Origin of the sequence: Parabacteroides sp. B2-S-102 (genome assembly GCF_023656665.1) — a bacterium.
GTDB classification, from domain to species: Bacteria; Bacteroidota; Bacteroidia; order Bacteroidales; family Tannerellaceae; genus Parabacteroides; species Parabacteroides distasonis.
In genome coordinates this window covers 1-57671 of sequence record NZ_JAMOKM010000020.1, presented here as the reverse complement: position 1 = coordinate 57671, position 57671 = coordinate 1, and the positions used below count along the sequence as shown (strand labels likewise).

Annotated in this window: 49 protein-coding genes and 1 pseudogene (1 of these 50 running past the window's edge); 12 read left to right on the top strand and 38 right to left on the bottom strand. The window is 41.8% G+C overall.

What is annotated here, in order from left to right:
* The 16 genes from NBH07_RS18875 to NBH07_RS18800 form a co-directional block, all read right to left on the bottom strand.
* Positions 1–420, bottom strand: the 5' end (the start) of a protein-coding gene (locus NBH07_RS18875; protein WP_005865548.1) for a glycosyltransferase. It extends 690 nt beyond the left edge of the window; the window shows 420 of its 1110 coding nt (coding positions 1–420); the start codon lies at positions 418–420; its stop codon lies beyond the left edge, outside the window.
* Complete coding sequence (locus tag NBH07_RS18870) at positions 417–1730, bottom strand: UDP-glucose dehydrogenase family protein (RefSeq protein WP_005865546.1); 1314 nt, start codon at positions 1728–1730, stop codon at positions 417–419. Before NBH07_RS18870 ends, NBH07_RS18875 begins: the two co-directional genes overlap by 4 nt.
* A gap of 9 nt (positions 1731–1739) precedes the next feature.
* Complete coding sequence (locus tag NBH07_RS18865; RefSeq protein ID WP_227154289.1) at positions 1740–2600, bottom strand: hypothetical protein; 861 nt, start codon at positions 2598–2600, stop codon at positions 1740–1742.
* A complete protein-coding gene (locus NBH07_RS18860; RefSeq protein WP_005865542.1) occupies positions 2588–3421 on the bottom strand; it encodes a glycosyltransferase family 2 protein in 834 nt (277 codons plus the stop codon). Before NBH07_RS18860 ends, NBH07_RS18865 begins: the two co-directional genes overlap by 13 nt.
* A gap of 1 nt (position 3422) precedes the next feature.
* Positions 3423–4529, bottom strand: coding sequence for a glycosyltransferase family 4 protein (locus tag NBH07_RS18855; RefSeq protein WP_009018608.1), 1107 nt, complete (start codon positions 4527–4529; stop codon positions 3423–3425).
* Between the two features lie 76 nt (positions 4530–4605).
* Positions 4606–5367, bottom strand: a complete 762-nt coding sequence (locus tag NBH07_RS18850; RefSeq protein ID WP_227154287.1) for an acyltransferase — start codon at positions 5365–5367, stop codon at positions 4606–4608.
* Positions 5368–5394: 27 nt separating this feature from the next.
* Entirely contained in the window at positions 5395–6333 is a 939-nt protein-coding gene (locus NBH07_RS18845) for a GT-D fold domain-containing protein (RefSeq protein WP_227154285.1), read from the bottom strand.
* A gap of 58 nt (positions 6334–6391) precedes the next feature.
* Positions 6392–7387 (bottom strand): glycosyltransferase family 2 protein, encoded by a 996-nt coding sequence (locus NBH07_RS18840; RefSeq protein WP_005865534.1) that lies wholly within the window; start codon positions 7385–7387, stop codon positions 6392–6394.
* Positions 7384–8448 (bottom strand): acyltransferase family protein, encoded by a 1065-nt coding sequence (locus NBH07_RS18835; RefSeq protein WP_005865532.1) that lies wholly within the window; start codon positions 8446–8448, stop codon positions 7384–7386. Before NBH07_RS18835 ends, NBH07_RS18840 begins: the two co-directional genes overlap by 4 nt.
* Before the next feature lie 15 nt (positions 8449–8463).
* Positions 8464–9669: an EpsG family protein gene (locus NBH07_RS18830; protein ID WP_005865530.1), complete on the bottom strand. Its 1206-nt coding sequence runs from the start codon at positions 9667–9669 to the stop codon at positions 8464–8466.
* Positions 9666–11207 (bottom strand): MATE family efflux transporter, encoded by a 1542-nt coding sequence (locus NBH07_RS18825; protein ID WP_005865528.1) that lies wholly within the window; start codon positions 11205–11207, stop codon positions 9666–9668. Before NBH07_RS18825 ends, NBH07_RS18830 begins: the two co-directional genes overlap by 4 nt.
* Before the next feature lie 101 nt (positions 11208–11308).
* Positions 11309–13735 (bottom strand): GumC family protein, encoded by a 2427-nt coding sequence (locus tag NBH07_RS18820; RefSeq protein ID WP_009018606.1) that lies wholly within the window; start codon positions 13733–13735, stop codon positions 11309–11311.
* A gap of 10 nt (positions 13736–13745) precedes the next feature.
* A complete protein-coding gene (locus NBH07_RS18815; protein ID WP_005865524.1) occupies positions 13746–14549 on the bottom strand; it encodes a polysaccharide biosynthesis/export family protein in 804 nt (267 codons plus the stop codon).
* A gap of 23 nt (positions 14550–14572) precedes the next feature.
* Positions 14573–15370 (bottom strand): WecB/TagA/CpsF family glycosyltransferase, encoded by a 798-nt coding sequence (locus NBH07_RS18810; RefSeq protein ID WP_005865522.1) that lies wholly within the window; start codon positions 15368–15370, stop codon positions 14573–14575.
* A gap of 61 nt (positions 15371–15431) precedes the next feature.
* A complete protein-coding gene (locus NBH07_RS18805; RefSeq protein WP_005865520.1) occupies positions 15432–16667 on the bottom strand; it encodes a glycosyltransferase family 4 protein in 1236 nt (411 codons plus the stop codon).
* A 157-nt stretch (positions 16668–16824) separates the two neighbouring features.
* The gene (locus NBH07_RS18800; protein WP_005865518.1) at positions 16825–17634 is read right to left on the bottom strand and encodes a hypothetical protein; all 810 of its coding nucleotides are present in this window, start codon (positions 17632–17634) and stop codon (positions 16825–16827) included.
* A gap of 122 nt (positions 17635–17756) precedes the next feature.
* On the opposite strand from NBH07_RS18800, the gene NBH07_RS18795 reads away from it, so the two are divergent.
* From NBH07_RS18795 to NBH07_RS18780, 4 genes are all read left to right on the top strand, one after another.
* A complete protein-coding gene (locus tag NBH07_RS18795) occupies positions 17757–18017 on the top strand; it encodes a DUF4248 domain-containing protein (RefSeq protein WP_009018605.1) in 261 nt (86 codons plus the stop codon).
* Between the two features lie 235 nt (positions 18018–18252).
* On the top strand, positions 18253–18726 hold the full coding sequence (locus NBH07_RS18790) for an HU family DNA-binding protein (RefSeq protein ID WP_005865514.1): 474 nt from the start codon (positions 18253–18255) through the stop codon (positions 18724–18726).
* A 43-nt stretch (positions 18727–18769) separates the two neighbouring features.
* Positions 18770–18880, top strand: coding sequence for a smalltalk protein (locus tag NBH07_RS18785; RefSeq protein ID WP_005865512.1), 111 nt, complete (start codon positions 18770–18772; stop codon positions 18878–18880).
* 12 nt (positions 18881–18892) lie between these two features.
* On the top strand, positions 18893–19408 hold the full coding sequence (locus NBH07_RS18780) for an N-acetylmuramoyl-L-alanine amidase (protein WP_005865510.1): 516 nt from the start codon (positions 18893–18895) through the stop codon (positions 19406–19408).
* On the opposite strand, the gene NBH07_RS18775 is transcribed toward NBH07_RS18780, so the two are convergent.
* The 5 genes from NBH07_RS18775 to NBH07_RS18755 all read right to left on the bottom strand — a co-directional run bounded on the left by NBH07_RS18775 (position 19409) and on the right by NBH07_RS18755 (position 27764).
* Positions 19409–20134, bottom strand: coding sequence for a tyrosine-protein phosphatase (locus NBH07_RS18775; RefSeq protein ID WP_005865508.1), 726 nt, complete (start codon positions 20132–20134; stop codon positions 19409–19411).
* Positions 20135–20233: 99 nt separating this feature from the next.
* The gene (locus NBH07_RS18770; protein WP_005865505.1) at positions 20234–21370 is read right to left on the bottom strand and encodes an MraY family glycosyltransferase; all 1137 of its coding nucleotides are present in this window, start codon (positions 21368–21370) and stop codon (positions 20234–20236) included.
* Positions 21367–21906, bottom strand: a complete 540-nt coding sequence (locus NBH07_RS18765; protein ID WP_005865503.1) for a UpxY family transcription antiterminator — start codon at positions 21904–21906, stop codon at positions 21367–21369. The genes NBH07_RS18770 and NBH07_RS18765 overlap by 4 nt, the downstream gene beginning before the upstream one ends.
* Before the next feature lie 495 nt (positions 21907–22401).
* On the bottom strand, positions 22402–23625 hold the full coding sequence (locus NBH07_RS18760) for a tyrosine-type recombinase/integrase (protein ID WP_005865498.1): 1224 nt from the start codon (positions 23623–23625) through the stop codon (positions 22402–22404).
* Between the two features lie 203 nt (positions 23626–23828).
* On the bottom strand, positions 23829–27764 hold the full coding sequence (locus NBH07_RS18755; RefSeq protein WP_009018604.1) for a hybrid sensor histidine kinase/response regulator transcription factor: 3936 nt from the start codon (positions 27762–27764) through the stop codon (positions 23829–23831).
* A 184-nt stretch (positions 27765–27948) separates the two neighbouring features.
* Between NBH07_RS18755 and NBH07_RS18750 the strand changes: the two are divergent.
* Positions 27949–28350: pseudogene (locus tag NBH07_RS18750) on the top strand (glycoside hydrolase family 20 zincin-like fold domain-containing protein); the annotation flags it as partial.
* 426 nt (positions 28351–28776) lie between these two features.
* Here the strand turns inward: NBH07_RS18750 and NBH07_RS18745 are convergent.
* The 4 genes from NBH07_RS18745 to folB form a co-directional block, all read right to left on the bottom strand.
* The gene (locus tag NBH07_RS18745; RefSeq protein ID WP_005855096.1) at positions 28777–29421 is read right to left on the bottom strand and encodes a MarC family protein; all 645 of its coding nucleotides are present in this window, start codon (positions 29419–29421) and stop codon (positions 28777–28779) included.
* A 94-nt stretch (positions 29422–29515) separates the two neighbouring features.
* Positions 29516–30763: a PNGase F N-terminal domain-containing protein gene (locus NBH07_RS18740; protein WP_156682347.1), complete on the bottom strand. Its 1248-nt coding sequence runs from the start codon at positions 30761–30763 to the stop codon at positions 29516–29518.
* 5 nt (positions 30764–30768) lie between these two features.
* The gene (locus NBH07_RS18735) at positions 30769–32205 is read right to left on the bottom strand and encodes a monomeric [FeFe] hydrogenase (protein WP_005855092.1); all 1437 of its coding nucleotides are present in this window, start codon (positions 32203–32205) and stop codon (positions 30769–30771) included.
* 77 nt (positions 32206–32282) lie between these two features.
* Entirely contained in the window at positions 32283–32651 is a 369-nt protein-coding gene (gene folB / locus NBH07_RS18730; RefSeq protein WP_005855090.1) for a dihydroneopterin aldolase, read from the bottom strand.
* A gap of 91 nt (positions 32652–32742) precedes the next feature.
* Here folB and NBH07_RS18725 point away from each other — a divergent pair, with 91 nt between their 5' ends.
* Positions 32743–33114: a bactofilin family protein gene (locus NBH07_RS18725; protein WP_005855088.1), complete on the top strand. Its 372-nt coding sequence runs from the start codon at positions 32743–32745 to the stop codon at positions 33112–33114.
* 39 nt (positions 33115–33153) lie between these two features.
* Here NBH07_RS18725 and NBH07_RS18720 read toward each other — a convergent pair whose 3' ends face one another.
* The 13 genes from NBH07_RS18720 to NBH07_RS18660 form a co-directional block, all read right to left on the bottom strand.
* Positions 33154–35841 (bottom strand): 4-alpha-glucanotransferase, encoded by a 2688-nt coding sequence (locus NBH07_RS18720; protein WP_044545962.1) that lies wholly within the window; start codon positions 35839–35841, stop codon positions 33154–33156.
* 23 nt (positions 35842–35864) lie between these two features.
* Positions 35865–38405: an adenosylcobalamin-dependent ribonucleoside-diphosphate reductase gene (locus NBH07_RS18715; RefSeq protein WP_005855085.1), complete on the bottom strand. Its 2541-nt coding sequence runs from the start codon at positions 38403–38405 to the stop codon at positions 35865–35867.
* Positions 38406–38662: 257 nt separating this feature from the next.
* The gene (gene dnaA, locus NBH07_RS18710) at positions 38663–40060 is read right to left on the bottom strand and encodes a chromosomal replication initiator protein DnaA (RefSeq protein WP_008774487.1); all 1398 of its coding nucleotides are present in this window, start codon (positions 40058–40060) and stop codon (positions 38663–38665) included.
* A gap of 366 nt (positions 40061–40426) precedes the next feature.
* Positions 40427–41311: an MlaD family protein gene (locus NBH07_RS18705; RefSeq protein ID WP_005855082.1), complete on the bottom strand. Its 885-nt coding sequence runs from the start codon at positions 41309–41311 to the stop codon at positions 40427–40429.
* 37 nt (positions 41312–41348) lie between these two features.
* Positions 41349–42512, bottom strand: coding sequence for an N-acetylmuramoyl-L-alanine amidase family protein (locus NBH07_RS18700; RefSeq protein ID WP_009018600.1), 1164 nt, complete (start codon positions 42510–42512; stop codon positions 41349–41351).
* 135 nt (positions 42513–42647) lie between these two features.
* Positions 42648–43094 (bottom strand): 50S ribosomal protein L9, encoded by a 447-nt coding sequence (gene rplI, locus NBH07_RS18695; RefSeq protein WP_005855078.1) that lies wholly within the window; start codon positions 43092–43094, stop codon positions 42648–42650.
* Positions 43095–43115: 21 nt separating this feature from the next.
* A complete protein-coding gene (gene rpsR, locus NBH07_RS18690) occupies positions 43116–43385 on the bottom strand; it encodes a 30S ribosomal protein S18 (RefSeq protein WP_005637107.1) in 270 nt (89 codons plus the stop codon).
* A 2-nt stretch (positions 43386–43387) separates the two neighbouring features.
* Positions 43388–43744 (bottom strand): 30S ribosomal protein S6, encoded by a 357-nt coding sequence (gene rpsF / locus NBH07_RS18685; protein WP_005865478.1) that lies wholly within the window; start codon positions 43742–43744, stop codon positions 43388–43390.
* A 286-nt stretch (positions 43745–44030) separates the two neighbouring features.
* Positions 44031–45755: an FAD-dependent oxidoreductase gene (locus NBH07_RS18680; RefSeq protein ID WP_039849067.1), complete on the bottom strand. Its 1725-nt coding sequence runs from the start codon at positions 45753–45755 to the stop codon at positions 44031–44033.
* A 3-nt stretch (positions 45756–45758) separates the two neighbouring features.
* Positions 45759–47531: a RagB/SusD family nutrient uptake outer membrane protein gene (locus tag NBH07_RS18675; RefSeq protein WP_009018597.1), complete on the bottom strand. Its 1773-nt coding sequence runs from the start codon at positions 47529–47531 to the stop codon at positions 45759–45761.
* A gap of 10 nt (positions 47532–47541) precedes the next feature.
* Complete coding sequence (locus NBH07_RS18670) at positions 47542–50832, bottom strand: TonB-dependent receptor (RefSeq protein WP_009018596.1); 3291 nt, start codon at positions 50830–50832, stop codon at positions 47542–47544.
* A gap of 296 nt (positions 50833–51128) precedes the next feature.
* Positions 51129–52109 carry a FecR family protein gene (locus NBH07_RS18665; protein ID WP_009018595.1) on the bottom strand — a complete coding sequence of 327 codons (981 nt, stop codon included), beginning with the start codon at positions 52107–52109 and terminating at the stop codon, positions 51129–51131.
* 61 nt (positions 52110–52170) lie between these two features.
* Complete coding sequence (locus tag NBH07_RS18660; protein WP_009018594.1) at positions 52171–52722, bottom strand: RNA polymerase sigma-70 factor; 552 nt, start codon at positions 52720–52722, stop codon at positions 52171–52173.
* A 380-nt stretch (positions 52723–53102) separates the two neighbouring features.
* Between NBH07_RS18660 and cbiB the strand changes: the two genes are divergently transcribed.
* From cbiB to cobC, 6 genes are read left to right on the top strand one after another with little or no spacing between them, the layout of a single operon-like run.
* The gene (cbiB, locus tag NBH07_RS18655) at positions 53103–54062 is read left to right on the top strand and encodes an adenosylcobinamide-phosphate synthase CbiB (RefSeq protein WP_039849081.1); all 960 of its coding nucleotides are present in this window, start codon (positions 53103–53105) and stop codon (positions 54060–54062) included.
* 10 nt (positions 54063–54072) lie between these two features.
* The gene (locus tag NBH07_RS18650) at positions 54073–54642 is read left to right on the top strand and encodes a S4 domain-containing protein (RefSeq protein ID WP_009018592.1); all 570 of its coding nucleotides are present in this window, start codon (positions 54073–54075) and stop codon (positions 54640–54642) included.
* Positions 54635–55150, top strand: a complete 516-nt coding sequence (locus NBH07_RS18645) for a bifunctional adenosylcobinamide kinase/adenosylcobinamide-phosphate guanylyltransferase (RefSeq protein WP_009018591.1) — start codon at positions 54635–54637, stop codon at positions 55148–55150. Before NBH07_RS18650 ends, NBH07_RS18645 begins: the two co-directional genes overlap by 8 nt.
* A gap of 30 nt (positions 55151–55180) precedes the next feature.
* The gene (gene cobT / locus NBH07_RS18640; protein WP_250833575.1) at positions 55181–56221 is read left to right on the top strand and encodes a nicotinate-nucleotide--dimethylbenzimidazole phosphoribosyltransferase; all 1041 of its coding nucleotides are present in this window, start codon (positions 55181–55183) and stop codon (positions 56219–56221) included.
* A gap of 1 nt (position 56222) precedes the next feature.
* Positions 56223–56972 (top strand): adenosylcobinamide-GDP ribazoletransferase, encoded by a 750-nt coding sequence (locus NBH07_RS18635; protein ID WP_008774499.1) that lies wholly within the window; start codon positions 56223–56225, stop codon positions 56970–56972.
* A 2-nt stretch (positions 56973–56974) separates the two neighbouring features.
* A complete protein-coding gene (gene cobC, locus NBH07_RS18630) occupies positions 56975–57508 on the top strand; it encodes an alpha-ribazole phosphatase (RefSeq protein WP_005855050.1) in 534 nt (177 codons plus the stop codon).
* Positions 57509–57671: the final 163 nt, after the last annotated feature.

Below are 57671 nucleotides of genomic sequence, written 5' to 3'. Positions count from 1 at the left end.
GGTCAATACATAGCTCCTGGATTTAGCCTTCAATCCGGAAGATATTTCGGCCATTTTCAAGTTGTCAGATGTTGTCAGATAATAGTTGTAGTGAAATAGCCCCATTTGCTTATACAAGGCTACCAAAATACTTGTATAGGAATACTCATGGGAGAAAATGACATCGGGATCTATTTTTTTGATTAAATTGAAAATTCCCAGACGTACAGGCCTATTTCCAATCCTGAATCCTTTAGTCAAGAAAAGGACCTTAATATTCTCCAGTTTTTCCAGCAATTCTTTCCTGTTATAGGTGAATCCCTCACTGTCAGCATCCGTAAATGCGATGGTCATGTCATAATATTTACCCATCTCATTAAACACATCAATCCTCCATGGAGGTAGGTACTGGTAAAAGACTAATGCTTTCAACTTATTCATCTTCCTATACAGTAATAATCAAAGCCCAAATGTTGAAGTTCTTCTGCGTCATAAATGTTCCGCCCATCAATGATGACCGGATTGTTCATCAATTTCAGTAATAGGCTCCAATTGGGTAGCCGGAACTGTTTCCACTCAGTCTGTATCAATAAAGCATCCACTTCCAAGACAGTATCATACATGTCTGCGGCATATTCCACACCCCCGCCCATACGACGACGGCATTCCTCCATTGCCACAGGATCATACACCCGTACTTTGCATCCTTCCCTCAGCAACCGATCAATAGTGACCAATGAAGTCGCCTCACGCATATCGTCTGTTTCCGGTTTGAAGGCAAGTCCCCAAACAGCAATCTTTTTCCCTTGCAAAGCCCCTTTATAATGCTTGAACAATTTATTGAAAAGTACACTCTTTTGCTTTTCATTCACAGACTCCACCGCATTTAGCACCTTCATTTCATATCCATGCTTCTCTGCGGTCTTTATCAAAGCTTTAACATCCTTCGGGAAACACGAACCGCCATAACCGCAACCCGGGTAAAGGAACTTGCTTCCGATACGGCTGTCCGAACCTATTCCCTTTCGCACCATATTCACATCAGCTCCCACCAATTCGCATAAATTGGCAATATCGTTCATGAAGCTGATACGGGTAGCCAGCATAGAGTTTGCTGCGTATTTTATCATTTCCGCACTGGGTATATCGGTAAATATTACCCGGAAATTGTTCAGCAGGAAAGGACGGTAAAGTTTACCCATCAACTCCTTGGCTCTTTTCGATTCCACTCCTACCACAACCCTGTCTGGCGACATGAAATCTTTGATGGCTGCTCCTTCTTTTAGAAATTCAGGATTGGAAGCTACATCAAAGGGAACATTCACACATCGTTTATCAAGCTCTGCCTGAATAACAGCCTTCACTTTTTGGGCAGTCCCTATAGGAACTGTTGATTTGGTGACAAGCAGGGTATATTTCTGAATATTCTCACCAAATTGTTTTGCCACTGCCAATACATATCGTAAATCGGCACTTCCGTCTTCATCGGGAGGTGTCCCCACGGCACAGAACACAATGTCCACATCATTCAAGACAGACGTTAGATGGGTCGTAAAGCTCAACCTTCCTTCACGAAAATTGCGCATCACCATTTCATCCAATCCGGGTTCGTAAATAGGAATCCGACCGTTCTGTAAGTTTTCTATTTTTTCTCGATTCACGTCCACGCAAGTGACATGAACACCCATTTCCGCAAAGCAGGTGCCAGAAACCAATCCGACATAACCTGTACCAACAATTGCTATATTCATAACTATCTTTTAACGTCTTTTCCTGCATGTCGCATATACCTGTGAAAAGAATCCTATGATTGTTTTTCTCAATCCCACAAGTCTCATCGTGAATATAAGCGGATGCTGAATTTTGTTCTCAAACTTCTTTAATTGTATATCTTCCATATTTAATATGACAGGAAGAGCCACTTTCAAGAAAGGGATACCATGATGTGTTGATCTAAATGGCAGTAAATGGATTCCCTTTGTGTCTCCCAAATATGACCGCTGCTCGATGTCCCATCTGGATTGATTGGAAAAGAAATAATAAATATTCATCATAGGCATAATAAATGGGACAATATCAAAATACTTCCTATAAGGACCATCCTTTAATCTAAAGATTAGCGGATTTGTCTTTTCATTACTCTTTGTTAATAGGGATGTCAATTCTACTTGAGGATTGAAAGCAAATACCCTTTCGACTTTGAGGATGGAACCATACAAAATGGCCGCATAACCACCTGCTGAACTGCCAGACATGATAGTACGGTATCCATCGGTTTCATTTTTCAGAAATTCGATTAGTCTTTCCGGAGAATCAATGCTTTGGTTGATACCGGACAAATACCACTGCTTGAATACATCACGAACAAAAATATGTTTATACGCTTTTTCTATCCTTAAATTATACCATTCAAAGAAGTTTTTCTCTACAATCCTTTTCCTGAAAATATCTTCAACGTTTGGATAATATAGATCATTGCTGCAAAAATAGACAGCACAATACGTTTTATCCTTACATTGTTCATTATACTCAATCAGATAGTTGTGTTGGGTATCATACACATTACGTACAATATCCGAATCTGTTTGAAAAACAAACATGGATTTATTTATTGTTTCCATAATTGCGGAAATAAAACTCTTATATGAATTGTAATAAAATGCTTGACGGCTGTCACAAATCCGATGTGCCTTTTTTCAAAAAGGAAAAAAGGTATCGGTTCTGCATACCCTAAGGGGGAATAAAGATTTTTTATCCGCCTAATGAACGGGATCTCTTTTCTTGCCCATGCAGGCAACTTTGGATTGCTCTCGCAAATGCCTAGATATCCAGTAGCAACATAATTCTTAAAGCCGGCTTTCCGTACCCTATATCCATAATCAATATCTCCAATGGCATGACGATAAGTCCAATCAAGATTGCCAACCTTTTTAAAAACACATTGTGGTATCAAAACGCAATTTCCATTAAACTTTTCACATTCCTGCAACTTTCCATTAGGAGTTATTTTTTGCGAACCATCATATCCGCTATACGTAGTAACGCCTTTTTCCCTTAACCTCATTGGTGCTACTATTACGGCCTGATGATTGCATTTTGCAGAATTATCTAACAAAGTAAACAACGCACCGTCAAATAAATAGCTATCATCATTCAACCATAGATAAAAATTATAATCTTGTTTGGCAGCTTCTTCCCATGCCCTATACATTCCTCTGTTCCAAAATAAGTTACCATCACCTTTGATAATATGAACTTTCGGGAATTGCCTTTTAATCGCTTCCGGTGTTCCGTCCGTACAACCGTCATCGGTTAGATAAATATCGAGGCGCAAATAATTTGGCAATACTTGTTTATAAAGATTTTCCAAACATCTCAATGTTTTATTCTTCCTGTCATGAACTGTCAGTAATACGGCTATGTTTGCCTCTATCTGTTCCATTTTAAGATCCTTGATATAACTTGAATATTTGCCTTACGTTTGTTGGCAGAAAAAACTTTCTCATAACCATTTCATATCCGTTCTTGATTATCATTTCCTTTTCACCGCTGTTTGTCCTTAGCTTTTTGATTGCTTTTACGATCTCAGTCGATTGCTCTGGTATCAATAAAGAGCACAACTGTTCTTTATTGAAATCCCGCAATCCGGGAACATCATATAATATTGCCGGAATTTTGCAAGCCAAGGCTTCTATAGTAGTTAAGGAGATGCCTTCATAGTGTGAAGTCATAAGATATACATCAGAAACAATAAGGAATTTTCTCACCTCTTTTTGATTTCCCATAAAACGAATTTTGTTCTCAACTCCAAGTTTTCTTGCCAAAGTTTTTTCTTCTTCGGTAGTATCTCCTTGTCCAAGGTGAAGATACATTAGATTATTTTTTTCTTTTAGCAAATCGGGAAGTGCTTTGATAATGTCATGATGCCGTTTATTAACACTACAACCTCCTACGGAAATTATAACAAAACTATCTTTTGAGATGCCAAGTTCTTTTCTAACAGCTTGCTTCTCTGCCTTATCAGCCGGAAAGAATCGTTTATTCCCAAACCAATTATAGATTTTTATCGTGTCATTATGATAATATAAACGTTCATTATCGTACACACTATCTGATATCGTTTGGAATTTACAACTCAACAAATTCTTTGCACTCCATCTTAACCATATATGGTAAATGTATGAAATAGGTCTGGACTTAAAGCAACTATGAAAAGTGTAGACAGAACGTATTCCCGCCAGACATGCAACCAAAGCCATATCCCATTTCATATTCGATGCATGGGTATGAATGACATCTATTCCTTCTTTTTTCACCAACCGGACTATTTGTTGGCAATAACTCCATCTGGTAATCAATCCACTCGGACAAGGTAGATGATATACTTTGTAACCTGCATCTTTAAACATGTCGGCATATTTACCCAACCTTTCTGCCGAATTTATAACATACAATTCACACCCAAGGCTTCTAAATTCATCGGCTGCATCAACATACATGATCTCAGCCCCAGAAAATTTCAATTCGTATAAAACATGCAATATTTTCATCGCTTATAGAATTACAACTTTTTAGTTACTTTGTGGATCAACAATTATTCAATAAATATACTACAGCTTCATTTCATCATTCATAAAAGAAAAAATCTGATTCAGCTAACCACATTTCAGTCATCTTACTTTTTTTGAAGAAAGCTCTGATTTCCATCTCTTTCTGTGCGGAAAAAACACGCTGATCCCCTAATCGAACCACTTTACCAGGACTACCTGCTATAAGTATTCCATCATCATGGTAACCTAAAAAACTCTTATTCACAAAACTCCTACTTGCCACAATGGTATTGTCGGGAAGTTGAGTACCCCGCATAAGGGTAGTAGAATTTCCAATCCAGTTCCTATTCCCCACTTCGATAATTCCCACACAATCCTTTACCAAGCCGTCTTTCTGAAGTATATAATGAAAGTTCGTATCACAACAAACACAATCGAAAGCGAACTGGCTATACGCTCGAATAAATATCCGATTGTTACATAAGATTTTACATCCACCTGAAAAACAGACATTTTCTCCCAGTTGCAATATTCCATCATTGATGCGCAAAGTACAGCCTGAAGAGAATTGAACGTCACCTTCTAGTACCATCGTACCATTTATCATAAACAATAATGAGGGAGCTGGGGTTGGATAAAAATATTCATGATTCTTGGCAAACTTGACTATTCCAAAACGAGGAGAACAGAGAAGCTTTACCGAAGAATTACTTATGATTAATTGCGTTTTCCCATAAATGACAATCGGCAAATGAATAGCTTGCTTGAAAGGAAGCAACTTAAAGTTTACAACCAATGTCTTCCATACATGAAAATGATATTTTCTGTATGTCTTCATGATTAATCGAAGTAAAGCATACATAAATCACCAATAACAATTGTTTTCTACTTTATCGCTATGTACCGTACGATATGCGTCTGGACTAACCCATGCAGGATTAGAAAAATATTTCAAATAGCAATCTTCTGGAAGCCCCACATCAAGTGCAATTTGTGGATTTTTCCAACGAATACCCTTGATACCAAACATCAATTGCAAGCCACCGCCAAAATGAACGGCTTGTTTGCCTATTTTTTTCACATGTGCAGCCAAAGGAAATCCATAAGCTCCGCATCCTATCAGACAGATATCAAAATCCGCTTTTCCTATTTCCCGCTTCATCCATTCCAGTGCGTCAAACCAATCTTTGAAACCTTGGTTGTCGCCACCCAGACTTTGTACAGCCTTTACTGTCCTTAGCTCAAAGTCCGGCAAAACATCTTTATTGTCAAACAAATCAGAACGACGGGCGTATTGCGCTTCGATCAGTTCGGCAAACGGATGAATCACAACAACCTTCTTCCCTTTCAATACTCTTGACCAAGGTCGAGATGTTACGAATGGATCAAAGAAAGATAAGGGTATAAATAATGGATTGCACATATAAGGTCGGAGAATATGTAATCCTCTCTGTACGGTCTCAAAAGACCCACATATATCCAGCAAAGAAGCGTCTTGAAGCATCATTTCGCAAAACCGGGAAAGATGCTCAATGTCAGGAGGGAAGAATCCACTCCAATTTTGCATTTGGTTCATGACGTTCTTGTTCCACCACCAATCAGAGACATCACCTCTCAGATATTTTTTTAGAAGAGGTTTTCCTTGGCGAATGCTTAAGTAATTGAGAATGCAAGCCATTTCCGTAGCTCCGAAGCGTGCAATCATGCAAGGCCTCTTGGAATCAAGTAAAGTATAGATTGCATCCGAAGCTTTCAGAGGATCGGTTTCTTCAACTATGACGGCTGATTTCTGAAATCCAGTCATCTTGCCATAAATTTTACGCAAGCTCCTCCATAGCACTGTTTCTATGTACGTCATTTGTTTACCAATTTAAATATTGTGGATTAATTTTATTCAAATCACATTTATCACCCCATGTAGGATACCTTCTTAACCTCCAGCGAACTTTCGTCAGGTTTATGTAAAGAATAGCGACTCTTGGATAATGCGCTATCAAGCTGAGCTCAAAAGGATAAAACAACTTTTTGACATCAAAGGAAAGACGTTGTATAAAACGGAGCAACGCTTCGTTATCTTTAAGAGAAAGTCTCCTTTTAAAGTCATGAAACAAAAAATACCTAAGATAAATATTCAAAGATTCATTCCCTTTTTCACTTACCCGCAAGCTATCTTCCATACCGATATTGTAATACATCAATTTGGATTCTTCAGCTTGAGGCGTATTGGGGTTTTGAGTCGTTTGACCTGGCACATCCCCCCTATACTTATTTAAAGGAATACCACAATAAAAAACTGGCGCTATCAAAGCAACAGCTTGTATAAGAAGATAATCTTCGTGATAAATCATGTGTGGAATATACCTATGCGTCCGATTAAATACGCTTTTCTTTAAGACAGTTCCGCTTGTCTGCCCAAACAGAGAAACATTATGAAACAGATTAATTTCTCCTTGATAATTCTCAAATCCTTTTGGTATACAATAAATAGAGCGAGAAGCACCTTGAGCGATAAATGCACATAGAAACAATCCGCATCGGGGGTTGTTTTGAATATGTTTGGTCATGATTTTCAGATAATCGGGATGCCATTCGTCATCGCCATCAAGCAAGGCTACATATTCACAGCGAGCTTCTTCTACCCCCCTATTCCGAGCGACACTTACGCCTTGATTTTCTTGATGAAATATCCGTATCCGGTTGTCGTGAAAATGTTGCTGGATTATCCCCACTCCATTGTCAGTCGATCCGTCATCGACTATAATGACTTCAAAATCCTGATACTCCTGTTTGAAAACCGCATTCAAAGTATGCACAATCGTATGCGCTTTGTTGTACAAAGGAATGACAATAGAAATCATATTACTTTTATAATTTTGTTATTAATATACTTCGATCCGCGATTTAGCATGAATGCCGTTACTATGGATAGTGTATAACATACTATTATCAATGTACCTCCATAAGAATAATAGTTTTTCGATAAATAAATAAAAATACCATGTACAAGATATAATTCATAGGAAATTCCTCCTAAAAATTTAAGACTAGTCAAGTTTACAATTCCTAATACCTGAATCACCCATACCATCACTATGGGCAATGTGACGTTTAATGCGATGAGAGAAGCGATTTTCATTCCATCAGAGACAAATCTGAGATAAATGAATATAAAAACCAACAAAAACAATATTGATCCAACAAAAAATGAGATCAGTTTTTTCCGCACAAACGATTGAACACCCTGGCTCATACAGGCATATTCTATACCAATATTAAAGGACAAGACGGACGTATACCACCAATAACCCCAGCCCAACAATAAAATGCAAGCGATATAGGCAAAAGAGCCAATCCACATCCAATTCAACGCTTTTCTACCTTGCACTCCGCATATGGAAAAAACGGCATGAAAAAAGATGTATAAAATGAAAAGTGCATACATATACCATGAATTGGGCAAAGGAGGGTTGCCTAAAGTCATTTCGTAGCAAATATTCCATGCAGACAGATGTTCAAAACACATCCTTATACAGATAAAAATACAGGTCGCAATGAGTAAAGGCGGTAACAGTTTCAAAAACCTTTTTTTATAGAATGAGTCCAAGTAAATTTTCCCTTTCTTATGTAAAGAAGCCATCAAACCATATCCGCTTATGAAAAAGAACATGGATACGGCCCCTCCTCCGAAAAAGGTAAACTGACTGACAAGCATACGAAAAGACGGCGATAAGCCCGGAAAAGAAGTGACACCGGACAAATGATGCAAAACGATTAACAAAACCAATATGCCCCGCAGGGAAAGGGTTCGGTCTACATTGAACGGACTGAACAATATCTGTGTTCCATTCCACCGATGTCTGAAAACAGTTAATCCCGCAAGAATCACCAATGCAATATAACAAATGCAATATAAGTACATGAGTTTATTTATCTGTCACAGGTAATCGAAAATACTTCTATACACGATGTCGTTAGAAGAAGCCAACCAAATAGATGGTGTGCTGAAAAAGCGGAAAGCAAAGCACAGCGGAACAGTTATCAAATAATAGTCACATAAACTCCCCTTTGCCGTAAAGAAATAGGGAACCACTAACGGCATGAAAAAGAAACGGATGATGAAATAACGGGTCTGCATGAGCGGCATCGAGGTCATGAGCAGGCACATGGAAATCAAAATCAAGAACAAGTTGTTAATATAAAGTTCGCACTTTCGCCGTTCGCTATCAAAGAAAAACGCTTTGACATAAAGAATAACCGTAACCGCCAAGAACGGATATACCGCCGAAGGCTGTATAATATCTTTCAATGCATATGCATTTGAAGCGGTAGCTAACCGCTGGAATGCATAAAAGCTACTGGAGGAAAATATGGACAGGTTGGTAAACAGGATGTAAAGTAATCCAAATCCCAAGACGATGTAGATGTAAAAGCGAAAAGAAGCTTTCTTTCCTAAACGAATAAACAAGAATGGAATAAAAAAACCTGTCATAGTATGCGTGAAAAAAGAGATAACCAGCAAAGGATAAAGAATACGTCCGTTGGTGCATCTTTCAATAATGGCATACAGCATCATTGACATGGCGAACTGCTGGCGCAGCAAATTATTGCAGATGCCATTCACTTCTGTCACAAAAGCAAATAGGCACAAAGAAGCAACAAGGAAACGGGGGTCAGCTTGAATATAGTTCCAAAATTTATAAATGGCAGCAAATGTGAACATATAGGTCAAAGCAACAATGAAATTCGCATAAGAAAGGAAATCTCCGTCAAACAGATAATAGCCTATCAGATTAAATGCCTGCCAGGCATATTCCTTTGTCGTGAAAAAAAGATAAGTGAGTGTGTCGGTTATTGCCGCATTATGAAAATTATAATAATAGTTCCCCGCCCAGTCACTCGGCTCTCCTAAATGGAATGACCGTGTAGACTGCAAACACCACATGAACAAGGTAAGAATAATGACCAAGTAGAATGCCATTGATTTTTCTTTTGAAACAAAAACAAAAAACAATGTTGACAGTACCCCCAAAAAAGGGTTAAGCAAAAAAATCAGAGCCAATGCTGCCTGAATTTTCCAAACTGCTTTATTGTCGGTTATTTTTATCTGACAGTCCATCAATGATACCTCCCAATAGTTCATGATTCCTTTTTATTTGTCTTTATCAAAATAAATAGGCTATACAAGATTCTCCTTTCTTCCTTTTGGCAGCAGATGCAATAGAATGAGACTGCAAATATTAACATGGTCAATGTCACCGAGAAGACCAAGGAAGATATGGAATTTACAGCAATCGCCATCATACACGGATATGCAATGACCAATGTGAGCAGGACGGATGCGGATACAGGTAGTATCGCTTTAAGGATAAAATAGCGAGCCGGTATGTTACAATCAGTTCTTGCGCAATACAAAGCTATGGAATAAGTCATTATCGCACCAAAAAGCAATGCGATTATATACATGAAATAAGGTTGAAAACCCATATGGAAAACTATATATATAAGAGGTAGCTGAATGATATTGGTAAAACTGCTTAATATCTTAAAACGCCTGATACGACCAGTGGCTTCTATTGCCCTTGGAACGGTTACACACAAAATGTCGACAAAGGTCTTCAACAACTGAAAACGGATAAACACCACAGTCCACTCTGGAACTTCTTTTAGCCATATTTTTAAGATGTAGGGTGCCTCCAGAAATACAGGAATCGCAATTATCGAAAATAGTGCAGATGAGAATTTGGATCCATAAATTACAGATTTCAAAAACAGATTCCCATCATGGGCACCTGCACTCTTTCCAATTACCGGATTCAAAGCTTTAGTCATACCCGATGATAAAGCTTGTAGCTGCCCGTTCAGTTGAGTCGTGATACCCTGTGCCGCATTCAGAAGCGTTCCAAAAAAGTGGTTCAAAAGAACGCTTTGTCCCTGTATACTAATGATTACAATCATTGTATTCAACAGATTCCATCCGAAAAAACTTGCCATTTCTTTCATCGTATCCCGATCGAAATAATGTTGTATGGACAAGGTACATTCAGCATAATGTTTATGGCAATATAATAGCATGATAGAAAGAGTGATAAACGGAATACATGCCATCAATACCCCATAAACTATCAGCCTGTCATGCGATGCATATACACAGGCAAATGCCACAAACAGTTTTAAGACAGATTCCAGAATACCTACAAAAGCATAATAGCGCATATTCTCACGGGAATTAAGTACCGCATCGTATGGAACAGTCATGACCGTAAACATCGTACTAGCCACTAATCCCCCATAAACTATTTGGGCGGCATGAGCTCTTTCCATGGGTATGTTCAGAATCCCGTTAAAAAAAATATATCCATTGATTATCAATGCTATTCCCGCAACAATTGCCACAATGAAATGTAACAGGATACTAACATTGAATATTACCGTTTTCTTCTCATAGTTTCCGGAACCTTCGGTGTAGGACATAAAGCGTTGTGTGGCACTTGCCATGGATATATTTAGGAATCCCAACATCGCAATGGTGCCCCCAACGATATTAAATACGCCAAAATCCGAAGCCCCCAACGCCTGAAGAATGATACGGGTGGTGTACAAAGAGATGAACATAGTGATGCCCATCCTAACATACAGATAACCGGTATTCCTAATTACACGTGCGACCGTTGTCGACATAGTATCTATTACTTTCCTGTTATATATTCAAAACCTTTATCTGATTGTATTGCCAGTCATTGCAACGAACCTCATCTACAAAGCGCTATGGTATGCAATAATCAATTCTCATCTGTATAGTAATTATAAGAATGATATCCATATTTATAACCATAGTGTCCACCCCCCATGTCAGTCCCGTTAAGAACAAGCGACATGTTTTTATATGTATTTTTACGATAGATTTTTTCCAGTTCCGGCAACATGGCGCGATCCAGAAAACCTGCCCGAACTATAAAAATAGTGTAGTCGGCATATTGTCCAATGATCTGAGAATCCGCCATGATGTTGACAGGGGGACAATCAATGAAAATATAATCGTACCGAGTACGCACCTCCGCCAGCAGTTGTCCAAAACGGGCGTTGAGAAGTAATTCGGTCGGGTTCGGCGGAATGGTACCTACCGGAAGGACATGTAGATTATCGGACAAAAACCGTTTCCCATTCTCATCAGTGTATTCTGAGTCAGCATCCAGTTCTATTTTCGAAATGAAAAGTTTCTCGATGTCATTGAATTCACCAGCCAGATAATCACTCAACCCTTTTTTGTGAAAGTGAATAAACTTGGATATGGCATTCCTACGCAAATCGCCATCAATAATCAAGACTTTACTTCCTTTGACAGCCAGACTAATTGCGGTATTTATTGTAAGAAATGTTTTTCCAGAACCTTGAACGAAAGAAGTCAGTATAATTATTCTTGATTTTTGTTCCTTATTCACAATAAATTCCAGATTAGTCCGCAATACACGGAAAGCCTCATTCATGATGTCGCGTTTTCCATTCTCAACAAGTATGGCTGGAGAGTCCCAATCTGTTTTCTTTCCGTGAAAGTAATTTTTTCTTCTCTTTTTGGAATTCCACTGCGGAATTTCTCCGAGGAACGGTAAGGAAAGTTCCACCACATCCTTTTTATCACGTACTTTCGTATCTAAACTCTTCTTGATGAGAAGAATGGTTGCTGGTATCAATAAAGAGAGGACAAATGCGAACAGAACAATTTTTCTCTTTTGTGGCTCTACAGGAATATCATTTCCATAAGGAGGTGTTATGACACGTGTATTGTTGGTGATGAATGCCTGTGCCAGTTCGTTTTCCTCCCGCTTTTGAAGTAAAAACAGGTAGAGAGATTCCTTCACTTTCTGTTGCCGTTCAATAGATAGCAGGAACTTAGCTTGGCTTGGATTTGCCGCAAGATGTGCCGTAACCTGACTTTTGTCTTTTTGAAGGCTTCCTATCTGCATCTCAAGTTTGTGGTATTGGTTATCTATGGAAGCGATGATGGCTTTACGTAATTCAGCCAGAACTTCGTCCATATCCATAACCAGCGGATTCACTGTGCTACTATTGGCCATCAATCCATTACGTTGCAGTAATTTCCCATTATATTCCGATATTTGATTTTCGATACTCATATTCTCAATGCCGGAGTTGACAGGTAACAATTTCTCCTTGTTGGCATTGTCCAACAGATAATTCCGAACATAGCGAGTCATATATAATTGGTTGTTCAACGATAAGAGTTGTGCGTCAGCAGCACTGTTCTGTGATATGTATAAGTCAGAAGCTGCCTGTACATCCGGAAGCAAGTTCTCACTTTTATAAGAAGATATGTTTTCATCCACGCTTCCCAACTCACGTTCTATTATATTAATACGCTCGTTGATAAACATGGAGGTGGCCACCATTATCTGATTTTTGTCTTTCATCCAATTCTCGTTATAAACAGCTACTAACATGTTGAGTATTTCTTCTATTCTAGATATGCTGGTATCTTTGAAAATCAATTCCACAATAGAGCTTTTTTCATTGTACTGCGTGACGGTAAGTTTGTTGTTGAAATTTCTTATCGTAGATAACAGGGGATCTATCGTAACATGCAGGACATATTCGTTATCGGCCGTATATATGGGCGTAGGCTCAATGAGCAATCGTCCCAATGGAGATGCTATCGTATCAGAAAGAGTGGCACTGATGTCGGAAGGAAGTGAAATCGCATCCCCTTTCCAGATAAAATCTGATAACTTAACTTTGTTGCCTTGGAGGTGCATAGTAAACTCTCCGGACTCGTTACCCTGCCAATCGGGCATGGATACCAAGACGGGTAAGAAAGGACCATATAGTTCCTTACCATGAAACCTTCCCGGAATGGCATAATGAATGTATAGATTCAACCGCTTCACAACTTCGGTCATAATGGAAGGAGATTGCAGGGCAACTATTTCGTCCAAGACATTCGATTTAGGCTGGATGATACCTAAATCTTCAAAAGATTCGAAATTCGAGGGAAGCGATTTGCCTTGCATGTCACTTTGAATTTGTATCGTCATGGTACGACTAAAAACAGATGGGGATCTTAGTACATATACTACTCCCATACTAGTAATCAACAATATGGAAACCACAAACCATTTCCAATTTAAGATACAAAGAGAAATAAAATCTTTTATTCTAATAAAGTCTATTCTATCTTCTTTAGGAATTTCCATAAAATACGAATTATAAAAAGATTGATATTAATGAGGCAATAAGTGAGGTCACAGAAATCCAGAAAGATGTACTCCGAATCGTATTGCCATTGACCGTGGATTGATTGGCACGGACATTACCCGGTTCCACATAAACAATGTCATTCTGTTGCAAATAGTAAGCTGGGGATGAAAACAGATCCTCTGCGGAACATAAATTTACGCTATAAGAATACCGTGTGCCGCCATTCTCTCGTAATACAAATACTTTGTCCCGTTTGCCATAGATGGTCAAGTCTCCGGCCATACCGATAGCATCAAGCAGTGTGACCTTGTCCCGGTCTATGCTATAGCGCCCCGGCGTTTTCACTTCACCCAGAACCGAGATGCAAAGATTGGCGAACTCGACTGTTACCACAGGGTCTTTTAACAATTCGCGGGAAATCAACTCCTCTTTTATCAATGAGGCGATTTCTTTCCTTGTTTTTCCGTTTACATTTATTGCCCCCAATACCGGAAATTCTATATACCCCTCCAAATCAACCGTATATGAAAGAATACCGGAATTATTACTTGTCGTGCCAATAGCTTTAGCCGTGATTGCCAAATTGAATAATTCAGCCAACTGAGGTTCCCTGCTGTTTATCAGAATCGTTATCTTATCGCCGGGGAGCACTTTGATATAGTGGGGAGAGAGTGAAGTGAAAAGTTCACTCTCTCCGGGTTTCAAATCTTGAAAATAGGCTATTCTTTTACTTGAAGAACAAGAAGCTAAAAAGCACAAGAATGTCAATACAAGCAGGTACTTGTCTAATTTCCGGTAAAATACTTTCATAAAATCAATTGGGTTAAGGATTATCATTCCTTTTCGTTAGTTTCATTATCGTTTTCTCTGAAGAAACAGTTGTTATTATATACTCCCGTTTTTCGTTTTCGTTCGATTTCCCTTAGTAGCAATTCTGGCAGAGTAAATAGAATCATTCCACACCGCTTCAATTGCTTCTTGGGTTCTCTGAATATTCTGTACACGAACTCCAAGTGCCATTTGATGATCCACTTTGGAGCACGCCTTGCTTCCACGCCACTATAGAATTTAAAAACAGCCCCAACCGCAATCATGACCCCTCGTTTCAAATGGGGCTTTAATCTATCCATAAAATATTCTTGTTTAGGAGCTCCCAAAGCTATCCAAATAATATCAGCCTCGTCAGTTTCTATTTCTTTGGCTATGTTGGCATAATCAAATTCCTCTACCGACATATAAGGAAGTTCCAAGAAGGTCATATCAGCCACATCCGGGTTTTCTTTTGACAAATTGCTCTGCAACCCTCTCAATATGGCTCGTGATGTTCCCAAGAAGATCATCCTGTACTTCCTGCTATGAATGATGTCCATAAAGATTTGGCTTCCGCAATATTGCTCATAACGCTTTCCGTAAATCCAATGGATATACAACGGGACGTAACTGCTGTCACAAATGGAGAACATCCCACCATTGACTGTTCTCAGATAGTCAGACTTCCTGTTCGCTGTGCCCAACACTACACCATCTACTACACAGATATAGTCAGAACCTAATTTTTCCAGCTGCCGTGCTATAGAAGTATGAACCCGTTGTTTGTCAAACTCGTAGTGGATATTAAAGAATGTATTCATAATAACATAATGAATAGGTTTATTGTACAATCAATAAGTAAACTTAATCAGTCAGAAGAAATTATTTTTTTAATATTTCCTCATAATGCCTTACTAACTTTTTTGCTTTTGCTTCCCATGTTAGCTCTTGTCTCTTTTCTAACATTCTGGTTGATATGTCATTCAAGACAGCTCGGTTTTGATATAATAGTGAAAGTTCATGAGCAAAATCTTGAACTGATTTATAAGGATTAGATAATTCAACTGTAATACCTGCAAAATCTTTTACTATAGGACCAAAACCGCAAGTGTTAAAACACAGTATCGGCAATCCTACCGTTATGGCTTCAAGCACCACCGTGGATGTAGCTTCCATGATTGAAGTAAAAAACATCAAATCAGATGAAGCCATCATCTTCAGAATTTTATCATGAGACACATTCCCATGCCAGTGGCATTTCGAGGCTATTCCACAAATTTCGGCCATACGTTTCATTTCATTCACGGCATCATCGTTCCCTGTACCACAAATATGCAGTTCCACATTCCGCTGATTCATGGCTGTTATTGATTTAATCGCTATTGGAAGTTGTTTGCGAAAGTCAAATTTTCCTATCCATATAATTTTAAAAGGCTCGTCAGATTTACTTGTTTTTCTCCGAAAAGTAGAATTGGAGTCAATTCCAGTTTCATTGATTAGTAAACTGTTTTTCTGATAGTGATTCGATAGGATATCACTGACACTTTTTACAGCGGAAATTAATATATCCGCTTTTTGAATGGCTGCATGAACCCTTGACGAATATAAGTATTGATATTGGTTAATTATATTTTTAAGATAATTAAACAACCTCTGCTTCATTGGAACTCCTAGCAGATATTCCATTGGCATCAATTCCATCCCTCCGATGGGTCCCCAAACAAAAGGAACTTCTTTGATCTTCCACAAATAACCTGGTTCACGAAATCCAATCATATTCAGTTGATGAAGAATATCTATTCGGTTATTTTTTATAATTTGTTTCGCTATTTTCAACGTTTGTTTTTGCCAGTTCCGATAATACCAGTAAAACCTCCAGTCACCTTGGTTCCAACACATCTTTCTCACTTTAGTGGGAAGTGGATTGTAATAAAAATGAAGATGATCCTTTTGAGAAAGTGACATCATAGCCTCCTCTATGTTATCCCGAAATTCACCCTCAGTTATCACATACACATTGCAGTATCTGGCGATGTTGACAACCCAATTCCACCCCATTCCTTGTTCGCTGCCCCAATAAGGATTGACAGCATAGGCATTTACAAGAACATTTATCATTTTCGTTTAGTGCTCAAATTAGAGTATACACCAATGTATAGGCACTTTTATAGTACCTATCTAGTGTTATGTTAAAAATTAAACGTCAGATAATCCCAAGTCTACTTATCTTGTAACTTCACTGTACTGATTATACTATGATTGAGCCCTAATTTGACTACCAACCACTCATCTCACACTCAGCCAATCTTTGTGCATGACTCAGTGACAAACTTCTTATACCTTTATATATAGATATGTATTCCACCTCCGGATCTTCTTCTCCAAAGATAGAACGTAGATTGGCGATAGTTACCAGCATATCTTTTGCCGCACCCTCCAGTTGAAACCAATTTAAAGTTCCGGGGGGATCGAAAACTTGGGAAACATTATAATAATCATTAAGAGACATGGAGATATTTTGGGCATCATCCCAACCCTGTGTCGATTCGCAATAGTTACCTCCAATTTCCAAATCACTCTCTTCAACCTTAACTAGTACAGCATTACTTGCCGAAGCCAACTGCATGATTTGACGAATCAAATCCTCATTATCTGTTTGGAACCGGATCTGTATGGTTACATCCGCAGTTCGAGAAGGACTATTGGCTCGCTGCCGGGTAAGACAGGCTTGTCGTAACCGAGCTTCCTCTGTTTTACGCTCAGCCTTTACATCACAATCGTCCAGCATTTTCCGCACATGGAAGGTCACGGAATGGGGCTTGGCTGTTTTTTCCATACAAGTGAAAGGCAGTAAAACCGTAATAAATTTTTCACTAACGGCCTTGACCGCATCTATGTCACACGACACGTACATCGCCCGAATGGCTTTTATCGCTAAATCGGCATTATGATTACATGTCTCCAACAATTTTATATATTTCTTCGCTTTCTCCATACCGTGGAAATGCCATGCCAACTCCAACACATTGTCCGGTTCTTCGGGATAATGACGGTGAAGTGATTTTTTATATTCTTCTTTATTCATTGTATATTATATGGAGAGAATTACCCCTTGATTGTTTTTGAAGTGTTTAGATATTTTTTGCAGATATTCCACGCTTTGTCACAAACTATATAGTTTCGCAATATCATCCGGATGTAAAAGCAATGAACAGTTTTCACCTAAAACTCTTTTTTAATATGAACAACACGAATTTCCGAATCCGCCCGTACTCCAAAAGGGAGTTGGCGAGGCTCTATTTTCCGGATACGGTCAACGAGGAATCTGCCATCGCAAACCTCCGCAACTTAATGAAGCATAACCCCCACCTGATCGCCGAATTGAAAGGAGCGTACTATAAGACTTATAACAAGACGTTTACACCTAGGCAAATAGGCATCATCGTACAGTATCTCGGTGAACCGTAAGCGGGGACTGAAGCCATTAGTTATTCACTTCCCGAGCCGCTAGTTATTCACTAGGTATAGCCGTTAGTTATTCACTTGACAAGCCATTAGTTATTCACTTCGGAAATGCCTTAAACGAAACAACCGGAATGAAACCGAAAGCATCGGAAAGTGAGGTTTTCGACTTCCTTACTTTTGTATCAGTCAATGACATTGATAAAAATAACAGAGTATTCACTATTAAAATTTTAACATTATGGCACAGCCTTTTTATGCTAGAAAAATCGATTTGAACATTGGCCCTCGTAAGGGAGAAACTGTTTACAGTGCTCAAGCTTATTATTATGGTACAATCACTACCAAGCAGGTGGCTACCCAGATCGCACAAGAGTCGGCCTTGACACCAGCCGACGTGATCGGGGTCATCGAACGTCTCGCTTATTTCTGCCAAACCCACATGGCGCTTGGTTACAAGATCAAGCTGGACGGATTGGGCATCTTCTACAACGAGTTGCTCACCGAGAAAAGCGTAAGCACACCCAAGGAGGTGACAGCCAAGCTGGTGAAAAGTATCCGACCGGCGTTTAACGCCGAGTATACGATCCTTAACGGGACGTTCCGTTATGCGCTCCTGCCCGAGAAAACCAATTTGGTGAGAATCGACTTTAAGGGTGGGGTACCTATCGTAACTCCCGAGGAAGGGGATTCCGAAAGCCCCGGTGAGATCTGATTTTCATAAACTATACATTATTTACCTCAAAATTTGAACAGACATGAGCAAATCAAGTAAAATCGATTGGAAGAAAATAGTCCAAGCTATCGTACAGGCTATTATCGCAGCCTTAACGGCATTAGGTGTATCTTCCTGTGTTTCTCACTTCTAAATTCTAGTGACAATGACGCAAGAAACATTTCCCATGATTGTCGGCGGAGAAGAGACGCTCAACGAGCGTACCCTGCTGACGCAAGTGGAAAGCGGATTAATGATGAATGGGGCGGACTCTGTCCGCTTCATCGTCATACATTGTTCCGCTACCCAAAGTGACCGTGACTATACGGTGGAACAGCTTCTCCGTGACCATAAGGTACGGGGATTCCGTACCATCGGCTATCATTTCTATATCCGCAGGAGTGGAATCGTGACACAGCATCGCCGACTGCTGGAAGTAGGTGCCCATGTCCGTGGACTCAATCGTTGCAGCATAGGTATTTGTTATGAAGGCGGATTGGATGAAAGCGGCAAAACCGCCGATACCCGTACCCCGGAACAGAAGGAGCAATTGAGGGAACTCCTGTGGAAACTCCACACGCTCTTTCCTCATGCGCTTATCGTGGGGCATCGTGACTTGCCCGGCGTAAAGAAAGCTTGTCCCTGCTTCTCGTGCGATGAATATCGTTACTTGTTCCATTAACTATCCCGGGAAATGTGTCGCTATGATGCCTTGCAACATTCGAGAGACATTTCCCGATATTCTTTTCTTCATAACACTTTCTTTCCAAAGCTTAAGGCTATGAATATCAGTTCCACAGAGTTGATAATAGCCGTTTTTCAGTAGCCACTCCTCCTTACCTCGAACCTCCGGACCATATGCACCAATCAAGGAAAGGAGATTCAATTGGAACCTCACGTTCATACCTTTCAATCGCCAATAATCTTTCTCATTCATATAGGTATATCGTTCGGGATGCGCCAGTACAGGTATATAGCCTTTTGCCTTGATCCGAAGCAGAATATTATTTAATCCCATCGGAGGATTAAAATAGGAAGTCTCCACTAGCAAATGTTTTTGAGCCTTGCCAATCGGCAACAAGTCTTCCGAGGCCAGTCGCTCCTCAAATAAGTTATCCAACATGTATTCCGCAGCTAAATGGAGAGCTATACCTCCGGAATAATATTGAAGAAGAAGCTGGAAACGTTCTCTCAATTTCTCGCTCGTGTTGGGAATGTCTTCCATGACATGGGGAGTAAGCCAAATAGATTTAACTCCTAGTTTCTCCAAACAATCCAACGTATCCAAAGATTCACCCAACGTCTGTATACCATCATCCACCCCGGGTAATATATGTGAATGGTAATCAGTAAATCCCTCCAAAATACCGCTTCCCACAAGACTGGTCTGCTTTTTGAAAAACCACATCCTATTTATTCCTCTTTCGTATATCCAGCGTAGCCGTAATGGTAGCCATATTTGTAGCCATAACGGTTACGAATAATGAGAACTCTTATTGATATAAAATTAATTGATTTCATTGATGCTACTTTTTTCCTTGTAAAGGATGATACACCGGTTGATGATAAGATGTATCAATGCCCACAACAACATATTTAGTACCAATAACCAAGTAAGATTTAAAACCGGGGACAGCAGGATATTCATCCCTATGAAAAAGAAGGAGATTAACAGGACCGTCACCAATACCGTACGGACACGCATACCAGTCCGCAACAACTTATGATGGATGTGATTCTTATCCGGTAAGAAGGGATTCCTGCCTTTACGTAATCGATGCAACACCACACGGAAGACATCAAGAAGAGGAACCAAGAGCGTCGAGAATGCTATAACCATATAAGGGTTTGTCCGGACCTCCCCATCTGAATGTACGACACTTAGTTGTATTACCAAGAAGCTGAGGATATAACCGATCGTCAAGCTTCCTGTATCCCCCATGAAAAGTTTGTGCCCACGCTGAGCGTTGCCAAAAACGTTATAGAACCAGAAAGGTATCAATATACCTAACGTAGCTAACGCCAACAATGCATAAAAATAAGATCCGTTAGATATACAGATAGCCGCCAATACGGTAAGCGCGATACAACTCAAGCCGGAAGCCAAGCCGTCTATACCGTCAATCAGGTTAATAGCGTTGGTTATATAAACGACTATCAAAACCGTCAAAGGAATACCCACCCACGAAGGAAGCATATAAATTCCGAACAAACCGCCTAACGAGTTAATCCATGCCCCCGGCAACACCAATAGGATCGCCGTAAAAACCTGAACAACAAATTTGTAACGATAACCGACACCCACCAGATCATCTGCCACACCAATGAGATAAAGTAGCATACAACCACTGACCCAAAACAGTAACTCCAACAAACTTCGATCGGTTAGCAAACGAGCTATCGGAATCCCAACGCAATGGAACAGACCGATTATCAAACAGAGCGACACGAGTATCGCCGGGAAGAAAGAGATACCTCCCAAGCGGGGAACAGGTATGGAATGCACCTTACGCTCGTCGGGCTGATCAAACAATCGTTTCTTATAGGAGATCAACAAGATATTGGGGATAAGTATCAATCCCTGTAAAATGGATATCAAAAAACCACCTGATAAAAAAAGACCGGTCTCTATTATCGTTCTCATATTTTTTGAATAAAGCTTTGTGGGATATAGGAGGTCGCTACGGCACAGACCCCCTGAATGGCGACAACCAAACGGCTGTTTTTCTTGATCCTGCAGATATATCCTTCCGCCCCCTTGAATTTCCCGTCAATCACTCTCACACGTTCTCCCCGACAAAACTTGGTACTGTCAGCCCCCAAATATTCCATTCCTTTCTCGCCGGATGACGTGACCAACATGAAAATATTCATCTCCCGGTCCGGAATGATAAGTGGCACCTTTTTCAATTCCTTATCTCTTGTATACAGGATCACCTTGTCCGTGAATTGCCTCTGTATCTCCATCGCACGCAATGTCGTAGAATGAAAGAACAGGATTGAACTGATAATTGGTTTACGTATGATCTTTCTTACTCCATTCCGCATGACCACCGCATACTCACAAGGGAAATAGCAATCGATATCATCCTTCTTGAGGGATTCCTCGATCTCAAAAACTTTGTTATAAAATACTTTTAGCGCAAACCAATGGTTGCCGTCAAGTGTTATTGTTTTCAATGAATTATACCGTTTTTATTCATGTACAAAGAGGATATACCTTCCATTCCTGTATTTCCTTATTTTTTGATTAAAGGATATACAGCAATCAAGGTTAATCCGGCTATTTTTATATAAAATTCCGAAATGAGGACCATTCCTGACTACAGTGAATGGGAAACCCTAACCCTATATTTCTACCGTTTCTTGGTAAGAAACAGTACAAATAGTTATTTATCTTATTATCAAATATATAATATATATATAAACTACTTTTTTACTCGGTTTACTCAATTTGATACTCGAAAAAAGATAAGGTTGTTGTCGAAAAAAGTATACACTCTCATTTTCCAGACCAGACAAAGAATAATAGAGAAGAAAACAATTAACGTATTTATATACGCTATTTGTTAACGAGTTACATCAACAGAGGATACAATTTATATCCAAAAATCCCCCCTTTATTTTTTTGTTTTGCAGATTATAATTACATTTGCGACGTATTTCTAAGATTTCTTACCAAGAGACAGTAGAATTTAGATCTTTTAAAATCCCATTATTCGCATTGTCTATCAACGAGTTATCCAAAGAGTCCAAATAAATAAGAGTTGTTTTCTCGGAGGTATGTCCCATTCCTGCGCTGATAACCGCAACAGGGATATTATGATTGCGTGCAGCGGTAGCCCAACTATGGCGGGGAGTGTATGAAGATAGAGGCAATGTCTCACCGATTAACTTCCCCAATCGCTTTAATTTCTGATTATGGTAATTCAATCCCGTTTGGTATTGCAAATAAGCCCGATCCGGATTTTCATCGGTAATGATTGGAAATACATAGGGAGTTTTCGAAGAGTCCGATAGATATCGTCTCAAGATCGCCTCTATACAAGGTTCAATACGCAACGTCAGGTTTTGACCGGTCTTATGGCGACAGTAAGTAATTACCCCTTTACCTATATTTTCTTTTTTCAAATAAGCCATATCCACAAACGCCATCCCTCGAGTACTATAGCTGAATACAAACAAATCCCGGGAGAGAGCCAAAGCCGATGAATAAGACAGGTCAAGTCTCTGCAATTTCAAAATGGTCTTTTCACTAACGGCACGTTTCGATGTCTTGGCGATCCCGGTATATACCTCATGAAAAGGAAAAGCTTGCTCCACAAGTTGCTCTTGTACAGCTTTATTATAAGCGGCACGCAAGATTCTCATATAAAATGAGCTACTATTCTTACTCACTCTCCTTCCCCATAGCCATTTCTCATATTTGCAAGCCGTATCGGAGTCTAATGCGGTGAGAGGTATATCACAATTCTCTAAAAAAGAGGAAAAGCTGTTCAATGTTCGTAAATAATTACGGGAAGTACTGAATTGACCGCTATCATGAAGGAGTCCAATCTCTTTTCTCAAATAGTCCAACATTCCGGTTTCAGTTTTTGGAGATCGAAATCTCCCGATCACATCGGACAAGGTGTATTCATTCCCTACAGCATCTAATTCCCGAATGATTTTCCGGATCGCAGCTAAGTCCGCATTTATTCGTTTCTGATAAGAAAAAATAGTTTTTTCATTGTCAGGCGTAACAACCAACTCTCGTTTCTCCCCATTCCACCAATGAGGAAATATCCGCATATCGGTAGTTATTTGCCTATTCTCCTGTCTGTGACAAAGTTGGTAACAGACAACACCCGCTTTGCCTCTCACCGTCGATGGACGAAATTTTACTTTTATTGTAGCCATACTTTTTTAAGCCAATTTTACACTAGCCAACCCGAAATGTCAATAGGTAGACAATAATAATTATCATAGAAAATCTATCATAATGTCCTCATTCAGGAGCTATTTAAAACATATGACTCACCCAAAAAGTTGTTTATAGGAGATATCTATCAGATTTTGCTAAAAAGATTGAATTTATGAAAAGAATAGTCTGCAACTAACACTTAATTATTTCGACGATATTCGGTTGGAGTGACCCCATAGCTTTGTTTAAAAGCCGTACTAAAATAACGAGCGCTGGAAAAACCGACACGGTCCGCTACTTCCTGAATACTCATATCCTTATGAGATGAAAGCAACCGAGAAGCCTCGACCATACGAAACCGAATCACATAATCACCAACCGAGACATCCGACAAATGACTGAACTTGCTATAAAGCGTCGTTCTACTCATCGCCATCGCAGAGGCGATAAAAGGCACATTCAAATCCGGATTACTCAAGTTCTCCCGAAGCAACGTATTCAATTTACACATGAATTGTTCGTCCGCATTGCTTGTCGCATCCTCTTTTGGAGAGAATAGACAACCGGACTCACGATAACGCACACGAAGTAGGTCTCGCTGTCTCAATATATTCCGCAGAATCACCAACAAGGAATCTATATCAAACGGCTTCGCCAAATAGATATCCGCCCCTGATTTATACCCCTCTACCGAACTTGCTTGATCCACCCTAGCGGTCAATAGAACCACAGGAATATGGCTAACCGCTACGTCGTTCTTGATTCGGTAACACAGCTCAAAACCATCAGTCCGAGGCATCATGACATCACTGATTACAATATCCGGCTGACATTGACCCAAGATTTCCCAAGCCTCTTCCCCGTCTCCGGCTACAAAAACCTCCTTAAACTCTGCCTGCAAGACACCGAGTAAGTAGTTACGCAGCTCTATCTCATCTTCAACCACCAACAATGTATATTTAGCAAGCTCCGTATCTACCTGTACCCCGCGCACATCTGTTTCCGGCTTGTCAGTGCCCTTCACGCTTAAATCGATAACGCTATCCGGTTCCGCGGCAACAAACGCTTGCGTGAAAGGAAGGTCGAAATAGAAAGTGGCACCTCCATCCTCATTATTGTAAGCACCTATACTTCCGCCATGCAACTCTATAAGTTTCCGGGCATAAGCCAACCCGATCCCACTCCCTTTACGGTCGTGTTCACCTTGGTAAAAACAGGTAAAAAGACGGTTTATATCCACATGTCTCAATCCGATCCCCTGGTCCGCAAGGAAAACCCGCACATGCTTATCCATACGCTCCGTACCAATGACCAATGAGGTATCCGGATCGCTGAATTTCATCGCGTTTATCAATAAATTAGATAAAACGACACGACATTTGGAAGTATCAAAGGGTACCTTCTCTACCGAAGCATCCAACTGGAACCGCACAGAAATCCTACGGGCTTCGAATTCCATGATAAAATCATCCGTTACCAATCGTATCCAATCGTTAAGATCGTAAAAACGAATATCCATAACATCGCCGTTCGTATCAGACTTCTGGGCATCGAGCACCATATCGACGATCTCCCGCATCCGGCAAGTTTGCAACAACAAACCATCCAATTGCCGGGATACATCTTTATCCGTCACCTTTCCGGATTTCAGCAAACGTTTGAGCGGAGCATAGATCAAAGTAAGCGGCGTACGTAATTCATGGCTGATGTTCACCATGAAACGGACTTTTTCCTCATAAAACTTTCGTTCATGTTCTTTCATGGCCCAAGCAAGTTTCCGTTCTTTGCGTCGCATAACAGACCAGATCATCCCTCCAATTGCCGCAAACGCGATCACCCCCATCGCAATCAGGAACCAAGCGCATCTCCACAAAGGAGGCTCCACATCTACTGCCAATAATCTCAAAGGAACACTCCAGTCTCCATTCTTCTTGCTATAGGAAACCCATAATTCATAGTTGCCCGGAGAAAGCGCCGGAAATGTAAATGCATGGCTTGAAGTCTCCAACAACTCCTCACGGTCTCCCTTGATGTAAAAACGGAATAATTTCTTCCGCATCAAATCCTTCTCTTTCACGATAACACTTAACCCAAAAGAAACATAATCCCACGGAATGGAAATAGCCTGTTCCCCGGATATACCATCGGGATGAATCGGAGCCCCATCTAAAGCCAAATTAATCATGCTTACAGAAAAATCCTCTTCCTCATGAATGTCATAGTCGGGCCGTATCCTAACCAGCCCTTCCACCCCAGAAATATAAATATTACCGGAAGAAGCCTCAAAAGCAGGTTCCGGAAGAAACTCACGTGTAAAGACACCGTCAGATTCCCCAAAAACGATTACACGCTTCTCATCCGGTACATACGCATACAACCCTTCATGAGTACTTATCCAAAGGCGATCAGAACGATCAAACGCAAGAGACGTTACCCCAATAAAACGATCCTGATCAACCGTGTCCAATCTTTCCGAGAGACGGTCATAAACATATAGACCGGAAGATGTCCCCAACCAAAAACGGTTATCTTTATCTTGTTTTACCGCAAGTATCGTACCGATATCCTCATTCCTCACAAATAACGGACGTAGTTGCTTATGCGGGATATCCAACACATACAAAGCTGCGGAAGAACTTATGTAACAAGAATCGCCTTGTATGAAACGGGGTGCAAGCAAACTTTGCGGTAACAGATCTTCCGGTAAAGGCTCAAATTGTTGTTTCCGCCGATTATACACAGACAAATGATTATCGGATAAAAGACAAAAACAGTCCTCGTCTAAAGGAAATAAACGAATCGAATTACCTCGTAAGAATAAATCCTTTCGCACATGCCCCCAATTTAACAAAAACTCCCGGCATTCTCCTGTATTTTTATTAAAATGATAAAGCCCTACACCAAACAAAGATAACAACAATTCCGAATCGCTATACGGCATGATAGACACCACCTTCATCCCCGCAGTCTGAGGATATTTCCGGAAAGTCTCTTTTTGCGGATCAAACAAATCAAGACCTCCCCCATCCGTTCCTATCCAGATTTTCCCATCACGATCTTCATACATGGAAGTGACCGACTGAAAACTCAAACCGTAAGAAGCCCCGGGAGGAGCATCCCGATAAGTCGTCATAAAAACAGGTTTGATGCCGATCAATCCTCCCCTGATACTGCCCGCCCAAACATTATCCTCATCATCGATATACAGACAGGCGAAAGAATTTACCGGCAACGAATGGCGATCGCCCGGAAGATGCATAATCGCTCTTACGGTCTTATTTTTGTAATTATATATATTGATACCACCTCCGTCCGTCGCCAGCCAAAGTTCGCCATCTTTCTCGCACATATCTTGCACGATATTATGAGTCAATCTCTCCGGGGTTTCCAAATGCTCCTGCAATCTCCCCTCTCGATCATAACAAAAAACACCTTTATTATAGATAGCCACCCATATTCTCTTGAATGAATCTATATACATGGAGGGGATATTCCCTTTGGGGATAAACGACACACGTTCCATATCTCCGGTGTCTAGCGAATACCACCAAAGCCCTTTTTCCAGAAAAGACAGTATGACCTTCCTCTCTTTCTCGTCATACAAATAAACATAATTAGGCGAAAATTCAAACGGACTTTCCTTGAACTTACACCGGATCATTTTCTTTTCCGCATAGGAATAACAAAAAACACCTTGCTTCCCTAAAAAATAGATTCCTTCCGGCATGAGGAGGCTACAAGCAGCGACCATAGGTTGCCCGTCTATTTCCTGACGCATAAATTTTTGGGTATCACGTTCGAAACATGCCAATCCGCGACTAGTCCCTACCCAAATATTTCCCTCCGCATCTTCCTCCAAAAAAACTATATCATTATAAGGAAGAGAATGCGGGTTCTCCCTCTCCTCCTGATAAACGGTAATCTTTTCCCTATCGAAACGATTCAACCCAAACTGGGTACCAATCCACATAACCCCTCTTTCATCTACCAGCACACATTTTACGGAAGACTGCGATAATCCGTTTTCCAAAGAGATTTGTTTAAAATAATACCTAGGAGCTGCATAAAGAGACTCTGTTAAACACACTAAAAACAGTAATAGATATAATTGTAAAAACTTCCAAAATACTCGCATAGTTGTATATCACCCATTGTTCGGCAAAAATACTAAATCGTCCGAAATATAAGGCTTGCAGAGTATAAAAAAACGTTTTTTGAATTTTCACGGACGATTTTGGACTCAAGAAAATATCCTTAAAGCATAGATTTGCAGCAAGTGAAAAATTAAACAAAAAAGCATATCATTAAAAATTATTCTTATGTTACGTACAACGGGTATATATTTTATTATTTTGGTTATGATACTTGTAAAATGTTTCCTTCCGGACGAAAAACCGGAGATCATTCCTTTCCCCTTGCAAAGTGTATCAGACAAAGGTGATTTCACATTCAACAAGGCAACCCTCATCAGTGTAGAAAATGAAAAACAGGCTATGATCGCTCGGGAGTTGACCGATCTATTCACGCTTTCCGCCGGATTCACCCCGGAAATAAAAATACAAGACAAACGAGCCAATATCATATTCCGCACAGACAGAGAACTAGCGGCCGAACATTATAAACTGAATATAGCCCCCTCTTGTATTCTAATAAAAGCATCCGGACAAAAAGGTTTCTTTTACGCAACGCAAACCTTACGTTTTCTGCTTCCTCCAGCAATAAACAGCCAAACTCAGGTAGAGAACATTCAATGGAACGTACCGGGAATGACCATACTAGATGGCCCCCGATACAGCAATCGGACCGTGGCAATACACACACCTTTCACTCTCATCTCGAAGGATAATCTCAAAGAATTGATCGATCACCTAGCCATGTTAAAAATAAACAGACTTCATTTCACACAAGAAGTTCATGATACGACACCTGAAGGACAGCAAAAAATGAAGGATATGAACCTGTATGCTAAATCCAAGAAGATCACGATCTCAAACGGAACAACACACACCCATGATATCATATCGTATCTCCCGTTCCAAGCAGAGCGACTTATCTGGAAAGCAAATATCTCCGATTGCGATGAGGATAAAAAAAGGTTATTCCAATATTTAGCGCCCATCGCAGAAAGAAGCTGGTCTGGTAATTTGTTAGCCCATCGCCTCACGCAAGATATCGATCAAGATAGGCTTCAATCCGCTTACGAAACATTCCACGGCGATCACCATCAGTATCAATCCCATCAAACGCATCATCACGTTATTTCCCGTCTCTCCCAATATCCGTACCAAACGGGTAGAAGCTTGTAAGATCAAGAACGTGATAAAATAAACCAATGCGATAATACCAATCAACGTACCCTTTAAGCTGAGTGTCGAGGCATCATCCATAAGCATGATTGCGTTGGCGATCGCTCCCGGACCGCACAACATCGGGATTGCCAGAGGAGTAATGGATATATCATCCGCATAGGTTTTCACCTCTTCCTCTTTCAACTTCGCGTTCGAGTAGCGTGCTTGAAGCATATCAAACCCAATCTTGAAGATAATAAAGCCGCCAGCTATGCGAAAGCCGTTCGAGGAGATACCAAAGAACTTAAACAGGAACTGACCGGAGAAAGTAAAAACCATCAAGGTGATGAACGACACGATCGTGGCCCTTCGGACAATCGCTTTCCGCTCATGGTCATTCATACCATTGGTCATGGTCAAGAAAACCGGCATCGTACCGAGTGGATTGGTCAACGTAAAAAACGAAGTGAAACATAATAGGGCGAAAGGTAACAAGTCTTCCATATCAATAATTTTTTAATTGGCTAATGTGCCAATATGCCAATTAGTTGAAGAGAGCATGATTGGCACATTGGTACATAACATATTATCACATTATTTACTCATCCCAGACCAAATAGGCTGAGACCAACCAATGATTCAGCTTATTCCCATCCACTTCTGCCGCTTCCGGAATACTCACCGTCAGCGTATGATGGCCGGGTTGGATATCCTTCAGCTCCACCTCTTCCGGTATCACGTCCGATCCGGGACACCAATTAGAGCGGGAAAGATCCGAAGACGCCAAGGGTTCCTCTACTTCTTTCTCCGAATAACCCTTCTCGGTGATATAGGCAGCCAGACGCTTTCTCAACCAAACCCCGGTAACCGGATTAAAACGACGGAAAGAAGCGCAGTCCGTACGCCAAGGAACAAAATCCAAGACAGGAACTCCATCAACAGATACAATATTCTGTTTCTCCACGAACTCATCACCACCGGAATGACCGCCATGTCCCGTAACGATATATTTCAGACGGACATCACGTGCGCCTTGAGGAATATCAAAATCCAATGACACGTCCTTCCGGGCGAATATATCCGGATATTCCTGCCCGATATAATAAACCGTATTCATCAACGGCTCTACATGTTTCTTCGGCAAAGCGTCGCAAGTCAGATCGGACTCGTCCACATCGATCGTCATGCTAGCGACGTATCCTTCCGGTGTCCATGTATCGATAAAGATCCCAACATAAGCGCCACCTTCCAGAAGAGGATACAAATCGGTTATGTCTTGCTCCCAGCTTACGCTATCCTCCCAATGGTCGACATACACAGGTTTACGATGTTTCGTCAAGCTATCCTCGGGACTACTGTAATGCCCTACTCCGAACGGAGTCATGAAACGCATCAATTCCACGGTAGGTTGATAATCCGTCCCGGGGATGATACCGATCATCTTCTCCAGTTTCACGCTATCCACCGCAGGAAACTCCTTCTCCCCTTTAGCGATATTCAACAAATTAATGCCCGAGGCATTTGGCAATACAAAACAAGAGCCGGATTTATCCCAGCGATCTCCATTCGAAGCTACCGTAACCCGGAGTTTGACGGAAACATTTCGCTTATATTCCGGCAATGTTACCTTCTTCAAGATAATACGGCCATTCACCAAATGATAGATACTGTCCGGTCCCGGAGCGTTAAAAGCGGCGGGATATACATCCGGAGCGAAACGTACGTGGGTATCATTAAATACCTGTACGGAATAATCTCCCATTGACGGTAATTCTTTATGTCCGCAAGAAGCGGTACATAGAAAAACTCCCGTCAAGGAGACAAATAAAACCAATTTTTTAATCATTTTGTCTAGAATTTAGTAAGCTCCTTAATAAGCTGCTTTTGTCCGGCAGTCTTATCGGCGTGCGTACAAGGACCGGTCACACAACCGCCCTCGCAAGCCATCACTTCTATAAACTGCGCGGGAGCCTTTCCGGTTTTAGCGTAAGCACGTAATAATGCCACATTTTTCTTTGTCAGGTTGGCTACCTGCACGGCATTTACGTTCTCGTCCTTCAAATAAACCTTAACGGCGTTGATCACACCACCACTTTGGGCGAAGCCATGCGCCTCACGGACAGCGTTAAATAATACAGAGAAAGGCTGGGCCTCCTCGATCTTGATACCCAATCCCTCCAATACGGAACCTACTTCCTCAAACGTAAGTGTAAAATCCACGCACGGATCTAGTTTCACCTCTTTTCGTTTCGCCACGCACGGGCCAACAAACACGATCTTCGCATCCGGATATTTTTCCTTCACGATACGGGCCGTATAATACATCGGAGATCCAGTAGAAGAGATGTATTTCTTTAAATCCGGGATATGTTTCTCGGCCAATTGCACGTAAGACGGACAGCAACTAGTGGTCATGAACGGTTGTCCTTCTTTCAATTTCTCGATCAATTCTTCCGCCTCATGACGGGTGGTTTCCATAGCGCCTTGCGCCACCTCGACCACTTCCTCGAATCCCAAGGACTTGATAGCGCCATACACTTTTTCCTTCGGAGCGCTAAACTGAGCTAAGATAGACGGAGCGACAATCGCTACCATCTGTTCCTTATTCCGCAAGCGTTGCAAGATATCGAATACTTGCGAGATCTCGAAGATAGCACCGAACGGACAAGCATTCACACATTTACCGCAATATATACATTTAGACTCGTCGATATGCTCCACCCCATACTCGTCCTTGCTGATCGCCTTAACCGGACAAACTTCCTCGCAAGGGATCGGGATATAAACGATGGCATGGTACGGACAGCTTTGGTGGCATTTACCACAGCTGATACAAGTTTCATGATCAATCTCGGCCTGACCGTTTTTCTTGAATCGGATAGCGTCCTTCGGGCAGTTCATATAACAACTACGAGCCACGCAACCCCGGCAAAGATTCGTGATCTCATAATTCACGGAGACACAAGAGGAACACGCCTCATCCACTACACACATGATATTTTCCTTCTTATTCTCCGAGCGGAACAAGGCACGCTTCGCATACTCTGAAAGCGGTGTCAACTCATCTTCCTCGTCCTGCATATCAAAACCAAGCAAAGGCAAGGTTTTGTATTTCCAGACGGCACGTTCCTTATGTACACAGCAACGGCCCCTCACTTTCGATTTTCGGGGACTCAACTCGATCGGTAAGCGATCAATTTCTTCTAGAAGACGGTTTTCTTTCCAGAGCTTTACTAACTTCGCCAGCAATCCGTGACGAACAATCATTACGTTGTTGGTAAATGCCATAATGTTATCGTATTTGTGCTTTTAGTATATCGTATATCGCATCACTTCTTTACAAACGCGAAGGTAAATAAAAGTTTCTAAACAGAAAGAAAGCTTTCTTTAAGAATTATCGAGGCACTATGAATATCTCCGCCAAACGGAGGATTTAATTTAGACAAGACAAGTTCCACCTCCGTGATCTGTGGAAATCTCTCTTTCAAAGCCTTCAAGATACGCCCCGCCGCGTGCTCGAGAAGTCTCGAGGGGATAGCCATTTCTGCTTTCACGGTTTCATATACTGTGGCGTAATTGATCGTATCGCTTAAATCGTCGCTCCATACCGCATTCTCCAACGGAGCTGTCAGTATCAAATCTACGATAAAAGTATTCCCAACCCGGGTCTCTTGGGGTGCCACGCCATGATAGGCATAGAATGTCATCCTTCGTAATTCAATCTTTGTTGTCATAATCTTTTAATTTATCTGTAAATGTATAGAAAGTAAACCTTCCTGCAAAAAAATAGTCTTATATTTGTCAACCAAGTAACAACACATTATGATGGGAATAAAACAAAAAGATGAAAATTCCGCAGGCGGATTACACAACGCCTTGGCTGCGGGGACAACGATAAAGGGTAATATTATCACAGAGACAGACTTTCGCTTGGATGGAAAAGTAGAAGGAGATATCAGTTGCAACGGCAAGATCGTTATCGGCCCCAAAGGTAGCGTAACAGGCAATATCGTATCCGAGAATGCTGAGATTCTCGGTGAGGTAGATGGCTCCGTAAAAGTAAGCGCAAAGCTTATTCTAAAATCAACAGCAATTATCAAGGGAGATATATATACCCAATCCCTAGAGATCGAACCAAACGCACGGTTCAACGGAGCCTGCTCGATGTGTTCCGAGAAAAAGAAAGCGGACAAATAGACTGAGGGCCGCACTTTTCGATACGGCCCTTAGTCTTTCTTATTTTCGTCCAGCCTCTTTTATCAACGAGACTATCTTATTATTCAGGTTATCAGCCTGTAAAAGCTGTTCCAACGTAATATGCATCCGGTAGCGCCAATAATGCGTTGAATTCGCAGGAACGTTAATACGCTCGGATTCTATATCCTTTCGCTTGATAGAATCATCCATAGCAAACCAATCCTGCAACGGAATAATCGTCAGCATGGAACGAGTCTTCAAATGATTAGAAATAATCTGGGCAACGATTTCAGCCGTACATTCATCCGGGGCCTCACCGATCCGTTGCAATACATGGTTGTAATAACGCTGTGTCTTCTCCGGATCTTCTTTCCACCAATTACGAAGAGGAGTCATATCATGTGTAGAAGTCGTACAAACCGAATGATAAGGCAGATTGAACATATCGGAAAATTCCCGCTGTGGGCTCTTCGGCATACGCTCAATCTCCAAGCTTAGTATTTGCAACTTATTCATAACCTCGGGAACAGAGGCGGGGATCATACCGAGATCCTCTCCACAAACCAACATCTCCGTGGACGCAACCAACGGTGTCAAACGCTTAAACGCTTGCGCCTTCCAAAAATCATTATGGCGATGATAGAAGAAATGCCAGTATAACTGATCGAACGCATAACGGTCGGAACCACTCAATTCCCGATAGATATAGGATTGATTCGCCGAGATCCGGGGATGGAACTTATCGGTCTCTCTTGGGTCACGAAGAAATAATACCTCATTCGCAATCGTAAACAGGCCATTCTTGATCCGTAGGGAAACTGGATCCGCCTTATCCGCAAACAACGCCTCAATCTTCCTTTGCGTATCACAGAACGGTTTTAACACATAATGCCGGGAGGAGGATTGTGCCAAATAAGCACCTATCACCTCTTCTGTATTTTCCTCAAACAATTCCGATAAGAATTGTCGATTGATATGTGGAGTCGTGAAACGAGATTCGTTAAAATTCAATCCATACTGCTCGATCTCTTCTCTCGAGAACGGCAACGCTGGATTGAAATGACCACAAAGCCCTTGCACATATTCACAAGGAACCTCCCATATTCGGAAAAATCCCAAGATGTGATCTATACGGAAACAATCGAAATAATCACTTAACTTAGCGAAGCGTTTTTTCCACCAAGAGAAATTATCTTTCTCCATCGCATCCCAGTTATAAGTCGGGAACAGCCAGTTCTGACCGTTCATGGAAAAGTCATCGGGGGGAGCACCCGCTTGACCATTCATATTAAAATATTTCGGTTCCGTCCAAGCCTCTACACTAGTGCGGCTCACGCCAATGGGTAAATCACCTTTCAATACAACTCCATTCTTACGGGCATAATCCGATACCGACTTGAACTGGTTGTGCAATACATATTGCAAGAAATAAGAGAACGAGATCTCCGGCCATGCGTCACTATCTTCCCGGCATAGGGTGCGAACACGTGTCTTATTGTAAGTAGAATTACCTTGCCATTGAGAGAAATCCGATGTCCCATAACTTTCCCGCAAGAAACAATAAGTAGCGTAAGGCATCAACCATGACTCATTTTGCGCCAAGAACTCTTTAAACTCCGGCGTATCTAATACGGCCTTACCCTCCCCTGCGAAATATTCTTGACAATAACCCAATTTATATTTCAGTACTTCCTCGTAATCAACCGTATCTTTTGCGTTTAATTCTTTTTGCTTCCCTGCATAAAAAGCAGCTCTCTCCGGATCTTTCAAGGTCCCCAAAGCCGATAAATCCACATACATGGGATGAAGGGCATAAATAGAAATAGCGCTATACGGATAGGAATCCACCCAAGTATGGGTCATTGTCGTATCATTCATAGGTAATACTTGAATGATACGTTGGTGCGTCTTTCTAGCCCAATCCACCAACATGTGTAAATCTCCCAAATCACCTACTCCAAAGCTCTTTTCCGAGCGCAAGGAAAAGACGGGGATAACCGAGCCGGCACAACGCCATAACGGTAAGCTATCCCGGAAGTAAAGACCAGATATAACAACGGTCTCACCCTGTTTCTGGGGAACAAGACTTAGAATACGATTCTCATCACTCTCCCAATACAAAGGTTGACGGGAATCATTATCCCAAACCAAAAATTTATATTCTAAAGGATACCGTATCTCCGCAGCGTCTAAATCAATATGCCATTCCGGGAAAGTATCGCAACTCAGCAATAAAGCCTTGTCCGAATGCCAGTTACCTAAGCATTCTTGATTTCCAGTAATGGCTACACACTGATTCTTTTCCACCCGGGGAGCGGATATCTTTATCACCAATTTTCTTCCACTTCTAACGACCCTCTCATGTGTATTGCAGGGATGAGCGAATAAACTTTTGGTGAAAGCCGAAGAATAAAAGGCTAGATTATCCGGACGGATTTGCCAATAATCATAAAGGATGTAAGAATCAGATTGTCCATCCAATACAATCCGGTGATTCTTCTCCCACTCCTCAAAGATCTGCTTATCATTAACACTTAAGAAATATCTATATTCTATATCTTTTATATCGGGTGGAAGATCCAGTTCCAGTTTCCAGTTTCCATCCCCAGAGTAATTCATCTCCTTAGCCAAAGCAGGTTCCCAAGAGCCTAATTCCGGTATGGAGCCCACTACACATAACTTCTGTCCCCAAACGGTATGGAAGTTTATATTAAAAGTGACTTTCATGGTATATAGATTTAGTCAATTATTTAACCGCATTTAGAGGCTCCGCAATTCGTGCAGATCAAACAACCTTCTTGATAAATCAAGGTCTCCAACCCACAGTTCGGACATTTCTGCCCTTTCGCTTCCATGCCGTTCGGTAAATATTTCTTCAAGGCCCGTTCCACGCCATTCTTCCAAGTATTGATAGACTCGCTATTCAACTCCATACCCTGTACCAGTTTTATAACCTGATCGATAGGCATTCCGTAACGGAGCACACCGGAAATCAATTTAGCATAGTTCCAATATTCCGGATTAAACTTGCCATCCAAGCCTTCGATTGTCATTTTATAACCGCGTTTATTCTTGAACTGGAAGTCGTAATGCTTATTACCATCCTCATCATAGCTCTTGATGATCGTACCTTTAGAAACGTTTTTAGGTAACATGATACCCTCGTCATCATCGGCCAAACCGGTAAAGATCTCATACGGACGGCCATTCAACAAGCCGACGAAAGCGATCCATTTCTCACGGTTATTCTGGAATTTTACCACATCCGCATCCAATTCACGAGGACGGGTAGATACGATAACCGGTGGTTGCATGCAGTTGCAATCCTCTTTTTTCTTCTTTTTATCTGTCGCAATCAAGACACCGGAACGAGAACCATCTCGATAAACAGTACATCCTTTACATCCGCATCTCCATGCCTCAACATACAAAGAATCTACCAACTCCTCACTTACATCGTTCGGCAAATTGATCGTTACGCTGATAGAATGGTCCACCCATTTCTGAATGCGTCCTTGCATACGGACTTTTTGTAACCAATCGACATCATTGGAAGTCGCTTTATAATAAGGAGACTTAGCAACTAGCTCCTCCACTTCTTCTTGTGTATATTTCTTACTTGCCGAATAACCATTCGCTTGCATCCACGTTACAAACTTATGATGGAATACGATATACTCCTCGAAAGCGTCGCCTGTCTCATCCACGAAATCCACACGAGCCTCGGAATCGTTCGGGTTTACTTTGCGGCGGCGCTTATATACCGGCAAGAATACCGGCTCTATACCGGAAGTGGTTTGTGTCATCAAGCTAGTCGTTCCTGTCGGAGCGATTGTTAAGCAAGCGATATTACGACGGCCGTATTTCAACATATCCTCATATAAAGCAGGATCAGCCTCACGCAAACGGTTGATGAACGGATTTTTTTCCTCACGCTTCGCATCGAATATCTCAAAGGCACCACGTTCTTTCGCCAACATTACGGATGAACGATAAGCGGCCAAAGCTAATGTCTTTTGTATAAGTTCCGCACAATCGGTTGCTTCTTCTGTTCCATAACGCAAACCTAAAGCGGCAATCATATCGCCTTCCGCCGTAATGCCCACACCTGTACGGCGTCCTTGCAAAGTCTTTCGTTGGATCTTTTCCCACAAATGACGCTCTGTTTGTCTTACCTCCATGGATTCCGGATCCGAGTCGATCTTAGCCAAGATCATCTCGATCTTCTCCGACTCTAAATCAATAATATCATCCATAATCCGCTGGGCCAAACCTACATGCTTCTTGAACAAATCATAATCGAAATAAGCGTCCGGAGTGAACGGATTTACCACATATGAATATAAATTGATCGCTAACAAACGGCAACTATCATACGGACAAAGAGGTATCTCGCCACAAGGATTCGTGGAAACCGTACGGAACCCCAGATCCGCATAGCAGTCTGGTACAGACTCACGTAAGATCGTGTCCCAGAATAGCACACCCGGTTCAGCGGATTTCCAAGCGTTATGAATAATTTTTTTCCATAAGCCAGAAGCATCGATATCCTTCACATAAACGGGAGAATCCGAATCAATTGGATATTGTTGCTTATAGGTACCGCCATTAACCGCGGCATTCATGAAATCATCATCAATCTTCACAGATACATTTGCACCTGTAACCTTACCTTCCGTCATCTTAGCGTCGATAAACGCCTCCGAGTCCGGATGTTTAATAGAAACGCTCAGCATCAAAGCTCCACGACGGCCATCTTGGGCCACCTCACGGGTGGAATTCGAATAACGTTCCATAAACGGAACCAACCCGGTAGAAGTCAACGCAGAATTCTTAACCGGAGAACCTTTCGGGCGAATATGCGAAAGATCATGGCCTACACCACCACGGCGCTTCATTAATTGTACCTGTTCTTCGTCAATACGAATAATCGCACCATACGAATCCGCTTGCCCGTCCAATCCGATAACAAAACAATTAGAGAGTGAGGCAATTTGATAATCATTGCCAATTCCCGTCATCGGACTTCCTTGCGGAACGATGTAGCGGAAATGATCAAACAGGTCGAAAAGTTCTTGTTCCGACAACGGATTCGGATACTTTTTTTCCACACGGGCAATCTCACTTGCCAAGCGATGATGCATATCATTCGGAGATTCCTCATAGATATTTCCAAACGCATCCTTCAAGGCATATTTATTTACCCATACTTTAGCGGCGAGCTCGTCACCGGTAAAGTAATCCAATGAAGCCTTAAACGCTTCGTCAAAAGTGTAAGTTTTACGATCCACAATTATTATATTTATTTTGCGACTGCAAGTTTACGCATACTTTACCAGTTATCCAAATTACCCTACGTTAAAAAGAATACTTATTGAAAAGTTTTCCAAAACCAAACTCGCAACCCCACATTTTCAACTACTTAAACAAAACTAAGCATCAAATAGTTTTCCAAAAAGAAAACTTAACACTTATACGGATCTTCCAAAACAAAGAAGGACGCCTCTTTAAAGAGACGTCCTTATCCTACTATATAGGGATTCTTAATTTAGTTCTTGAGCAAGACCTCGATTTCCTCTACGGAAGACCGGAAAGACTTACTAGTCTCAATCTGGTCTTTGATCGTCTTACAAGCATGCAAGACCGTCGCATGGTCTTTCTTTCCTACGATCTTTCCAATATGGGAAAAAGAGGAGTCCGTATATTTCTTCGCCAAATACATCGTGATCTGACGGGCTTGCACGATCTCACGTTTACGGGAATTAGTCTGGATAACCGATTGCTCCAAGTTGAAATACTTGCAAACGATCTCCTGAATCATCTGTACGGAGATCTGTTTCTTCTCCAACCGAACCGCTTGGCTAACCACACGTTTCGTCAACGGCAGATCGATCTCACGATTATTGATAACCGCATTAGCCATTAAAGAGACGAGAATACCTTCTAAGTCACGGACATTCTCCGTCACATTATTAGCGATAAAGTTAAAGACCTCATCCGGAATCATGATTCCGTCATGGTTGATCTTATTCTTCAGTATCTTTTTACGTAGATCCAGATCCGGACGGCTCAACTCAGCCGTCAATCCCCATTTTAAACGGGTGATCAAGCGCTCTTCCATACCTTGCAAATCCACAGGAGGTTTATCAGAAGTCAAGATAAGCTGCTTACCTAACTGGTGCAAGTGGTTGAAAATATGGAAGAATGTATTTTGAGTCTTATCCATACCGATCAACTCCTGTATATCATCCAACAGCAGCACATCGATATTTTGATAAAAATTCAAGAAGTCATTAGTCGTATTCTTACGGATAGCATCTGTAAACTGTACCCGGAACAAATGCGAAGATACATATAACACTTTCTTTTCCGGATGCAACTCCCGGATACGGGTTCCGATCGCATGGCATAAGTGAGTTTTACCCACTCCTGACGGACCAAAAATAAACAACGGGTTAAACGTAGTCTTTCCCGGATTCTGGGCAACAGCCTCACCCGCCGTACGAACCAGCTTATTGCTCGTACCCTCGAAATAATTATCAAAATTATACTTCGGGTTCAACTGAGGGTCCAAATCCTGCGGAGCAGTCGTCATAAAAGGATTCGGAGCCTTGTTAGCGTCCTTGGGAGTGACTTTCTTTACAGCGGTGGAAGCATTCTCCGCCGGATAATCAACCGTACCACCAGTGGTCTTATCCACCATGATACGGTAGTTAAGAATGGTTCCTTGACCGATTACACGATACAATGTAACTTTCAAAACATTAACATACTTCTCTTCCAGATACTCATAGAAGAATTGACTAGGCACCTGTATGGTAAACTTCTTGTCTTCGTATGATAACGGAACGATAGGTACGAACCATGTGTCAAAAGCTGCCTTAGGCACAATATCCTTTATGACCGCAAGGCACTTATTCCACAATGTTTGATAATCAGTCTGCATGTTTTCTTTCTCTCCCACTAATACTTTTTACATTCGGACTACAAAGTTTAGAAATTAATTCCGAAAAAAAAAGTGCTATTTTGTTTGGTAAATATGAATTTTCAATATCCCTTTTAGATTCAGATAGTTACTAATACCTATCTGATTTACTGCTATTTAGATCGACCAACGTTCAAAAACCCTTTATTTTAGAGACCTCTACAAAAGCGTAAACGCTGACGTCCGGTGACGGAATAAGGCCTCAGGAAGTATCTATCTCACTTTACCTAAAGGCCTTATGCGTATAATCAGCAGGAGTCCCCTAACTTTTTGTCTAATTAGAATGATTCTAAATAACGTCTTTTATGCTATGATTTTTTAACATAATCAAAAAACAGAGAAATGCACGTATCTCTTCGGATTCTCCCGCAAATCAAGCAATAGCTTAGAGGCGTTGTCCATCGTGCTGTTCAGATTATCATACAATCCTTTGTCGTTTAACAACAAGCCGATGCTATTATCCGTCGAGTTCAATTTATCCGTAGTCAACTTCAAGTTCGCCAAGGTCGCATTGATGGAATTGACCGTTGTAGCCAAATCCAATTCTTTCAAGTTGGCGCTCACCTCCGAGAAATTATCCGTCATCGTCTTCAAGTTATTCACGATACCCGGTACATCCTTACTCAACATCTGATTCAACTGACGGGTAGACACCTCTAGGTTGCTAGTCGTTTTTTCGATATGATTCAAGGATTGAGCCAAGGCCGGATGAGCGATCAAGGTTTGCAAGCTACCCAAAATCGTGTCGATCTTCGGCAAAAGGTTCTCAACGCTTGGCAAGATCTTCTCCTGTACGGATTGCATCATATCCTCTTCCATTCGTCCCTCGAGCGTAGAACCCGGCTTCAAAAAGTCATCCACGTAAGTGTTCAAATGAATATGCAACTCAGCTCCGCTTAAGAAAGTATTGACAACCGCTATATAACTTCCCTTATTCAGCCTCATCTTATCTTCCAAACTAACCTCAACGATGATCTTACCGGTCGTATCATAGTCATAAATAATATCACGAACCAATCCCACCTTAAAACCATCCACAAATACAGGGCTGGAAATCGTCACCCCCTTTACGTTGCTGAATGATACGTAGTAATGGTTCACCGGTTGAAACAGGTTAATACCCTTCAGATAATTAATGCCTAAATACAATAACGCCAGACTTACGATCGTCACAAGTCCGATCTTCGCCTCTTTAGTGAATACACTTTTCATTTCCTTTATTTATAATGTATAATTTATTCCTATATCATTAATATTTCACCTTCTTCCCATCCTTAAAAGCGATGATGAAGGCATCTTTAAAATCCTTCGCGATCGTTCGGCGCATCTTCCGGATCGAGTTAAAATCCGAAGTCTCGCCATACGTGTATTTATAGATACCTTTCTCCACATAGAAATCCACGTTCTTGTACCCCTTAAATAACCGGGAGTTCGCAGGAAGCTTCTTATTGGAAGTCAAGAATTGTATCTTATATATAACCTTTCCTTTCGTGTTCCTGTTCACGGAAGTGGTAGAAGAAACTGAGGTTTTCTGTCTTGTAGCTTGCTGTTTTTTATTTAAGATATCAGCCTCGCTCCCCGGAGGCGGAGTTTCCTCATTCGCTACGGGAGCAGCGACAACTCCGGAAAAATTTCCTTTACGACGATCGTAATTCTTCTTATATTTGCAAAAAGCATCGTACAACGCTTCCGCCAATTTATTTTGTCCGGCGGCGGTTCTCATGAACTGCTCTTCTTGACGATTCGAGATATACCCCAACTCGACCAGAACACTGGGCATGCTCGTTTTGCGAAGCACCAAAAAACCAGCCTGTCTTACGCCACGGTCTACCCGCTTACAAGCCCCGAACGATTTCTGTATCTCGGAAGCCAGACTAATACTTTGCTCCATATGCTTATTCTGCATAAACTCGAAAATGATATATGACTCCGAAGAGTTCGGGTCAAATCCCTCATACCGTTGTTGATAATTATCCTCCAACAAGATCGCTGAGTTCTCGCTCATAGCCACCTCTAAGTTCTCTTCGCTACGGGCCAAACCCAGCGTATACGTCTCCGTACCTTGCACGGTACTTCCACGCTTTACGGCATTCGTATGGATAGACACGAAAAGATCCGCCTTATTGCGGTTCGCTATATTCGCACGTTCGTCCAACTCGATAAAACGATCCGTCTTACGAGTATAGATCACACGCACATCCTCCGCGTTATTCTCTATCAGTCGACCCAATTTTAAGGCGACAGCGAGATTTATCTCCTTCTCATTAATATTCGCCCCTCTAGCGCCCGGATCCTTCCCGCCATGCCCAGCATCGATCACGACCGTAAAAGTCTTCTCTCTCGCCTGAAGTCCGGGCAAGAAAAAAAACAACGCAAATAGCAAGTTAATATATAGAAAAGACTTTTTGCTCACTTTCTAAAATTATTGCAAATTCGGGAACAAATGTAGCGCTTTTTTGCTGATTGACAGATGTCTTTTTTTATAATTAAAACAAAAAAAGAGGGCAGTTTCGAAACTACCCTCTTTCATGATATATTAAAGTATCTATTATTCAGAAACAACCTCGAAAGGAACCTCAACGGAAACCTCTTTGTGAAGTTTCAAAACAGCCTTATAGCTACCTACTTCCTTAACAGACTCCTTGATATAGATAATCTTACGATCGATATTCTCGAAACCAGCCTTAGCCAAAGCCTCAGCAACTTGGATATTCGTTACAGAACCGAAGATCGTACCTGTAGAGCTAGTCTTAGCACCAATCGTCAAAGCTACACCCTCTAACTTAGCGGCCAAAGTCTGAGCGTCTTCCTTGATCTTAGCCAATTTGTGGGCACGTTGCTTCAAGTTCTCAGCCAATACTTTCTTAGCAGACTCTGAAGCGATCACTGCCTTACCCGTGGGGATTAGAAAGTTACGTCCGTAACCGTCTTTTACTGTTACGATATCGTCTTTGTAGCCTAAATTCACTACATCTTCTTTCAAAATAACTTGCATATTCTGTCTCCTCTTAATTAATTATTTCATCAAATCGGTCACGTAAGGAAGCAAAGCCAAGTGACGAGCACGCTTTACAGCCTGAGCCACACGACGTTGGAACTTCAAGGAAGTACCAGTGATACGACGCGGAAGGATCTTACCTTGCTCGTTCAAGAATTTCTTCAAGAATTCAGGATCCTTATAATCGATATACTTGATACCGTTCTTTTTGAAACGGCAATATTTTTTCTTCTTAACGTCTACTGAAGGCGGAGTTAAATATCTGATTTCTGATTGAGTTGCTGCCATAATTAATTATTCTCCTTTACTGTTTCTTTAGATGATTTCAGATTTCTTCTCTTAGCTGCATATTCTGCGGCATACTTGTCTTGACGGAAAGTCAAGAAGCGGATCACACGCTCGTCACGACGGAAGTTCAACTCCAACGTAGCGATAACACTAGGATCTGCCTTGAATTCAACCAACTGGTAGAAGCCTGTTGTCTTCTTGTCGATAGGATAAGCTAACTTGCGCAAGCCCCAGTTTTCTTCATTCACGATCTCAGCTCCTTGAGCTTTCAGAAGGTTCGTGAATTTCTCTACCGCTTCCTTCATCTGAGCGTCAGACAAAACGGGAGTCAAAATGAAAACGGTTTCGTAATTGTTCATAAAACGCTGTTTAATATTGATTAATAAAAAATTTTGCGGTGCAAAGGTAGTGATTATTTCGTAATTGACAAACAAATACATATTATTAAAAAGAAAAAACTTTCGCTTAACCTATTTTAATACAAAAAAAATCCACACCCACTCATTCGGGATTCTTTTTGCCCGTCTAAAGGTAAAAACATTTTCTTGACATAAAAAGAAAAGAACCGTATCAACAAAACAAGAATTCATTTCTTGATTCCATTAATACGGTTCTCCAATCCTAATTTTTACCAACACACAATATTTACACAAGTTCTTTTTTCCATGCAATCTCGACTCCTTCTTTTTGAATCCATTGCTGGAAATCCGTTAGCATATTCTTATCGCTGCGAATAATACGAGCGGATATTTGCTTTTTACTGGCATAGGTAATTAATAAACCTACAGCTTCTCCTATTCCCCACTCTACTGGATGGGTACGATAACACCCATTTGTTATGTGAGTCGTCCCTATATTTTTACATGCAGGGAACAAATTATTTACCCGCTGTGGTAATAAAGCACCTAACGGTATTTGAAAACGAAGAGAGTTGAAATCTATATAATTGTCTCCTCCACAAGAAGGATGCAAATCTATATGATAATAACCAATACCAACACTATCATAAAATGCAGCAGCAGTTGTTTCTCCTGATATCAACTTCCTATTCTCTTCGCCCACATGCTCCTCTAAAATTCTAAATTCCGCTTTAATGCGGCGTGACTCCCTTATATAAGGATATTTAGCCATTCCATCTTTCGTACCAAGCAAATTTTTACGGAGCCTTAATCCCTTCCAACCAACACCACCATCTGGTCGTGGGGCTTCAGTCTGTAGCCAATATAACAATGAAAGATTCAAAGCTTTTGCGGCATCCACATGCTTCTGAAATTCATTCTCGGGCACATCTATAATATTCCCTAACATATAATCATTCTGAGGCCAATTAACAAGAGTCGTGCTCCCTTGGTAAGTACCTGGAAGAAAATTATGCTGATCTATAATTCTACGATACATCCAAAAGTTAAAAGCATCCGTTGGTGTTCCATCAGGAATACAGACGGCATGATTAGGTTTTAATGTAGATGGTGTCGGATAGGTCATACTCAACAATTTACCCGGCCATGCAGGAGTTAAATTTGGTATATAGTTAGCCCAAAACGTATAATTATCTGGCTTATCGATTGTCCAATCTTCTCCCGGTATGTATTCCATCGCAAAACAAACAGTAAAAGCCTGATTATTCAAAGGATTTGACTGCTTAGCAGCATGCAGCTCTTTTGTATCTTCTTGCGACTCCGAACCTGTTACATATTCAGTCTTCGTCAGTGGTAGTAAATCACCACACTCTGTCGCATCCACAAAATAAGGAGCGGTCAAGGTAACAAGTTCTCCATTTTGTCTATCTCGTACAGTAACAGCTAACACTTCATCTCCCTGCACATCGGAACTTTGAGCCTTATGATTTAACAAAATTTGTAATTTTCCCGCACTAACATAAGGCATTAGCATTTCCATCAAGACCTCCACAGAAACCATCGGTTCATGGCATATTTTAGATACACCACCATTACCCGGATTTAGATATGGATTATTACGAGCCGCCTCTGTTAAATGATAATGATACCGATAAAAATCACGTATTTTATTTCTATACATTTGATAAGATGCGGTAGCTCCACCAGACTCAATCCATTTATGTTCGTCTGGCGGTACACCTTGCTGAGCAACCTGTCCACCAATCCAATCCGTTTCTTCCGTAAGAATTACATTCATACCATTTCTACAAGCGGCTAACGCAGTTGCACAACCGCCCATTCCTCCTCCAACAACCACAATATCAGCTTTCATTTCCTCTACTTTCGCTCCTCCTTCAATCGGCATGGAAGAGGAAATCTTATTCCCTTTTTGGCAAGCTGTCACAAGAGGAAGCAAAAGCGAGCTTCCTCCTGTCAATAAACTATAAGTCAAAAAATCTCGTCGTTTCATATTTTAATACCCTTTATTTTGAACTAATTTAGGATTACGATCCAATTCTTGTTGAGGAATAGGCCATAACTCAAATTTAGCATCCCAATAACGATTTGCGTCCCTTACTTTCAATTTCTCTTTATAAGACTCATAATCAGGAATATCATTTAAATCATGACGATCCGATTTCTTAAAATAAGGAATATCGGTCTCAGACAAACCTTTATAACGAATTTCCTCGATAGGACGACCATACATCGGTTTCTCATTTTCTAAATCCCCAATACCCCATCTTCTCATATCGATCAGATGCAATCCTTCAATAGCGAATTCTACTTTACGCTCTCTTCTTACTAATTGACGCATTTTCTCTATATTTCCGATTCTATCAGCCGATACATTGGGCATCCCTACACGATTCCGTACTTGATTGATAGCGTCATAAACACTCTGATCCAACTCCCCTAGTTCAATCTTCGCTTCCGCATAACCAAGTAAGATTTCCGCATACCGCATGATTGGTACATTTTGACTTGTATAGCTAATATTTTGGGATGTTTCTTTACTATATTTAGCTATAATATAACCACACCCGGCATTGGTAAAACTAGCCCAAGCTGCAGCGCTATTTATATCATCATTATTTCTAACCTCCCATTCACCAGTCGTATAATTATATTGTTGTGTCTCGTCATCATAGGCATTGATAATAACGGTATTCAAAGAACCATTATTACAAGTAGCTGTATCTCCATGCATCCATAAAGTAGCCTTGAAACGAGGGTCCCTGTTCTTTTGTGGGTGATGTACATCATATAGTGGAGATTCATCAATACGTTTCCCATCTATACATTCATAAGTATCTGCCAACAGCATACTCGGATGTCGAGATGTTTGTCCTTGCATACGAGAGACAAAACCAAATCCAGTCCAATTCCTGTGAACATTCGTACCATCAACATTATAGATCATCTCCAAAATCATCTCGTTTCGGACATCTGCTTTCGCCTGTCCTTCCACGACAAACAAATCCTCGTAGTTCAATGCCAGCAAACGTTTCCCGATCACTTTTGAGGCTGCTTCAGCGGCTATTTTAAAATATTCAGTACTTTTTCCTCCGAAATCTAAACTCCCCCCTAATAAAGCCATACGATTGATAAGACCATACGCAAATGATTTATCAACACGTCCTCTATCCATTGCGATCCAATCTAGATATTCGGTAGCTTCATTACATTCGTTTATAATAAAATCCAATATTTTAACCCTTGATGTTTTTTCCACCTCATACTGATCGGAAGTGGGAGGTTCTGTATAAAAAGGCACATCCCCCCATAAAGCGATTAACAGATAATAATAATACGCTCTTAACACACGGACCTCCGATACATACTGTAAAGACTTCTTACTAAGATCATCCATATTCGGCCTCACTCCTGTTAAAAATGCGTTTGCTCTCGCTACGTTCGTATAAAGTTGGGACCAGAATTTAAGTATATCGTTGTTATCCGCATTTAAACCACCTCCCGCACCAATCGTCGTATTCTCATTTCTTTCCAGAGCTAGCCCTGTATAAAAATCAAAGATTGTCGTATGGGCGAGTTCTCCTACAACCTGCATATATAAGTTCGAATATACACCAGTTGCCCCTTCTCTGATTGCGTTCTCATTTGTATAAAATCCCTCGTTTGTGTAAGACGGATTCGTATCTTCTACATCCAAAAAATCACTGCATGATATATTAATAAAAACAAGTAACACGCAAATCGTATAAATGAATCTGTATCTTTTCATAACCTTTCCTTTAAAATTTTATATCGACACCAAATGTATAAACCTGAGTAACCGGATAATAAGATGATACATCACCTTCAGGATCATATCCTTTATATCCTTTTGCTATTGTGAGTAGATTTTGGCCGCTTAGATAAAATCGCACATTACTAAGCCCTGATTTACCTAATATATTCTTAGGCAATGAATAACCTACACTCACGTTCTTTAAACGCATATAAGCCCCACTCTTTACCCAAAAAGAAGAAGGAATATTATTCATGTTTCCTCCGCCTGAACCATCAATCAATAATAGAGGATATTCTGCATTTCGATTCTCTTCAGACCAAGAATCCAACTGATGTTCGTAAACAGTACCTCCCATCCAAAACGGCCTTGCTCCTGCTCCGTTAAAGAATATATCCCGTTTACCCACTCCTTGTAAAAACACATTAAAGTCAAAGTTATTCCATTCCGCACCTAGATTCAGACTAAAAGAATAACGTGGTTGTGGATCACCGATAATCGTACGATCCGCATCTGTTATCTGGCCATCAGGTACCCCTTCAGGGCCACTAATATCCTTATATTTTATATATCCGGGCTTTACATTATCTTTATTATTCCCATAAACTGGATAGCTATTAATCTCCTCTTTAGACTGGAAATATCCATCAGCCACATATCCATACCAAGAACTTATAGGGAATCCCTCTTGTGTCGTATTATTATCATTAATATACTTATTTCCATACAGATCCGTCACCTCATTTTTTACATCGGATAACATAGCCCTAATGTTATATTTCACTTTTCCTATCCGATCATGCCACATCACGCTTAAATCCCAACCGTTATTTCTCATATTGCCCGCATTCTCCCATGGAGAAGTCAAACCAACCGCATAAGTCACGGGAAATTGTTGCAACATATCGCTAATTTCACGGATGTAATAATCAAACGTCACATCCAAACGGGTATTAAAAGCGGTAATATCCAATCCAAAATCAAACTGCTGTGATTTCTCCCACGAGATTTCAGGATTAGACAACGCATTGGAATAAATTCCTGTAGTATAATTTTTACTATCTCCAAACCAATACGAGGCATCCAAGGCTAATACAGACGCATATGGATAATAGTCCTTGAGGTCTTGGTTTCCTAAAGAACCATACGAAGCACGGATCTTCAAATTATCAATCGCATCTTTTAATGGATCGAAGAAATGTTCCTCTGATATTCGCCATCCAATAGACACTGAAGGAAAAAATCCCCAACGATTTTTAGCAGTGAACCTTGATGAGCCATCGTAACGTCCGGTAAGTTCGATTAAATATTTGTCCGCAAAAGTATAATTAAAGCGAGCGAAATATGACATCATAGTCAATTTAGAACTATTGCCATTAACCATAGAAGAAGAGGCATCCCCATGATTCATTTCCTCGTAGCCATCATAGTAATAATTATTACGTGAACCACCAAACGACTTATTTTTGAACTCATCGGTTTGAAATCCCAAAAAGCCCTTAAAATAATGCCTTTCATTGAAAGTATTTTCATAAGTCACCTGAGCGTTAAACTGGTTCTTAATTAACTGATACCACTCCTCGTACCTAGATTTAGTCGTAGGATAAGTCATGATAAAATTACCACCTTCATAAGTATCATAGGTATTCTGAAACTTATCTTGTTTATTCTCATACCGCCTGCTGGCATAACTGGCCAAGATCTCCATACCTTTGATTGGTGTCAAAGCGAGAGTTCCTTTTACATCTATATCATTATTATCTACAACCTTAACCCCACCATCAATCGCTTGCGCTAACGGATTGATACCATTTTGGCCATTTCCCCAAGTTCCATCATTATTAACAGCCCCAAAAAGAGGTGTAAAACGCAACGTACTATTTATAATATTATTTGTTCCACTCGTCGGGTCTTTTTGAATGCTTCTACGGATATTCAGGTTTAAACCCGCCCTAAGCCACTCTGTTAGCTTAACGTCCGTGTTTGAACGAATAGCAGTACGTTTGAACGAATTATTTGGTATTAAACCATCCTCATAATTATAGGAAGCATTGACAAATGTCTTTAACACATCACTACCACCACTAACACTAAGTGAATGATTGTGTGTTAACGTGATTTCATCAAATACTAGATCTTTCCAATTCGTATCATACCTATGAATATTATCTGCCCCAGAAGTCTTATAGGCATTAATTACCTCTTCCGAATATTGAGGGGCTTGATTATTATTAACGCACGCTTGATTGATAGCCTCCATATAAGTGACCGCATCTACGGGATTAGGAGTCGAGGTAGGCGTACGAAATCCTACATAACCATTATAAGAGACCGATAATTTATTTTCTTTAGCCCTTTTGGTTGTCACCAAAATGACACCATTAGAGGCACGAGATCCATAGATCGACGCTGATGCAGCATCTTTCAATACAGAGACAGACTCTATCGCATTCATATCGACAGAGTTCATATCCCCCTCAACCCCATCTATCAATACCAAAGGCTCACTATTCGAATTGATCGATCCCGTTCCTCGGATTTGGATGGAGGCCGTCGCTCCCGGAGCTCCGGAACTTTGGGTAACAACCATACCCGGTATCAAGCCTTGTAAGGCTTGAGATGAACTGGAAAGGTTTCGCTTCGTTAAATCCTGACTAGAAATACTTTGCACCGCTCCCGTCAGATTTACCTTCTTTTGTGTTCCATATCCAACAACGACCACCTCGTCTAAAGCTTGCGTATCCTCGCCAAGTTTAATGGAGAAATCGGTCTTTCCTAAGACCGATAATTCTTGCGTATTATAGCCGATATATGAGACTTGAAGAGTAGCATTACCGCTTACCTCTAACGTGAATTTTCCATCAATATCAGTGATAGTTCCGTTTGCAGTCCCCTTCTCCACAACATTTGCACCAATCACAGGGATACCTTGGTTATCGACAATCACACCCGATACTCTTTTTCTGTCTTTCGTGGTATCATCCGCTTTCTCCGGTACAATAAGTATGTAATTTCCATTTGTCTTATATGTGTACCCCGTATTCTTTAACAATTGCGATAAGGCCAACAAGACTTCCATTTCTTTTTGATCCATCAAGACCTTTCTCGACACATCCAATTGACTATCATTATAGGCTATCTTATAAGTCGAGACTGACTCTAGTTTCTCAAATGCTTGTTTTAAAGAGATAAAACCGTCATGAAATGTCACTTTTTGCGCATCAATAGGCAAACTCCGAACCATAGCAAGACTCAAACAAAGAATAGTGATACATATAGATTTATTCCTGTTCATGCGATATTAGATTTTTTAGTTAAACATTTATATTTCCTTCTATAGTACGTACTCGTTATTAGGACAAGGAATACGAAGGATACACCTAACAGAACAAAGTTAACAAATGTAAAACGCAGAACATTGAGTAATAGAAATTTCAAATGGACACAAACACCAAACTGTTTATCGAAAGCTCGTATCTATTGTTCAGCTCGACAAACAAACAGTGAGATAAAGTTTTTACTTCTAATTGGTAAACACACTCGTTTCTATATATACTTTCACTTTTAAAAGAAGACTAAGAAATATACATTTTAATCAATATAGACTCCATCCTCTTTGATCTGATACTCTAAACCAGGTACTATCTCCTTGAGCAGCATCATGATGTTCACCAATGACTCATTCTTATTGAAATGGATCGTAAGCCGGTTGGAATGATAAGCGGAGGTACGCAAATGCACCTTCACATTATAGACACGTTCCAAGGTTTTTAAAATATCCTCGAAAGAATCGTTGTTAAACAACAAGCCTCCCTCTTTCCATGCCGAGTAATCCGAGCCCACCACCTGCCGCACGTCCACCTTTCCCCGGGAAGGGATGTAGACAAGCTGCTCGTTAGGACTCAATATACATGGAGCCACCGAGGGATCATCAGGAAGGATCTTCAAGGAACCTTCCTCCAAGGTTGTCGTTATCTTCTCTTGGTCCGAGTAAGCGGATAAATTAAACTCGGTACCCAACACTTGTACCCGCATCGCTTTCGTCCGCACAATGAAAGGTTGCTCAGGACGTTTTCGCACCTTGAAATATCCCTCTCCCACCAGATAGATCTCTCGCTTATCCCCGATAAAGTCGGATGGATAAAGCAGCAAGGTACCGGAATTCAACCAGACCTCGCTACCATCGGGCAAGGTGATCCGCTCCCGCTTGCCGGAAGGTACGAACCGCTCCATAAAAGCGAGCTGCCTGACATCCCGTGCGTCTCTATATAGATAATAAGAAACACCCAACGACAACAAAGGGATCAGCCAGATAGCGGCGATACGCACCCATGCCGGGATACGCAGACAGGGACGGGGCCTCACGTCCAATGTATTCTCCAACCGGGCGAAAGCCATCTCGCTTCGTTTATCCGCCTCCGGAAAACCGATCTCATTCCAGATCTCCCGTAAAACCTCTTCCTTTTCCCGTTCGTCTCCCGGCTCCGCCAATCGTTGATGTACCCGATCCACCATCTCCCCGGAGAACGAATGATGGAAAAAGTATTTTAATATCTTTTTTATAGGACTCATTCCTGCTTTTCTATTTTATCTTGTTTATAGGACCTACTTTTCTCACTTCACCCTCAATTCATTAACATATCATAACAAGAAGGAAAGTCAATACTACGTTCCGCAATTCCCTTAACGCTAGATTCAAATGTTTTTCTACGGTCTTTTTTGAGAGTTGTAAATTCTCGGCGATCTCTGTGTTCGACAATCCCTCATTACGGCTCATCCGGTAGATCATCCTCCGCTGTGGCGGCATGGTCTCTACAATCATATCCACCAACAATCGCAAATCCTTAGCGACTAAATCCTCATAAGGCGTACTTCGCTCCTCGTCTTCCTCCGAAGCACTCTCCAAGCTCACGAGATTCACCCGGCGGGATTCGATATAATTGAACGCCGTATGCTTCGCCAGCACATAGAGGTAGGAACCGAACGTCCTCACTTCCGTGAAACGACTCCGATGCGTCCAAAGCTTTAGGAAAATCTCTTGGGTCAAGTCCTCGGCATCACTCTCGGACTTCACGAGTCCCAGCACGAAATAATAGACTTTCAGATGGTAACGCATGAACAATTCCCGGAAAGCGGTATGATTTCCAACGGCAAATTGTTCTAAAATGGATTTTTCATCTGTCATCTCGATTAACTCCTTTCACGATACGGTGGGAGCAAATAAAGTAATAATAACCGGCCGTAAGAACGTTTTTTTGTTAATAAACACAAAATTGAAAGGAATCCACTGTATATCAAGCCCTCCCTTCCCGAAGATTTAAGGCTTCTAAAGGCATTCTTTAGCCGTTTTTTCCGTACCTATTCATCTTCTACCATCCGTTGTATGATCATCCACCAACTGTTAGAAGATCATGCAACGGATGATGGATGATCATACAACAGATGATAGAAGATGAAAGTCTACGCTCGAAATCCTTTAAATGTAGGTTTCTTTCGCCTAATGTGTGATGAAGAATCGCTTACCGCTTCCTTATGTTCTTTTTTTTGTCTAAGTTTGTTCCTTCAATGACATTCAATATGTATTGGTTACATCATTCTATCAATTTACTCAAGATCGTGCCCTTTTTGGGCGGTTGGTTATCCGACCGGTTGCTGGGAGACCCGGAAGGTTGGCCCCATCCTATCGTATGGTTTGGCAAAGCGATCAGCGCCGGAGAGAAAGAGTTGAATAAAGGCTCCGAGCGGGCCCTAAAAGGCGGCATACTAGCAGTCGTGCTTATCCTTGGCGTGTATTTAATCTGCGAGTGGATATTGTCGTGGGCTTGGATCATACATCCGCAGTTCAGTGGGTTGCTGACGGCTGTCGGCGTATTTTATTGCCTATCCGGAAAGACGCTTATCAAGGAAGTGAAGGCGGTGTTCGAGGCCGTGGACCGTAGCACGGAAGAAGGACGGCGGCAAGTGGCACGGATCGTGGGGAGGGATACCTCGAACTTGTCGCCGCAAGAGATACGGGCGGCGGCGTTGGAGACCTTGTCCGAGAACTTAAGCGACGGCGTGATCGCCCCGATGTTTTGGTTTGCCCTGCTGGGGTTGCCGGGGATGATGGCTTACAAGATGGTGAATACACTGGACTCGATGATCGGTTATAAGAATGAACGTTACCTTGAGTTCGGACGGATAGCGGCGCAAATCGACGATATCGCCAATTACATCCCGGCCCGCCTCACGGCCTATTTGATGTTGCTGGTCTCCAATAATTGGGGGAAAAGGGATTTCGTACGGCGTTTCGGCCCTGAACACGCAAGCCCCAATTCCGGTTATCCAGAAGCGGCCTTGGCGGCGGTCTTGGACTGCCAGTTCGGGGGGACGCACGATTATTTCGGCAAACCGGTGGAGAAGCCTTATATCGGGACGAACGCGAGGCCTTTCACGACCGAGGATATGCGTATCGCCATTCAAGTGAATAGCAATACGGAACTGTTGATGGGTGTGATCGTCACCCTTATTTTACTAATAATATAATATTAATAATATGGAAATTAGATTAAACAAACTGATAAGCGAAGCCGGTGTTTGCTCACGCCGGGAAGCGGACAATTTCATCGAGATGGAACGGGTAACCGTAAACGGCAAGCAACCGCACGTAGGCCAGAAGGTCACGGCGGAGGATCTCGTATTGGTGGATGGCGAGCGCTTGAACGTAGAGAAGTACATCCGCCTGCAAGAGGAGGCGAAAAAAGAAGAGCAGCAAGAGAAGGAGTTACTCGGCACGCTCCGGAAAGCGAAACCCGAAAACAAGGGAGGCCGGGAAGGTGCTAAAACGGAGAAGTTCGGGAAATTCAATAAATACGCAGCCGCCCGTAAGGCGCAGAAAGAGGGAGGCTGGAAATCCAAGACCGCCAAGCTTACCGACGAGGAGAAGTTATTGCGGGATGCCTTACGCCCCAAGTTCGGAAAGGCACTGAGCAAATCGGCGGTGGCGCAGCGGATCGCCGCCAACCCGAAATCGGCCGCCCTTCGGAAGACGAGCAAGAACAATCCGATCAACAAGGCTAAACGTGCCGCCCACCGGAAAAACAGGAATCACGAAGGCGATGAGTAAGAAAGTGATCTTAGTGACTGGAGGACAGCGGTCCGGCAAGAGCGGATACGCACAGAGGCTCGCCTTATCGCTGTCGCCCAACCCGGTTTACCTAGCTACCTCCCGCATCTGGGACGAGGAGTTCCGGAAGCGGGTGAAACGCCACCAGCGAGACCGTGGACCCGAGTGGACCAATATAGAGGAGGAGAAATACTTGAGCCGCCACGATCTTACCGATCGTGTCGTGGTGATCGATTGCGTAACCCTTTGGGGGACGAACTTCTTCTTCGACAATCAAAGCGACGTGGAATTATCCCTCTCCCTCCTCAAAGCGGAGTTCGATAAACTCTCCCGGCAAGATGCCTACCTGATCTTCGTGACGAACGAGCTGGGTATGGGAGGCGTGCCGATAGACGAGGTGCAACGTAAATTTACCGATATGCAAGGCTGGCTCAACCAATATATCGCCTCTAAAGCGGACGAGGTTGTCTTGATGGTCAGCGGAATCCCCGTCAAGATCAAGGAATAAGAACAACGACTTATATAAAATACTACTATCATGATACAATTTCACATCGAGGCCCCGGACAAAGGGCTGGAGGCCGCTTTACAAGACAAGATCGATAATCTGACAAAGCCGAAAGGCTCATTGGGAACGCTCGAGGCGCTCGCCCTGCAAGTGGGATTGATCCAGCAGACCTTATCGCCTGTCTTGCGTCATCCCGTGAACGTAATCTATGCATCGGATCACGGCATCGCCGACGAGGGTGTAAGCAAATCTCCCAAGGAGGTAACTCGCCAAGTGATCCATAATTTCTTGAACGGAGGAGCGGGAGTTTGTTACCTTGCCCGCCAGCATGGGTTTGAGTTGAAGATCGTGGATGGCGGCGTGGATTTCGATTTCCCCGTTATCCCCCAACTTATCGACCGCAAGGTGCGCAAGGGAGGAACCCGTAACTTTCTTCACGAGGCGACCATGACCGTGGAGGAGATGGAGAAAGCCCTTCAATACGGAGCCGATATCGTGACGGATTGTTACAACGAAGGCTGTAACGTGATCAGTTTCGGAGAGATGGGTATCGGGAATACGGCGGCTTCCAGCATGTGGATGACTTGCCTCACGCAAATCCCATTGATCGACTGTGTGGGGGCCGGTAGCGGACTGGACAGCGAAGGCGTACGGCATAAATACAACGTACTGAAACGCTCGTTGGAGAATTACAAAGGGGATGGAAGCGCCTTGGATGTAATGCGCTACTTCGGAGGGTATGAGATGGTTATGGCTGTAGGAGGCATGTTGCGTGCCGCCGAACTGAAGATGATTATCCTCGTGGATGGTTTTATCATGACGAATTGCGTATTGGTGGCTTCCCGCTTATATCCGGAAATGCAATCGTATTGCGTATTCGGGCATTGCGGCGACGAGGCCGGGCATAAACGAGTACTGGATTTCTTGGGGGCAAAAGCATTGCTCGATCTAGGGCTACGGCTGGGAGAAGGTTCCGGCTCGGTATGCGCTTACCCGATACTCGACTCCGCCGTTCGCATGATCAACGAGATGCATAGTTTCAAGCAAGCGGCAATCACCAAATATTTCTGATATGTTGCGGATACTCGCTGCGTTTATATTCTTTACTCGGTTACCGTTCTGGCGGTTGGCGGAGGTTCCGGCGGCCTGTTTCAAGAATATCGTGAGCCATTGGGCGTTGGTCGGTTGGCTGACGGCTGGTTTGTCGGTATTGGTATTGTACGCTACCTCCTTGATTCTTCCGCCATCCGTGGCGATCTTATGCGCCATGATTGCCCGATTGCTGATAACTGGCTGCCTGCATGAGGACGGGCTGGCGGATTTCTTCGACGGTTTCGGCGGCGGCACGAGCCGGGAACGCATATTGGCGATCATGAAAGACTCGCATATAGGCAGCTATGGGGTAATCGGACTGATTTTCTACTTCGGACTGTTCTACCTACTAGTAAGCAGTCTCCCGATCGAGCTAGCGGGATGTGCCATACTGGCTGGAGATCCTTTTTGCAAAGGCGTCTCCAGCATGATCATCAATCGCCTGCCTTACGCGAGGAAAGAGGAGGAAGCCAAGAACAAGACCGTATATAGCCGAATGACCTCTCGAGAATATGTATTTAGCATCATTTGTGCTTTCTTACCATTATTATGGCTTCCCCAACCTGTTTACTTACTAGCGGGTATATTCCCGGTTATCACTTGGTACTTCCTCACCTCTTTCATGAAGAGAAAGATACAAGGATATACGGGAGACTGCTGTGGAGCGACTTTTCTTCTTTGTGAGTTAAGCTTCTATATGGGTTTCGTGATCATCTATCAAACTATATAATTATGGAGATTTATTTAATCAGACATACCTCTGTCGATGTTCCCGCCGGCTACGCCTACGGGCAAACCGATGTTCCATTGAAACCGACCTTCGAGGAAGAGGCGGAAGAGGTAAAAAAAGGCTTGAGCGATCATACGTTCGATAAGGTTTGGACAAGTCCCCTTACCCGCTGCGTGCGCTTAGCTAATTATTGCGGCTTTCCGGAGGCGGAGAGAGAAGACCGTATCAAGGAGGTGAATTTCGGGGAATGGGAAATGAAGTCATGGAATGAGCTATCCTCCGATCCCCGCTCAGAGGCTTGGTTTAAGGATTGGGTTAATAACCCGACTCCAAACGGTGAATCCCTACAAGATCAATACGACCGGGTTAGCGACTTCTTGAATGAGCTTCGCAAAAGCGGGCTGCAAAAGGTATGCCTGTTCGCGCATGGCGGGGTATTGACTTGTGCCCGGGTCTACGCTGGCGAATATCCTTTGCAAGACGCTTTTAAGAACGTACCCTCTTACGGGGCTATCGTAAAATTAGTGCTGGATTAACCAAAATCCGGCACATTTCGAAAGGATTAGATGCGGCCACGCCACATCTCTACAACGGCTGGTGTATATACCAAAAAAAGGAGCCAATCTTTCGACTGACTCCTTTCACCTAAGACGGCGGCTACCTACTCTTCCACTGTTACGCAGTACCATCGGCGTGACG

What these genes read in the sequence shown, in the direction of transcription:
- NBH07_RS18650 (WP_009018592.1), top strand. Translation starts at nt 54,073, where the DNA reads ATGGAAATTAGATTAAACAAACTGATAAGCGAAGCCGGTGTTTGCTCA.
- NBH07_RS18635 (WP_008774499.1), top strand. Translation starts at nt 56,223, where the DNA reads ATGTTGCGGATACTCGCTGCGTTTATATTCTTTACTCGGTTACCGTTC.
- NBH07_RS18800 (WP_005865518.1), bottom strand. Translation starts at nt 17,634, where the DNA reads ATGAATAAAGAAGAATATAAAAAATCACTTCACCGTCATTATCCCGAA.
- NBH07_RS18795 (WP_009018605.1), top strand. Translation starts at nt 17,757, where the DNA reads ATGAACAGTTTTCACCTAAAACTCTTTTTTAATATGAACAACACGAAT.
- cbiB (WP_039849081.1), top strand. Translation starts at nt 53,103, where the DNA reads ATGACATTCAATATGTATTGGTTACATCATTCTATCAATTTACTCAAG.
- NBH07_RS18660 (WP_009018594.1), bottom strand. Translation starts at nt 52,722, where the DNA reads ATGACAGATGAAAAATCCATTTTAGAACAATTTGCCGTTGGAAATCAT.
- NBH07_RS18820 (WP_009018606.1), bottom strand. Translation starts at nt 13,735, where the DNA reads ATGGAAATTCCTAAAGAAGATAGAATAGACTTTATTAGAATAAAAGAT.
- NBH07_RS18840 (WP_005865534.1), bottom strand. Translation starts at nt 7,387, where the DNA reads ATGATTTCTATTGTCATTCCTTTGTACAACAAAGCGCATACGATTGTG.
- NBH07_RS18865 (WP_227154289.1), bottom strand. Translation starts at nt 2,600, where the DNA reads ATGGAAACAATAAATAAATCCATGTTTGTTTTTCAAACAGATTCGGAT.
- NBH07_RS18735 (WP_005855092.1), bottom strand. Translation starts at nt 32,205, where the DNA reads ATGGCATTTACCAACAACGTAATGATTGTTCGTCACGGATTGCTGGCG.
- NBH07_RS18775 (WP_005865508.1), bottom strand. Translation starts at nt 20,134, where the DNA reads ATGTGGTTTTTCAAAAAGCAGACCAGTCTTGTGGGAAGCGGTATTTTG.
- NBH07_RS18740 (WP_156682347.1), bottom strand. Translation starts at nt 30,763, where the DNA reads ATGATTAAAAAATTGGTTTTATTTGTCTCCTTGACGGGAGTTTTTCTA.
- NBH07_RS18770 (WP_005865505.1), bottom strand. Translation starts at nt 21,370, where the DNA reads ATGAGAACGATAATAGAGACCGGTCTTTTTTTATCAGGTGGTTTTTTG.
- NBH07_RS18810 (WP_005865522.1), bottom strand. Translation starts at nt 15,370, where the DNA reads ATGAATACATTCTTTAATATCCACTACGAGTTTGACAAACAACGGGTT.
- NBH07_RS18645 (WP_009018591.1), top strand. Translation starts at nt 54,635, where the DNA reads ATGAGTAAGAAAGTGATCTTAGTGACTGGAGGACAGCGGTCCGGCAAG.
- NBH07_RS18835 (WP_005865532.1), bottom strand. Translation starts at nt 8,448, where the DNA reads ATGTACTTATATTGCATTTGTTATATTGCATTGGTGATTCTTGCGGGA.
- NBH07_RS18670 (WP_009018596.1), bottom strand. Translation starts at nt 50,832, where the DNA reads ATGAACAGGAATAAATCTATATGTATCACTATTCTTTGTTTGAGTCTT.
- NBH07_RS18705 (WP_005855082.1), bottom strand. Translation starts at nt 41,311, where the DNA reads ATGAAAAGTGTATTCACTAAAGAGGCGAAGATCGGACTTGTGACGATC.
- rpsF (WP_005865478.1), bottom strand. Translation starts at nt 43,744, where the DNA reads ATGAACAATTACGAAACCGTTTTCATTTTGACTCCCGTTTTGTCTGAC.
- NBH07_RS18830 (WP_005865530.1), bottom strand. Translation starts at nt 9,669, where the DNA reads ATGAACTATTGGGAGGTATCATTGATGGACTGTCAGATAAAAATAACC.
- NBH07_RS18785 (WP_005865512.1), top strand. Translation starts at nt 18,770, where the DNA reads ATGAGCAAATCAAGTAAAATCGATTGGAAGAAAATAGTCCAAGCTATC.
- NBH07_RS18805 (WP_005865520.1), bottom strand. Translation starts at nt 16,667, where the DNA reads ATGATAAATGTTCTTGTAAATGCCTATGCTGTCAATCCTTATTGGGGC.
- NBH07_RS18780 (WP_005865510.1), top strand. Translation starts at nt 18,893, where the DNA reads ATGACGCAAGAAACATTTCCCATGATTGTCGGCGGAGAAGAGACGCTC.
- NBH07_RS18825 (WP_005865528.1), bottom strand. Translation starts at nt 11,207, where the DNA reads ATGTCGACAACGGTCGCACGTGTAATTAGGAATACCGGTTATCTGTAT.
- NBH07_RS18760 (WP_005865498.1), bottom strand. Translation starts at nt 23,625, where the DNA reads ATGGCTACAATAAAAGTAAAATTTCGTCCATCGACGGTGAGAGGCAAA.
- NBH07_RS18815 (WP_005865524.1), bottom strand. Translation starts at nt 14,549, where the DNA reads ATGAAAGTATTTTACCGGAAATTAGACAAGTACCTGCTTGTATTGACA.
- NBH07_RS18745 (WP_005855096.1), bottom strand. Translation starts at nt 29,421, where the DNA reads ATGGAAGACTTGTTACCTTTCGCCCTATTATGTTTCACTTCGTTTTTT.
- folB (WP_005855090.1), bottom strand. Translation starts at nt 32,651, where the DNA reads ATGACAACAAAGATTGAATTACGAAGGATGACATTCTATGCCTATCAT.
- NBH07_RS18870 (WP_005865546.1), bottom strand. Translation starts at nt 1,730, where the DNA reads ATGAATATAGCAATTGTTGGTACAGGTTATGTCGGATTGGTTTCTGGC.
- rplI (WP_005855078.1), bottom strand. Translation starts at nt 43,094, where the DNA reads ATGCAAGTTATTTTGAAAGAAGATGTAGTGAATTTAGGCTACAAAGAC.
- NBH07_RS18860 (WP_005865542.1), bottom strand. Translation starts at nt 3,421, where the DNA reads ATGGAACAGATAGAGGCAAACATAGCCGTATTACTGACAGTTCATGAC.
- NBH07_RS18790 (WP_005865514.1), top strand. Translation starts at nt 18,253, where the DNA reads ATGGCACAGCCTTTTTATGCTAGAAAAATCGATTTGAACATTGGCCCT.
- NBH07_RS18665 (WP_009018595.1), bottom strand. Translation starts at nt 52,109, where the DNA reads ATGAGTCCTATAAAAAAGATATTAAAATACTTTTTCCATCATTCGTTC.
- NBH07_RS18725 (WP_005855088.1), top strand. Translation starts at nt 32,743, where the DNA reads ATGGGAATAAAACAAAAAGATGAAAATTCCGCAGGCGGATTACACAAC.
- cobT (WP_250833575.1), top strand. Translation starts at nt 55,181, where the DNA reads ATGATACAATTTCACATCGAGGCCCCGGACAAAGGGCTGGAGGCCGCT.
- NBH07_RS18845 (WP_227154285.1), bottom strand. Translation starts at nt 6,333, where the DNA reads ATGACTGGATTTCAGAAATCAGCCGTCATAGTTGAAGAAACCGATCCT.
- NBH07_RS18720 (WP_044545962.1), bottom strand. Translation starts at nt 35,841, where the DNA reads ATGAAAGTCACTTTTAATATAAACTTCCATACCGTTTGGGGACAGAAG.
- rpsR (WP_005637107.1), bottom strand. Translation starts at nt 43,385, where the DNA reads ATGGCAGCAACTCAATCAGAAATCAGATATTTAACTCCGCCTTCAGTA.
- NBH07_RS18675 (WP_009018597.1), bottom strand. Translation starts at nt 47,531, where the DNA reads ATGAAAAGATACAGATTCATTTATACGATTTGCGTGTTACTTGTTTTT.
- NBH07_RS18680 (WP_039849067.1), bottom strand. Translation starts at nt 45,755, where the DNA reads ATGAAACGACGAGATTTTTTGACTTATAGTTTATTGACAGGAGGAAGC.
- cobC (WP_005855050.1), top strand. Translation starts at nt 56,975, where the DNA reads ATGGAGATTTATTTAATCAGACATACCTCTGTCGATGTTCCCGCCGGC.
- NBH07_RS18855 (WP_009018608.1), bottom strand. Translation starts at nt 4,529, where the DNA reads ATGAAAATATTGCATGTTTTATACGAATTGAAATTTTCTGGGGCTGAG.
- dnaA (WP_008774487.1), bottom strand. Translation starts at nt 40,060, where the DNA reads ATGCAGACTGATTATCAAACATTGTGGAATAAGTGCCTTGCGGTCATA.
- NBH07_RS18850 (WP_227154287.1), bottom strand. Translation starts at nt 5,367, where the DNA reads ATGAAGACATACAGAAAATATCATTTTCATGTATGGAAGACATTGGTT.
- NBH07_RS18755 (WP_009018604.1), bottom strand. Translation starts at nt 27,764, where the DNA reads ATGCGAGTATTTTGGAAGTTTTTACAATTATATCTATTACTGTTTTTA.